Consider the following 57671-nt stretch of genomic DNA (forward strand, 5'->3'; position numbering starts at 1 on the left):
CTTATCCGGCCTACGGGATCCTCCCGTAAGCCTATACAGTGCCGCCGGGTCACCGACGCCAGGCGGCTTATCTCACGCCTTCTGCTTGGCCTCGGACTCCTGGCTGCTGTTCAGCGCCAGCGAAACCGCCAGCGTCTGGGCCAGACACAGGGAAGCAACCTGCGAGCGGAAGCCATCCACCTGCGCTTCACGCACCACAAAGCAGACGTCGCTGAAGGCCGCCAGCGGGCTGACCTGACTGTCGGTGATCGCGATCTGCCGCGCTTTGCGCTGCGCGCCCAGCTCCACCAGCTCGACCACTTCCCGGGCGTACGGCGAGAAGCTCACCGCTACCACCACGTCTTTCGGGCCGACCAGACTCAGCTGCTCGGTGAACATGCCGCCTAGGCCGTCGATCAGAAAGGCTTTGCGATCGAGGTGGCGCAGCGCATAGGTCAGATAGGAGGCGACGCTGAACGACCGGCGCAGGCCAATGACGTAGATATTTTCCGCTTCGCCCAGCAGGGCCACCGCGCGCTCCAGCTCATCGCTGGAGGTCTGCATCGCCAGCTGCTGCAGCGCCTGGTTGTTCACCATCGTGAACATATTGAGGATTTCCGTTGGCGTTTCCGGCGGGCTGGACTCATCGCTGGTGGTCTGACGGAACAGACGGGCGCGCTCGGTATAGTTGGCGGTCTCTTCCATCAAGTGTTGCTTGAACATCTGTTTCATTTCGTTAAAGCCGCTGAAGCCGAAGGCGTTGGCAAAACGAATCAACGTGGAAGGGGGAACATCCGCCTGTTGCGCAATGGAGGCCACGGTATCGAAAGCCACGCTATTGCTGTTATCAAGGATATAGCGGGCGACCTGTTTCAGGCGTTTGCTTAACGTATCGTAGCGACGCCTGATTTCATCCTGCAGGATGGTCAGCTGTGTTGGGTTATTGGCCATAGAGTGCGCTCTGAGAAAATGGAAGGAATATGGCTTCCAGTGTACCAAATGAAGCGAATTTTTCATTTATTGCGACGAAATACGCGATTCATTTCACGAAGAAACAGAAAAACGCCCGCTCCGCAAGGTGACGGAGACGGGCGTCGGGGGATCAGCGGCGGGCTTCGCGCCAGTAGCCAATAAGCGTCAGATAGTTGCGTTTCACTTCCTCTATCAGGGCCTCATCGCTGAGCTCACCTTGCATCCAGCGCCGCGACGGCTGGCCAAAGATGGTGCGCCCGACGGCGAAACCTTTGATTATCGGGTGTGCGGCCGCCTCGGCGAAACCGGCGCGCAGTTTGTCGGAAGGCGCGTCGAGGCCGAGGATCAGGATCCCGCGGCTCCACGGATCTTCGCGCTCGATAAGGGCGGTGATCTGCTGCCAGCAGGCGCTGGAGAGCGGCGGCAGCTTCCACCAGTCCGGCTTGATCCCCAGCTGATAGAAGTGTTCCAGCATGGTGTGGTAATGGCGCTCGTCTTTGTCCGGACCATTTTCCGGCAGGATCACCTCCAGCAGCAGCTCATGGCCTGACTTGTTACAGGCCTGCCACACCTCCAGCAGCAGGGCGTCCTGCTCTGCACGCAGCGCCGCCGGGTCGGCAGGATGATAGAAGACCAGGCATTTGACGACATGCTCCAGCGGCCAGTCGATCAGCTGCGAGCCGATGTTGCCATGCTCCAGACGCAGCGGTCGCGAGCTGGGCAGCTCGATGGGGCGGCCGATCCACCAGCCCTTGCCGGTAATGGCGTTCAGCGCACGCTGGCCATAGGTGCCGTCGGCCAGAATGCCGCTGCGCTGATCGAGACCCGCCTCCTGCGCCGCCGCTTCGGCCGCGGCTAACAACAACAGCTTGAGCTGCGGAATGCAGGCTTCATCGCGCCCGGTCTCCCGTGCCAGGTCGGCCAGCTGTTTGCGATGGTCGAAGGCGAAAATGCACAGCTCCGGCCACTGCTGACGGCGGCTGGTGACCCGGTGCAGGTGGTTGAGGCGCTCGTCGACGTCCGGGCGCGGCACCGATTCGGCGCGCAGCAGGTAGTCATCGAGTTCGACTTTGGTGGGCATCGCTGGCGCGCAGCCGTGGCGGGAGACCACCAGCGCGCCGCAGGCGTTGGCGTAACGGCAAGCCTGCTCCCAGCCTTCGTCGTTGAGCCAGCCGCGCAGCAGGCCCGACATAAAGGCATCCCCGGCGCCCAGCACATTGAGAACCTCCACGCGCACGCCCTGCTGCAGCGGCACCTGGTCCCAGCTGTCCGGGATGTCGCCTTCCAGCACCACGCAGCCCATCGGCCCGCGCTTGCAGACGAGGGTGGCTTTGGTGGCATTGCGCACATTTTTCAGCGCGGTCAGGGTATCGGTGCTGCCCCCGGCAATATGAAACTCTTCTTCGGTTCCCACCACCAAATCGAACAGATGCAGCACTTCCTGCAGCTGGCTGGTGACCGGTCCGGACTCAATGAAACGGGTTTCGCCATCGCCGAGCGAGGTGAGCCCCCACAGCACCGGACGGTAATCGATATCCAGCGCGGTACGCAGGCCGTGACGGCGAGCGTACTCCAGCGCCTTCAGCACCGCGGCGCGGGTATTGGCGTGCGACAGGTGGGTGCCAGTCACCGCCAGCGCCCGGGAGGAGGCAATATACTCCTCGCTAATGTCGTCAGGCGTTAAGGCCATATCGGCGCAGTTATCACGGTAGAAAATCAGAGGGAAGGTCTCCTGATCCTTAATCCCCAGCATCACCAGCGCGGTCAGGCGAGATTTGTCGGTGATCAGATACTCGGTATCCACCCCGGCGCGGTTGAGCGTTTCGCGCAGGAAACGGCCGTTGTGTTCATCGCCAACGCGCGCCAGCATGGCCGATTTCAGCCCCTGAATCGCGGTGCCAAAGGCCACGTTGCCGGAGGAGCCGCCCAGATATTTCGCGAAACTGGCAACGTCTTCTAGCCGCGAACCGATCTGCTGGGCATAGAGGTCGACGGCCACCCGACCTATACAGATGACGTCGAGCCGCTTTACTGCTGCATTCATAGCTAGGATTTCCTTTTTGGTGTCTGCTGCCTTGAAGGGTCGGGATCCCGACGTCGACTCCGTGAACAGCCTGAGGGTTATTGGTTACCCTTAGTTTGAGAAATAAATATTTCATTTGCAAACTCGTTCGAAATTAAAAAACCAAAAGTGTGAGGGATCTACCACTCTGCCGCACTGAGCCTCGCGCGAGCGTGGATCGGCCCCTCTGTCGCCCCAGGGGAAAGTGAAACGCCGGAAGCGGTTTCTTTACCTATGATTTTTAAGGGGATATTGTCGTGTGGCGCGGCAAAAAAGGGTCCGAAAACGTGTCTGGAATGTAAGTGAAACGTATGAAATGGGTAGAGAGTTTGATCCCTCTCGCAAAATGAAATATTTCTTCTGTATTTGTATTTAATGAAAAAAATGTTTGCCTATAATCCACAGGTATTCCAGTGACGTGAACGACGGCCCCGGCGGCATCGGCGCGACGCCACACACAAATACTGAACAATAAGGATTGTGCATCATGGGCAAACTGAGACTGACAACGGCGCAGGCGCTGGTGAAGTTCCTCGATAACCAGTACCTGGAAGTGGATGGCGTAGAGCTGAAATTCGTGAAAGGCATTTTCGCGATTTTCGGCCATGGCAACGTCCTGGGGCTGGGGCAGGCGCTGGAGCAGGACAGCGGCGATATGCGCGTCTATCAGGGGCGTAACGAGCAGGGGATGGCCCACGCGGCCACCGGTTTTGCCCGCCAGGCCCTGCGCCGGCAGATTATCGCCTGCACCTCCTCCATCGGTCCGGGAGCGGCCAACATGATCACCGCCGCCGGCACCGCCAGCGCCAACCGCATTCCGCTGCTGTTGCTGCCGGGCGATGTTTTCGCCACCCGCCAGCCGGACCCGGTGCTCCAGCAGATTGAACAGAGCTACGATCTCAGCATCAGCACCAATGACGCTTTCCGCGCAGTCAGCAAATACTGGGACCGTATTACCCGCCCGGAACAGCTGATGAGCGCCTGCATCAACGCTATGCGCGTCCTGACCGACCCGGCGGAAACCGGCGCGGTGACGCTGTGCCTGCCGCAGGATGTGCAGGGCGAAGCCTGGGACTACCCGGAATCCTTCTTTGCGCGCCGCGTGCACCGTCTCGACCGCCGCCCGGCCAGCGCCGCGCAGCTGGCGGACGCCGTCGCGGCCATCAAAGCCAGCCGTAAACCGCTGATCGTCTGCGGCGGTGGGGTGAAATACTCCGGCGCGGGCGAAGCGCTGTCCCGTTTCGCCGAGCGCTACGGGGTGCCCTTCGCCGAAACCCAGGCCGGGAAGGGGACGGTGGTCTCGTCTCACCCCCTGAACGTCGGCGGCGTCGGCGAGACGGGCTGCCTGGCGGCGAACCTGCTGGCGAAAGAGGCCGACCTGGTGATCGGCGTCGGCACCCGCTTCAGCGATTTTACCACCGCCTCGAAATGGATTTTCCAGCACCCGGAGGTGCGTTTCCTGAATATTAACGTCAGCAACTTCGACGCCTGGAAGCTGGACGGCATTGCCATGCTGGCGGACGCCCGGGAAGCGATGACCGCCCTCGACGCGGGGCTGGCGGACAGCGGCTGGCAGGCCGGCTGGGGCGCGCAGATCGAGAGCGTGCAGAGTCGTCAGTTAAAAGAGACCCAGCGCGTCTACCAGGCGGTGTGGCAGGAAAAATCCTTTGTGCCGGAGATCGACGATCATCTCGATCGCGAATCGGTGTATCGCGAGTTCCGCCAGATCACCGACTCCACCCTGACCCAGAGCAGCGTCCTTGGGGTACTGAATGAAACGCTGCCGGCCGAGGCGGTGATCGTCGCGGCGGCGGGCAGCCTGCCCGGCGATCTGCAGCGCGTCTGGCGCAACCGCGCGGAAAACACCTACCACGTGGAGTACGGCTACTCCTGCATGGGATACGAAGTCAACGCCGCGCTGGGCGTGAAGCTGGCGCAGCCGCAGAGCGAAGTCTACTCCCTGGTCGGCGATGGCTCCTTCATGATGCTGCACTCTGAGCTGGTCACCTCCCTGCAGGAGCGGGCGAAGATCAACGTCGTGCTGTTCGACAACATGGCCAACGGCTGCATCAACAACCTGCAGATGGAGCACGGGATGGACAGCTTCGGCACCGAGTTCCGCTACCGCCAGCCGGAAACCGGCCAGTTGCAGGGCGGCCTGGTGCCGGTGGACTTCGCCACCATCGCCGCCGGCTACGGCTGCAAAACCTGGCGCGTCACCACCCTGGACGAACTGCGCCACGCGCTGGACGCCGCCCGTCGCGAAACGGTCAGCACCCTGATTGATATTAAAGTGCTGCCGAAGACCATGGTGCACAAATACGGCAGCTGGTGGAACGTCGGAGTCGCCCAGACGGCGCTCTCAGAGCGGATCCGCAAGGTGGCGCAAATGATTAATGAAAAGCGCGCCCAGGCGCGTGATTACTAAAACGAACCTCTACCCTGAATCCTACAGACTTACGGAGAAAACCATTATGTCGCTCAAATTAGGTGTCATCGGCGCTGGCGCTATCGGTAAAGAACACATCCGTCGCTGCACCCAGGTTCTGCAGGGCGCCACCGTTGTGGCGGTGTCTGATATCAATGCCGACAACGCCCGTGCGGCGGTCGCGCTGCCGGGCGTGCAGGCGGAAGTCTACGCCGACGGCCACGACGTGATTAACGCCAGCGATGTCGATGCCATCCTGGTCACCTCCTGGGACCCGACCCACGAAGAGTACACCCTGGCCGCCATTGCCGCCGGTAAGCCGGTGTTCTGCGAAAAACCGCTGGCGATGTCTGCGGAAGGCTGCCGCCGCATCGTCGATGCTGAAATGAAGGCCGGCCGTCGTCTGGTGCAGGTTGGCTTTATGCGCCCGTACGACGAAGGCTATCTGGCGCTGAAAAAAGTGATCGACGATGGCGATATCGGCGCGCCGCTGATGCTGCGCTGCGCCCACCGCAACCAGTCAGTCGGCGAGAACTACACCACCGATATGGCGATCACCAACACCCTGATCCACGAGCTGGACGTGCTGCGCTGGCTGCTGAACGATGACTACCGTTCCGTGCAGGTGCGCTTCCCGCGTTCCACCTCGCACACCCATGCGCGCCTGAAAGATCCGCAGATCGTCTCCTTTGAAACCAAAAAAGGCACCCTGATCGACGTCGAAGTGTTTGTGAACTGCCAGTACGGGTATGACATCCAGTGCGAAGTGGTCGGCGAAACCGGGATTGCCCGTCTGCCGGAGCCGTCTGCCGTCCAGATGCGCAAGTCCGCCAGTCTGTCGACCGCCATTCTGACCGACTGGAAAGACCGCTTTATCAAAGCCTACGATGTCGAGCTGCAGGCCTTTATCAACGACGTCAAAGCTGGCCAGTTGCACGGCCCGTCGGCCTGGGACGGCTACGCGGCGTCGGTGGCGGCGGACGCCTGCATTAAAGCGCAGGGAACCAGCGAGCCGGTTGAGGTGACGCTGCCTGAGTGCCCGGCATTCTACAAACGTTAAGCGCGTTTTGCTGACGGAACTTCTTTGCACAGGTAACGACGATGAAAATTGCCTTTGATGTGGATGTCATTAAGGACCTCGGGATCACCCGCATGGTCCATCAGGTAGCGGAGTGGGGCTACAAGTACATTGAACAGTCGCCGCACCCGCAGATTAACCCGTTCTACAAGCACCCGCGCGCCAGCCGGGAGATCATGGCGGAGTACAAGCAGGCGCTGCGCGATACCGGCCTTGAGCTGTCGTCGTTTATCTGCGTCTACCGCTGGTCTGGCCCGGACGAACTGCGCCGTCAGGCGGCGGTGAAAAACTGGAAACGGCTGGTGGAAATTGCGGTGGAGATGGGCGTTCAGGTGATCAACACCGAGTTCTCCGGCGATCCGAATCAGCCCGAAATCTGCGATGAAATGTTCTATCGCTCAATGGAAGAGCTGTTGCCAATTTTTGAGCGGGAAGGCATCCGCGTGGAGATCCAGGCGCATCCCTGGGATTTCTGCGAAGAGAACAATGAAACCGTCGATATTGTGAAGTCGTTCCGCAGCGATAACGTGAAGTACGTCTACAGCGTGCCGCACACCTTTTTCTACGACAAAGGCGTCGGCGACGTGGCGAGCATGCTGCGCTATGCCGGGAGCGATCTCTCCCATGTCCTGATTGCGGATACCCGCAACCATACGAAACATTGCCGCTATATCGTTAACCCGCCGGGCGTGGATGCCGTGGTGCATCAGCACGTAGGCGTCGGGGAAGGGGATGTGGATTTCGACGCGCTGTTCCGCACCCTGCGCGAAATGAAATTCGCCGAGCAGACCTTCAAGGTCGGCGGGGAGCCGATTGTCGCCACCTCGCTGTTTGGCTACCCGGAAAAAATGAAATACCAGGCAGTGGAAACCCGTGAACTTATTGAACGTGAATTGCTGCGCCGGTAAGGCGCAGCGGCAGGAGCCCTACTATGAACAAAGATAACGTCAAACTGGCTATCGCCCCGATCGGCTGGACTAACGATGATATGCCGGAGCTCGGCAGCGAAAACACCTTCCAGCAGATCGTCAGCGAAATGGCGCTGGCCGGCTTTACCGGCAGCGAAGTCGGCAGCAAATATCCGCGCGACCCGGCGGTTCTCAAGCCGATGCTGGATATCCGCGGCATTCAGATCTGCAACGCCTGGTTCAGCACCTTCTTCGCCAACGGCCAGCGGGAAAAAACCATTGATGAATTCGTCAATCACATGAACTTCCTTCATGCGATGGGGGCGAAAGTGATTGGCTGCTCCGAGCAGAGCGGCAGCATCCAGGGGCTGGATAAACCGATCCTCGGCGATGTGAAGCCGTGCTTCAGCGACGAAGAGTGGCAGCGGGTAGCGGAAGGCTATAACACCCTCGGCCGCCTGGCGGCGGAGAAGGGGATGCAGGTCTGTCTGCACCACCACATGGGCACCGGCATTCAGACCACCGCGGAAATCGACAAATTTATGTCGCTGGTGGACGAGCGCGTCTTCCTGCTGTTCGATACCGGCCATGCCTGGTATTCCGAAGGCGGCGAAGCGCCGATGCTGGCGATCCTCAAAAAGTATCTGCCGCGCATCAACCACGTTCACCTGAAAGACGTCCGTCCGCCGGTGATCGACCAGGTGCGCCGCGACGGTCTGTCGTTCCTCGACGGCGTGAAAAAAGGCACCTTCACCGTCCCGGGCGACGGGGTGATCGATTTCCGTCCGGTGTTCAAGCTGCTGGACGACTTTGGCTATAAAGGCTGGATGGTGGTGGAAGCAGAGCAGGATCCTGCCCTGGCCAATCCTTTCGAATACGCCGTCAAAGCGCGCAAATATATCCGCGAAACGGCAGGGATCTAATCGTTGTGACATTTTCAGGCCATACCGGGTATGGCCTGCTTTTTTTCCTTTCACAACCGGACTCAGGGCTTAACCACGGCGCCGTACCGTCCCCTCTCCCGGATTCAGGGCTCAACCACGGCGCCGGACAGTTCCCTCTCCCGGATTCAGGGCTTAACCACGGCGCTGTACCGTCCCCTCTCCCTCAGGGAGAGGGCCAGGGTGAGGGTGACGATGACGGGTAACGCGTCACTTCACTTCCGCCAGCGCGGTCTTATCCACATAAGGTTTCATCAGCGCGTCGGCTTCCTTCTGCGCCGCCTGAACCGCCGCTTCCGGCGTCACTTTGGCATCATTGACCACCGCCGCCAGCTGGTTCTCCATCGCCTTACGCACCGCCACGGTCTCCCAGGTGGAGTACCACGGATGGGCGTACTTCAGTTGCTCAAGCGCGATCGCCGCCCGCGGATCCTGCTGCAGATAGGCCTTCATCTCCGGCGTATCATATGACGCCTTGCGCGGCGAGAAGTAGCCGGTAAAGCGGCTCCACGCGCCGTTCACGTCGGGGCTCACCAGATAGGTCAGGAACTGATACGCCGCTTTCTTCTGCGCCTCGTTGATGCCTTTAAAGCTCACCAGGCTGGCGCCGCCGATCGGCACCGCGCGCTGCTCTTTGGCCGGCAGCATCGCCACCCCAAGCTCAAAGTCTTTGCTGTTCTCGCGCATAAAGCCCAGCGCGCCAGTGCTGAGCATCGCCATCCCGAGCTTGCCGGAGAAGAACGCGGCGCTGATCTGCTTCGAGTTCAGCACCCCGGACGGCATCACCTTGTCCTTGTAGATCAGATCCTGCCAGAAGCGCAGGGCGCCGATGGCGGTCGGCGAGTTGTAATAGACCTCGCCCGGATAGTCTTCGTTAAAATATTTCCCGCCGTTGGCGCGCACCAGCGCCGAGAAGATCCAGCCGCCGTAGTCGTCGTTGGTCGACGGCAGCATGATCCCCCACTGGCCTTTGCTTTCGTCGGTCAGCTTTTTGGCATCGGCCAGCAGCTCGGCCCAGGTCTGCGGCGGCTGTTTGATCCCGGCCTGATCGAACATCGTCTTGTTGTAGTAGAGGATCGGCGTCGAGTTATGGAACGGGATCGCATAGGTGGTGCCCATCACCTGGGCGTTCTTATGCATCGCGGGCCAGAATTCCTTTTGCAGAAAATCGCCAGCCTTTTGATCGCCATATTTAAACAGCTCGTCCATCGGCAGGATCTCATCCTTCAGCGCCAGATCGGTGGTGAAGTTGGCGGACATGATCACCAGCGCCGGCGGCTGGCCGGCCTTCTGCGCCGATTCGGCTTTGATCTTGGTGGTGTCGTAGTTGCCGGTGAAGATGCCGCGCACTTCGACATCCTGCTGCGAGTCGTTGAATTGCTTAATGACGCGGGTCATCTCCATGGTCAGCTTGCCGTCCACCGGCGCCGGGAACATGAAGTCTATTTTCTCTTTTGCCAGCGCCGCGCCGCTCAGGGCAAGACTGAGGCCAACCGTGACTACCGTAAGAGGTTTAAACATGATTACACTCCATCAGTAAATTATGCTGGGTCTCAGCATGAAAAAGATGCACATCGGCAGGCGAGAAGCCGATCGGTAGCGACTCGCCTTTCTCCGGCACCGTGCCGCGGTGGCGGCGGCTAAAGCGCAGGGTGCCGATCGGGGTGCTGACGTGGAGCAGGTAGTCGGCCCCCATCAGTTCTCGTTGCAGAACGGTGGCCGGGAGGCGCAGATGGCCCTCCTCCACGCGGTCGGTAATATGTTCCGGGCGAACGCCCAGCCAGACGCGGGTCTGATCCCGGTGGCGCGGCGGCAGCGGATGGCGCTGTTCTCCCAACAGTACTTCACCGTTGGCGCAGGGCAGCGACAGGAGGTTCATCGCCGGCGAACCGATAAACCCGGCGACGAACAGGTTGGCCGGGTTGGCGTACAGATACTCCGGGCGCCCGACCTGCTGTACGTGGCCGCCGTTCATCACCACGATGCGGTCGGCCATCGACATCGCCTCGGTCTGGTCGTGGGTCACATAGATGGTGCTGGTTTTCAGCTGCTGGTGGAGGGCCATAATGCTGTCACGCACTTCGCTGCGCAGGCGGGCGTCGAGGTTGGAGAGCGGCTCGTCCATCAGGAACAGCCGCGGATTGCGCACGATCGCCCGGGCCATCGCCACCCGCTGGCGCTGGCCGCCGGAGAGATTCGCCGGTTTGCGGTCGAGCAGCGCCTCCAGCTGCAGCATCTGCGCCACTTTGTCCACCCGCGGCTGCCAGCTGCTTTTCTCTTCCTTGCGCACCTTCATGCCGAAGGTGATGTTGTCGCGCACCGACAGATGGGGGAACAGGGCATAGTTCTGGAAGATCATCGCGAAGTTGCGCTCGCGCGGCGTGGTGGCGGTGATGTTCTCATCATGCAGCCAGATTTGGCCTTCGCTGACCGGCTCCAGGCCGGCGAGCAGGCGCAGCAGGGTGCTTTTCCCGCAGCCCGACGGGCCGACCAGCACCACGAATTCGCCTTCGTGAATATCCAGCGACAGGGCGCTGAGCGCCGGTTTGCCGTCGAAACGTTTACTGATGTTTTGCAGACTGAGCATGGCGGTTAGCGCTCTTCCGTTGGGCAACTGATGTTTTCGTCATACAGCCACGGCCCGGCGTAGTGGGCCAGCGAGTGCTGATAGCTTACCCACTGATCGCCGACCTGACGGTGCATCAGGCACGAGGCCGGGGAGAGGTCGTAATAGGGCCGGGTGTCTTCGTGGCAGTACGGCACCTGATGGACGGTGCCAGGGATAGTGGAGATCAGCGCCTGGCGATACTGGGTCATGGTCAGGCTGTGGTTGTGGCCGCAGAAGATGCGCGTCAGCGACGGGAAACGCTCCACCAGCGCCAGCAGACGGTGACCGTTTTCGCAGGCGATCGGGTCCATCTGCGCATTGCCCAGCGGCAGCGGCGGGTGGTGCATAAACACCGTTGCCGGTTTGTCGCCGCCCTCGAACAGCTGGGCTTCCAGCCAGCCGATGGTCTCGTCGGTCAGCCAGCCTTTTGAGGTGCCGGCACGACTGGAGTCGATAAACAGCAGGCGGGTGGCGAAGTCATCCACCGCATAGCGCATATTTTGCGGATCGTTGCCCAGCTGCGGGCACAGCGGGTGAAGATGCTCGAGAAAATGGGCTTTGTCGTCGTGGTTGCCGGGGATCAGATACAGCGGATAGTTCAGGCTGCCGAGGATCTGGCGGGCCACCTGATACTCCTCCGGGCGGCCGCAGTTGACGATATCTCCGCTCACCACCACCGCGTCCGGGCGTTCGCGCAGCGCGTTAAGCTGGGAGACCACGTCGGCGTTGGCGGCATTGACGTCGATAAAGCCGTACAGCTTCTCGCCGCGGCTGCGGAAATGGGTATCGGAAATGTGCGCTAACAGCATGAATCACTCCTTATTTGATCCCGGAGAAGCCGAAGCTCCGCAGGAACTGTTTCTGAAAAAGGATGAACGCCAGCATCAGCGGCAGGCAGACCATCAGCGTCCCGGCGCCGATGGTGCCCCACTGGCCGCCGGATTCGGCGCCCATGGCGAAAGAGACCAGCCCGACGGTCAGCACCTGCTTATCGGGATCGTTGAGCATCATCAGCGGCCACAGGTACTCGTTCCAGTGGTAGGTAATGCTGACGGTGGCGAAGGCCAGCACCGACGGCCAGGACATCGGCAGCAGCACGCGGAACAGCACCTGCCACCAGCGGCAGCCCTCCATCAGCGCCGCCTCCTCCAGCTCTTTCGGGATGGCGAGGAACGCCTGACGCATCAGGAACACGCCGAACGCCGAGGTGAAGTAGGGCATCATCACCCCGGTGAGGGTATTGAGCAGGCCGAAGGTTTTCAGGGTCAGCATGTTCGGCACCATCATCACCACCGGCATGATCATCAGCTGGACGAGGAACAGGAGAAACAGCGTCTGCTTGCCGCGAAACTCGTGACAGGCGAAGACGTACCCGGCGGTGGTGATGGTCAACAGCTGCACGAAGAAGGTGCCAAAGGTGAAGATAAGGGTGTTTGCGTACAGGCTCAGCCAGTCGGCGCTCTGCCAGGCGTCGCGGAAGTTATCGAGAGTCAGCGGCAGGCGCGGCAGCAGCGACGCCATATCGTCGCCGAAGGTGGTAGCGCTGAACGAGGTCGCCAGCATCCAGATAAACGGGCTGACCCACAGCAGCGCCAGGCAGCACATTAATACTGTGAGCGTAAAGGGCGACGAGCGGCGCAGGCGCAGCCACAGCGGACGGGCGGCGGCGGGCGTGCGGACCAGCAGCGGCGAGATTTCAGCGCTCATAGTGGGCTCCTTTCTCCAGCAGTTTCAGGTTAATCAGCGAGAAGGCGAACAGCCCGACCAGGGTGAGGAAGGTGGCGGCGGAGGCTTTGCCGAGGTCGTGGGTATCCCAGGCGAGATTCTGGATGTAATAGAGCAGCACGGTGGTGGCGTTGTCCGGCCCGCCGCGGGTCATCACCGCCACGTGGTCGATCTGGGTGATGGAGTAGATCAGCGCGGTGGTGATCACAAAGCTTAGCGTCGGGCGCAGCAGCGGTAACGTGACCTTAAAAAAGACCTGCGTGCGGGTAGCCCCCTCCATCAGCGCCGCTTCCCGCGTCGAGGCCGGAATGCTCTGCAGCCCGGCGAGGAAAAACAGCATGTAGTAGCCGGCGAACTTCCATACGCCGATCAGCGCCAGGGCCAGCAGCGCGCTGTTGCTGCGCCCCAGCCAGTTGTTGTTCATCGGCCCGAACAGCTTCGCCAGATAGTGGTCGAGCAGGCCGAGGCCGGGCATAAAGATAAACAGCCACAGCGCGGCGGCGCTGACCATCGGGATAATCATCGGGAAGAAGAAGGCGGTGCGCAGCCAGCGGTTGACGCGATGGTTCTCGCTCAGGGCGACCGCCAGCAGCAGGGCGAGGGTCACCCCGGGCACTACCGTCAGCAGGATATAGAGCAGGTTATTGCCCAGCGACTGCCAGAAGACGTTATCGGCAAACAGGCGGGCGAAGTTATCCAGCCCGACGTACTGCGCGCCGTCGCTGGCCATGCGGGTATCAAACAGGCTGTCATACACCGAACGCCCCAGCGGGAACCAGGTAAACAGCAGTAAAAACAGCAGGGAAGGCGACAGGATCAGCCAGGGAAGCCAGGTCTTTCTCATGGTGACGCGCATCTCGTTCAGCCATTTATCGAAGCCCGGATTGTGGGAAGCAATGACTACAGAGGCATGGCGGGGAGATGACGGTTTGATGAAGCGACGGGGAAAACGCCGGGCGAGCGGGCCGCCCGGCGGGAGAGAACCATCAGAAGTCGGCTTTCAGCACCGCGCGGTAGCGGGCTTTGCCTTCGCGAACGTGCTTCAGCGCTTCGTTAATCTGCGACATCGGGAACAGCTCGGTGGTCGGGGCCACCTTGCTGCGCCCGGCAAACTTCATCAGCGTGCGCAGTTCGGACGGATTACCGGTCGCCGAGCCGGAGATGCTGCGGTCGCCGCCGATAAGGGTAAAGGCCGGCACCGGGAACGGCTTCATCACCGCGCCGACGGTATGGAAGTTGCCGCCGTAAGCCAGGGCTTCGAAGTACGGCTGCCAGTCGAGATCCACCGCCACGGTGTTGATGATCAGGTCAAACTGACCGGCCAGCGCTTTTAAGGCTTCCGGATCGCGGCTGTTGACTACGCGATCGGCGCCCATCGCCAGCACTTCCTGCTCTTTCGCCGGGTTGGAGCTGAAGGCGGTCACTTCCGCGCCCATCGCCCGCAGCAGCTTAATGGCGATATGGCCGAGGCCGCCGATGCCGATCACCCCGACGCGGCTGGTGGCGGTCACGTGGTGGGTCAGCAGCGGTTTAAAGACGGTGATGCCGCCGCACAGCATCGGGCCGGCGGAAGCCAGATCGATACTCTCCGGCAGGGGGATCACCCACTGCCAGTCGGCGCGCAGCTTATTGGCGAAGCCGCCGCGATTGAGAATGGTCGGCACCGAGCCTTCCAGACAGTTGATCTGGTTGCCGCTGATGCAGGCGTCGCAATGGCCGCAGCTGCGCGCCGTCCAGCCGATGCCGACCTTCTGGCCAATCTTCAGCCCTTTATCCTGCGCCGCGCTGCCCAGTGCCGCCACCCGGCCAATCACCTCGTGACCGGCCACCAGCGGGTAGCTCGACATCCCCCATTCGTTGTCGATCATCGACAGGTCCGAATGGCAGATCCCGCAGTATTCCACCTCAACTTCGACATCTTCCGGCTGCAACTCGCCGGCATCGTATTCCCACAGCGACAGATCGGCGCCCGCTTCTTTGGCGGCGTAGCTTTTAATGATGCTCATGTTTATTTCCTTGGGGTTGGCGTGATAACCCAGAAAGTGTAGAGCATGGTATTCCCCGGCGCTTGGCAATCGGAGGGGTCGCGAAACGGGCGGACCAGCCGCCCGTTAAGGTCAGCGGCTGGCGAGCGGCCACTGATTAAGGCGGATGCCGCGCTGCGGGGCGCTCTCGGCAAAATCATCCAGCACCGCCCGCACGTCCGGGTCGAGATAGCCGACGCTGTCGTGTTCGACGATCACCACGCTCTTTTCCGGAATTTTCGCCAGCAGAGCCAGCAGATGCGGATTGTGCATAAAGGTCAGATTCTGCTGGATGCGCAGCACGTAGTGGTCATCGTAGCGTGCCAGCTGCAGCGAGTGGCGATGGCTGCGCCAGAGACTGAACGCCATCTGGGTGGCAAGACCAATCCCAATCCCCGCCAGCATGCCGAAGGCGATAATCCCGCCGATGGTGGCGAGGAACGGGACGTACTGCGCCGCCCCCTGGCGGAACTGCTCGATGAACAGCCGCGGCGTCGCCAGCTTATAGCCGGTATACAGCAGCACGGCGGCGAGGCTGGCGAGCGGGATTAAGGTCAGCAGGCCGCTGAACCACAGGCCGCAGATTAACAGCAGGACGCCATGGATAAAGATCGACAGCTTGCTCTGCGCGCCATTGCTGACGTTCACCGAGCTGCGGACGATCACCGCGGTGATCGGCATCGCCCCCAGCACGCCGGAGAGCAGATTGCCGACGCCCTGGGCGACCATTTCGCGGTTCGGCGAAGGGGGCGGATTTTGCGGGCGCAGCTTTTTCAGCGCCTCCTGGCTGAGCAGGGTTTCGAGGCTGGCGACCAGCGCCAGGGTCACCGCCACCACCCACACCGACGGATTACGCCAGGCGCTCCATGCGGGGGACTCCAGCTCGCCCAGCAGATCGCCGAGGCTGCCGAACGCCGGCAGGGTAATACGCGGCAGGGCGGCCAGCTGCTGCGGCGCAAAATGGGTCAGCAGCAGGGTGGTCACGCAGCCGAGCAGGACGGCGATCAGCGGCCCGGGGATCCAGCGCAGGCTCTTCACCTGGCGGATAAGCGGCGAGCCCCACAGCCAGAGCACCAGCAGGCCGCCCGCGGCGACGGCCATCGCAGTGACGGAGAAAGCGGCATTGCCCTGAACCACTTCGGCAAGCCCGGTCTCTTCCGCCGTGCCGAGCGCGACGGGGATCTGCTGCATAATCAGCAGGATGCCGATCGCCGCCAGCATGCCTTTGATGACGCTGGCGGGAACCAGCGAGATAAAGCGCCCGGCCCGCAGGATGCCGAACAGCAGCTGCAGCACGCCGGCCAGCACCAGCGCCATCAGGAAGACGGAGAAGGAACCCAGGGATTCAATGGCGGCGACGACGATGGTGACCAGTCCGGCGGCGGGGCCGCTGACGGCGAAGCGGGAAGGGCTGAGGGCGGTGACGACCAGGCCGCCGATGATGCCGGTCAGCAGGCCCACGAAGGGCGGTAAGCCGCTGGCCTGGGCGATGCCGAGGCACAGCGGCAGGGCGACAAGGAAGACGACGATGCCGGCGAGAGAGTCCTGACGAAACGTATTCATGGGGCGTGCTCCTGCGGTGAGAGGTGTTCGACGAGGGTGGTTAAATGGCCGGAAGCCAGGTCGTAGACGCAGCCGTGCAGGCTGAGGGGCCGCCCGCTGGCGATCACCGTCTGCACCGGTTCACTCTCCAGCAGACGGACGAACTGGGCGCGAACGTTGGCTTCCACCAGGGCGTCCAGCGCATGGCGAGAGCGCTCCGCGTCAGTGCTGGCGCTGGCGCCGGGGGAGGCCGCAACACAACAGTCATCGGCGATCTGCGCAATTTCGTGATGCAGGGTGTGGCGCAGCTGGCCGATGCGGCGAGCCAGCGCCGAGGACTCCTGCGCCAGCGGCAGGGTGGGCAGAGAGAGCGCCGCCTGCACGCCGCCGCAGCCGTAGTGGCCGCAGAGCACCACCCGCTCCACCTCAAGGTAGTGGAGGGCATACTGCAGGACGCTCATGACGTTGTCGTCGGCGGGGTCGAGCATGTTGGCGATATTGCGGTGGACAAAGAGCTCGCCGGGCTGGCTGCCGGTGAGCACCTCGGCGGGCACGCGGCTGTCGGAGCAGCCGATCCACAGCGAGTGGGGCCGCTGCCCGTCGACCCATTTTTCGAAATAGTCCGGGTCATGCTGACACTTCTGCAGCGCCCAGCTGCGGTTGCGGGCCAGCAAAGGTTTTAACGTCGTCACAAGTATTCTCCTGAGTTAATTCATCGAGTGAATATGTCCATCAAGACTCGTACAGCGACTAGTAAAAATAGTGTTTACCGGAACCCTTCACGCCTGAGGAAAATCCTGGAATAAACGGCAAAAAGAAAACTTTTCATTAATGTAAAGTTATAAAAATATTGATGAAATTAATATTTGGCTGCGAAGTGGGTGAATAACAAAAAGGCATTGGCTAAAACTTTCTGGAATATATGGGAATGGTGGCGGGTGGGGTTAGGGGAATAGTTGGGGGGAATATTGGGGGATTGGATATTGGGGATGCATGGGGAGCGTTGGGTTGTGTTGAGGTATGCGGGTGAGAGTGATGTGAGAAAAACTTGAGATAATTTTGAGTGGGGTTTGGGGGGATCAAGGGGGAAAGGGGAGTGGCTGGCAGGTGAAGCTGGGTTCTCGGGGGAGTGAGAGGAGGGTTGCAGGTGGCAGTCGCGCTGTGGAACGGTCGTAAAAGGTGACGCCGCGCAGGATAGCGCTGTTTTTTTCAACACTTAGCGCAATGACGATACTCTGTCGCTTGCATGACCGCCGCCGACAGGTATAATCCAGAACGTTTCCGCATCCCCTTCAGTGCCGAAGTGGCGAAATCGGTAGACGCAGTTGATTCAAAATCAACCGTAGAAATACGTGCCGGTTCGAGTCCGGCCTTCGGCACCATCGGAACATCAATAGACGTCAACGGACGTCTTTTTTGTGCCTGAAATCCAGTATCCGCAAGGCTTTCCTCGCTTTTTCACTCAACAGAAGTCAATCTGAGTCAACCCACATCAAGTCGCTTGTGAGTATAGAACCGAGTATATATTCTGGTTCGATAATGGTTGTATACTCACGGCGGCACATGGAAGGAGAACTTTTATGGCTCTGACAGATATCAAAGTGCGTACTGCAAAACCGCAGGAAAAGGAATACACCCTTTTCGATGGGGATGGCATGTTTTTGCTCATTCACCCTAACGGCTCAAAATACTGGCGGTTCCGCTTTCGCTTTGGTGGTAAGCAGCACCTGATGGCGTTTGGGGTTTATCCTGAAACTTCATTAGCTGATGCTCGTCAAAAGAGGGAAGAGGCCAGAAAGCTTGTTGCTGCAGGTATCGATCCCCGTGAACACAAGCGTGCAGTGAAAGAAGAGCAGGCGAAAGAGGCTATTACCTTTGAGTCAGTTGCCAGAGAGTGGCACGCAGCAAATAAAAAATGGTCAGAAGAGCATAGCCGACGGGTGCTGAAGAGCCTGGAAGATAATTTTTTTCCAGCAATTGGGAAGCGGAGTATTGATAGTTTTAGCACGCGCGATCTCCTTATTCCTATCAAAGTCGTTGAGGCTACAGGGCGTTTTGAAGTGGCTTCGCGTCTTCAACAGCGTACCAATGCGATTATGCGTTATGCAGTGCAAAGCGGTTTGATCGATTACAATCCTGCTCAGGAGATGGCTGGGGCAGTTGCTTCAAGTAATCGTGTCCATCGACCTGCACTTGAACTGAAACGCTTACCTGAACTACTCCACCGAATTGATAACTACACCGGACGGCCTTTAACCCGTCTGGCTGTTGAGCTCACGTTATTAATCTTTATTCGTTCTAGTGAATTGCGCTTTGCCCGTTGGTCTGAGATCGATTTTGAAAGGGCAATGTGGACGATTCCGGCAGAGCGTGAAGCTATAGAGGGTGTTAAGCATTCGCAGCGGGGTTCGAAAATGCGCACACCTCATTTAGTACCGCTGTCTCGCCAGGCATTAGCAATACTCAAACAGGTTCACAAGCTTAGTGGTGGGCGCGATTTTGTTTTCGTTGGAGATCATAACCCTCATAAGCCCATGAGTGAAAACACGGTGAACAAGGCACTGCGCGTCATGGGATATGACACGAAGGTTGAAGTTTGTGGGCATGGTTTCAGAACAATGGCCTGTAGCTCGTTAATTGAATCAGGGCTGTGGTCGAGGGATGCGGTAGAGCGTCAGATGAGCCATATGGAGCGTAACTCTGTGCGTGCTGCTTACATCCATAAGGCGGAGCATTTGGATGAACGCAAACTGATGCTCCAATGGTGGGCTGATTTTCTGGATGCTAATCGGGAGATGGGGGTTAGTCCGTTTGATTATGCCAGAATTGCGATAGAAAAATAACATCAATGCATCATTTTAATGATAGTTGCTTGGAAGAAAATAGACGCAACTATCATTAAGTTACCTAAGTTTAGTACAAAAATAGTACAGGTTGGTGAATATAAAATGACAAGATGTGATTTTTACTGTATTTTTAACCAGTATTTTGAGGGGGAAGGAAAAAAGAATGAAAGAGTATGAAGTCAAAATAAAGCTAACTGAGTATCTTTTGGCAAATATGAAAAAAAATATTATAGGCTCAGAGTTTAGATTTGATTTCGGAGCCAGAAGAGCTGACATAATAACAATATGTGATGGAATAGCAACAGCATTTGAAATAAAAACATCAGGTGATAATGTAACTCGGCTACCGCAGCAAATTTATGGATATAAAAAATATTTTGATTTTTGCTTTATTGTTTGTGAGCCAGGCAATATTGATAATGTTAGAAAGGTTATTTCAAAAGAGATTGGTTTAATTATGGTAGATGATATGCAAGTGACTTTAATAAGAAAATCTAAACAATTTAAGGCTCATGATAAGTTAATATTAGCAAGCACTTTGAATATTAAAGAAATTAGAGGTCTTGTTAAGGTTGGTAAGTTATCAAAAATGGAACTATGTCAGAAAATTTCTGATACCTTTAATCTTGAGAAAATTAGATCCATTTCAAGATATTCTTTAGAGAAAAGAATGAAGACTCCGTTTGAAACCTTCATAAATGAAAAAGGGGATAGTATAACTCGAGATGATTTAATGACTTTAAATAGAATGCCATCACATAGATTAACCTTTGCTTCTTAATTTTACTCTTGTGTTCATGAAATGATTCATTCGTACAGATATCCAAAAGGAAGGGCTAATACCAGAAGGTTCGTTGCCTTTTGCTTTTGCTATTTCTTTATCAGGCCAAATGTCCATTGCCGCATATCTTTTATCTTTTAAAATATATTCCGCACATTTTTGATAACTGCCTGCATTTCTTCTATATCTCTTATAAAAAATAATCTTTTCCAACGAGAAATCTATCCTTGGAACAAATGTTCCACCTTTTATTTCGATTTGTTCAATATTAATTGAAGCATAATCCCCATATAGAACATAAGGTTCTTGGAATTTTTCATATATATATTCCTCTAGAATAGGAATATCGCCTTCTTTGTCGCCATAGTCGGATACCGTTTTAGGAAATGAAGTTCCTGCAATAATGGCATTGATGTTTTCATTCAATATTGGTTTTATTTTTTCCATATTTAACTGGAGGTTTGCTATAACTTCATCAATATTAGATTCAGTTATCTGCTCCGAATCCAATATGATGAAGAGCTTTTGGTTGACAGACATGGTTGAAGTTATTTTTTTTATGTATTCATCTATGTTGTTAATATTTATTGGAAATCTTGCTGCTATAGAGCGACCCTTCTTACTTTGTGATAGGATGAAACTTTCCATATTGTAGAGAGAGTCATTATCATCAATGTGAACCATAGGTATTATATTGAGTTCGTTATATGTGTTGATAAAGTATTGCCATTCAAAATAGCCATTATCCGGGGATAGAAGTTGTTCAAGTTGAGCATTCATGTAATTTTCATTTATGCAAATGTCGAGTATGAAAGGTCTGCCTTTTTGAATTTCTTTTAACTCTTTCATACGTCTATGTATGTCTCCATCTGGAGTGGTTTTTGTTTTTCTTGATTTGGTTAGTTCATAAATAGGTAATATTTTATCAAAAACATCATCTTTTAGATGAGTCATTGCTTTGAGCTCGGCGTCACGGGTTTTTATTATTGGAAAATAAGTAAAATTACTCATAAATTATGTCCTTGATATCCTAGTTGCTGAGCTCTTATCCTTACAGCCATAGCTGAAACACCGAAGTAATTGGCAATATCTGCTACAAGTGTAGATTTTTGTTTAATAAATACACTAAATGCTTCGGGTGGCATTAATAATTCGGCAGCGAAACGATTCGCTTCTATTTCAATTATATTAGACTCTCCGTTCCTAAAGAAAACTTCATCTTTAAAGAAATCTAATTGCTTGCTATGCATCAAATAATGTGCGATCTCATGAGCGATTGTAAATCTTTGTCGATTTGGGTGATGTAAAGAATTCACAAGCATAATCCACTCTTGGCTTTTATTATCCTTGTATAAGCAGCCTGAGTCTTCACCTTTTAAAGGTTCCAGTCGCATTTTTATTCCTAGCAGAATAGTTAGTCGGGAAACATCTAAGGGATATAAGTCAATATTGTTTTTTTGTGCGAATTGTAAAAGCTGCTCTGGTGTTTTCATTGATGTATCAGTGGAAGAAGGTGCTTTCTTCTCTTGTGTTTTTTTTCTGATAAAAGCCATCATTATTTTCCTTCACTAATGATCAAATCATTACCAAGTTCATCATCACTTATAGTTTTATTTTCGGATTTATTTGAAGGTGATTTTTTGTTAAATATATCGACTTGAGCTTGTAACAACTGATTTTGCTTCTGAAGATCTTCAATTGAGTTGCTCAAATATTCAATTGATTGCATTATATCTCCGATATCAAAATCGGCATCTTTTATTTTATCTTTAACTATTTTTTTTAATCTTTTGTTAAACTCGGCACTACTAAGATGTATGGAAACTTCCGTAATTGTTTCTTTTCTGGCCTCTTCGCGGGCTACTGAATTAGTTGAGTTTCTGATGAGCACAAAAGATAATGCACAAAGAATGGCATTAATCGCTATCAAGACAGTGATTATAGTTTGGTAAAGCCCTGTTTGCATACTCCAAAGGTTATCTAAGCTAAGAATTGTTCCGTTAGAAATTAACTCTAATAAGTGTTCACTTTGAGCGGAGTCTGGGTTTTTTAATGGGTTAGTGAGAAAGTATTTTGGAGCAAATCCAAAAAATTTAAGGTAACTTGGTCTAAATATAAGGAAAAAAATAAATATCCATACTGCGACAGTAAATAACGACGCACCAATAACAGAGAGTACTATAGAAGTCCTACTGTGGCCACATCTGATATCTATATTCCGTATCGACATTTTAGTTCCTGACTGTTTTTCTATAACCATTACCACAAATGTCAATAAAATGCAAGAAAAATATTAAGGGGTATGATGAATGTAAAATTATACTGCTATATTTATCAATTATCTGAAATGTTATATGTATATTTAAATCATCTATGTTTATCAAGATGTAGCTATGAACAACGAGCACCAAATTATCTTCATCAAAAAAATAACTACATCACAGTCAGATTGCTATTCCTACCTCATGTTTTAAAATTGTTTTTTTAGTTATATATTTTTCAGGGAGTATCAGTAGTGTGGAATATGAAAGCTACTTCATTTTTATGCGAGGGTTGAATACACAAATAAATCCGTAACTCTCAACATGCAGTTTCAAATTACATCTGCAGGTTATGATTGACTATGGCATGTTGCCTCATCTTTAATAACCTGCATCGATATTTTTTTTCAATTTTACTTATGCTTCTGGCAACATTTTTCGAGAGTGCTCTATCTCAAATCCATCCGGAACAGGCTTAAAGGGTTTACCAGGAGAACGATAGCTACTTTGAAATTGTCGTAAAGAATGTACGTCAATTTCGCCTATTACACAATAATCTGTAATACCACCTTTGACTCGCAATACATCACGCTTCCAGCTATCTTTGAAGGGGCCTCGGATGCGGCTATCGCCATACTGGCGGTCATTGCATTGGATGATGTAAGCATGGATATCTAGCGCAGCAGACTCGACCAAGGCATTGAAAGTTTCAGTATCCTGATTCCATTCTGGCACAAACAGCGCGTCAACGTTGCCACGCAGCGCTGCGCGATAACTAATATTGGTCAGCTCACTACAAATCAACAAGGAAAAACGAAAATCACCGTGTTGAATGATGGGAGGCGTTGTCCATTTCTTTTCTGGTTTCATTTCTAGCCCTGCTATTCGTTGTAATTCCTGCTCTTCATGCAGTGCTGGGCGTTGTTTGTCCTGACGGTAAATCATTAGTGAAGGAAAACCCAACCCATCATGAGACAAGGAAGCCCATACCTGATTGCGTACTCTTGCTTTACTGGCATGTAAATATTCAATGCCGGTGACAAGTGAAATCCCGCGACCTTGTAACTTACGGGCAATTCTAATAAACCAGTGCGCAGGGAGTGAGAGCTCCGGCAGAATTAAGTAACGACTGTTATGTGGTTGGGCTATCACACCATCAAGCAAGCGACATAAGCGAGTGTAACGGTTTGCATCCGGATCGGCTGAACGCATGACCGCCGCAGTCCAGCTTGACATGGACGTTTTCCAGCTAGATATGGCAACCCCATATTTTCCAGCAGATTGGCCGTCAGGGATTTGCAATATGCCTTGTTTATCGACACAAGGTGTTTTATTACCGAGTACAAAACCGCGAACAGCGAAAATAATAGCTCGCATTTCTTGCTGAGCTGAAGCTGTATAAGCCTCATTGTTTAGGATAAAGAGTTCCGGCAGGCTGAAAGGCCGGGTGGCAAATAGCAGTCCATGTGGAATGATTTTAAATTTGCACCATTTTGCTACAACCTGATTACCCAAAACGACAATATCAGGCAGTAATTCTGCTGCTTCCGCACAGTGGGCTACTGTTTTCGGCGCGGGTATGCCCCGTTGAGCAATCATCTCTTTTGGTAGACCTATAAAGCGGAATGGCATGTGCGCTAAGTCGAAAGAGAATAATCTCGCCTGCTGTTCTTGGTAGCCCTTTAATGAAAAATCACGACCCGAATATTGAATGTCTAGTTTACACCGGGCGTGCCAGTTTTTTAAATGGTCATTCCAGGCTTGCTTACCCACCTTGGAAATACGCGGAGGAAATGCCGCAACGATAGCTTCAAGCACACTGCTAAAAAGCTGAGCCCTCCATTTGCCAATAATCTCTGCTTCAAAAGGGAGGTTATCATCAGGACACGCCTTGATGGTAAGGAGGCAATTTTCTCGAACTTCATCGCAAATATTCTCGAGCGCTAAGATAAGTTTGCGCAGTTCGACAAAGTCCTCACAGGCCGTGGCCAGTCGGATCACTCGGGGTAGGTAGACTGATAAATCAAAGAATTGTGGCAGCACCACAACATGATCAATAAATGCACGAAAAAATGCCTGGCGATGGCCTTTCCATGTGCCCGGTTGCAGGTCACGCTCATAGGCTTCAAAGTCGCGTAGTTTGATGGCAAAACCAGCCCTACGCATAGTCAGTGCATCTGCTTTACGCAAATTGTCAGCGACTTCGCCATTACTTTGAGTTGCAGCAAGCAAATCAGTTCCAACATTGTTCGAGGAATGCGGTAACCGAGGCATGGCTCGCCACTCGCTGGCTCGTTCATAAATCTGATGAGCAATAGCTTCTACTAAGGTTTTTCCGGAGTCACCCGCAAGGATAAACACTTTATTCTTCGCATTTGCAAAACGAATCTGGCTGTCATGCAGGTAGTTTGGTTGAAAACTGATCTGTTTGTTTTCCTCGCCCTTTACCCAGTCCAGTTTGCCGGAAGAACGGGCGAACAACCATTGCCATAGCTCTGCCATGGAACAGAAATTCGCACCATTTTCCATGACCAGAATGATGTCATCTACATACCGTCCGTAATATATAGGTGCGACTTGCTGCTCAATAACGCGATCCAGCTCGATCAGGGCTACGTTGGCAACAACAGCTGAAGCAGGGAGACCTACTGGTAACCCTTTCTTCAACGGAGTCTCAATTGCCCATGCTTTTAACGCATTAATGAATAATCGATTAAGCTTGCTTTGTTCAGCAGTGAGTTCCAACTCCAAAATATCTTTGACGAAGGTTGGATCAAGCATAAACCCGGGATTCAGTTCGTGATAGAAAGAACTAACATCAGCAGTGAGTGCCACGATTTTTTTGCTTTCACTAAGCGCGCTCCGCATGGCGTTAATGCCATTGTCACGCCAATCACGAAAAGGTCTGAGGTAAGGTTGAAAAGAACCAATTGAAAGTGCATTGATGTCTTTTCCATCTAGAGTACGGCGCAGGCGGTTACCGTAAGCACAGGTAGATAATTTGGCATCAAAAAGATGCCCGACTTTTAACATCCAAAGAGTCGAGAGAACATGAAAATCCAGACTGCATTGAGCCATTACTCGAAACTCGGCTTTGATTTTTTTTTGTTCGTTTTTATCAGCCATTGAGTTGCAAGCATATGCCCATTTTTCAGCAGGTGAGGAAAATATGAGACCGTTAGCTTGCGGTTCTCGCTGCTGTTCCCAGCAAGACATGTCTACAGATTTGGTGGCCAGAAACCAATTGCCAGTGAACTCAGTCTCTTCCACCCATGATTCGTCGTCACCTTGTATTTTTTCCTGCAGAACCGTCAGATTCGTATGTAGGGACTCTTCGTAAGACGCAATTGCTTCCAGCGAAACATGGGATGAATAGTACAAATCGACTTTTGCTTTTCGGTAGGCAAGGCCAAGCTCTTCAAGGCTAATAATCATGCCAATTCCTCTTTAAAAAATAACCACATTCTCAGCTTCTGAATGACCATTCGCCGGTCGGAAGCAGCCGCTTTAATTAACGAGAATGCAACTGTTCCAATAAAACGAATCATCCACTTTTAGATGCCTTTAGATATAATGATTTCTAGTATATTTGGAAAGCGAAACTCCTTTGAAAATTACAATTCGGCGTTCCAGTTTCCGAAGTATCGTTTAAGTTTTTCAATAGTGTGTCGCCATTTTGGAGTTGTAGGTTTGCAGACCGTATTTTGATTTCCGAAGAATCCGACCTCATTCACCGCGTCTTGCTCACTGCGGGTTTCCAGCCACTTCACGGGAACAAAATACTCGGACTTATCAGGGTCATCTGCGTTCCGGTGATAGAGATCGCTGTACTTAAGCACATCCATCGCCCGCTTTTCGCCGTCGTCAGTGTTGATGGTGAAGCTACTGGCAGGCTCAACGGCGCTCTGTACAATACCGACGCCGACGTAACCGGTCGCCGGGACTTTTACCCATACACGATTGCCAGGCTGAAGCTGTTTTAACGTCTGACTGTACCAGCTTCCGCCCCCCGCGCTGATAAACCCATAGCGGCGCGCCTCTTCCCAGACGCGACTGTTTGAATCGCCAAACGAGACATAAAACTCACCGTTCCAGGGTTCTTTCGCACTGGCGCTGGTGGCAGTGGACTGTGCGGCATTGGTTTGCGTTTCGCTCGGATCGATAAGCCAGGCGCGGCTTAAGAATTGTTCGTCACCGTGCTGGAATACTTTAAAGAACAGAACGTTAATCGAGATGCCGTTCTTGCTCAGATAGTCGACGATACGCTCGGTGGAGGGATCCAGCTCCGCTGCGACAATAATGATTTGATGTGACTTGTTGATGGAATCATCTTCCAGCTCGGCGTTGAAGCGTTGTCTGAATGCGTCACCCAAGTTCCCTCCACCGGAAAATCTATCGTAAATCTGCGACAGACGCTCGGCACTTAAGTCATCCACCCAGGAGGCGTAATCCAGCGCCTGAGCAACCACTTCGCGCGGCGTGCGGTCGCGTTTCAGTTCAATCAGGATCAGCGACGCATCCGGCGCAATCGCCAGCAGATCGATACGCCCTTTATCGAGCGTATTTTCCTGATGGCCGATGATCATCCACTGATCAGAGAGGATAGTGGGATCGTTTAAAATCATCTTCTCCAGCAGTTGCTCGCTGGCGAGTTTGCTGATAGTTAGCGGCTGGGGATTCTCCCCTATCCGCCAGATTGCATGATGAACCGGCATCGTCTGATCCTTAGTTTAATGCTGCGTCGGTGAGCGCATCCGCCAGGTGGAGTTGGGTTTGCTGGGCGGATTGCAGGCGGGATTGAAGGGTGTCACAAATATCATTAAGTCGCTTCACTTCGCTAACGATTCGCTGCTGTTCTTTGATTGGAGCCAAAGGAAAGATAAAGCTTCTGACTTTCTTCCCGTTTAGTGCGGGTTGTGCTCCACCGTGGCCATCTCCTCTATGGGACAAATACTTACTTTTCGCCCAGATCCAAACATATTCAGGTTCGACAAGCACTTGGTTAAAAACAAAAGCAGCAACATTTTGATTGGTGCATGCATCAATACCTAAAATTGCCGTCTGTCCTCTCGTTTTTCCTTGTCCAATAATTGCCATAAGTAAGCTACCAGTTGGAATCATACTTGTGCTCGAGTTTTTAAAACCCTCAGGTGTGATTTTTTCTTTTGTATCTAAAATAACCTCATTGGCAACTTCGCCAGAGCTAACCCAAGGGATATCTCCATTCCAATATTTCTTTTCAGATCTATCAGGAGTACTTCCCAACCTTATGTCAGCAAAATCCTGAACAACAATATTTAACCACGAACGGGGTAATAAGGCAGGTTCTCCCAAAGGTTCAACCGGAGGATGTTTTTTAATTTTACCTTCTTTCACCAGTTGCGCTTTTTCCTGCTCAATACGTTTAAGCAGTTCAGAAGCAGGTTCGTCGTTAGGATCTTGCGGCACCAGTTTACCCATTACTGCCAGTTGAAGAATTGTTTGCTTAAGCGCATCAATACTCGCTTCGGTGGTAAACAGCGTGTCGAAATGCTGGCCGATTCGAGCCCAGTTTTCGGCAAGATCTTCTGCATTTTGGCTATCGGTAAGCGTTGCCAGTAGCGTTTCAACAAGCTGAGAATGCGCATCCAGACTGGTCAGGGCTTGCTGTTCCAGTTGGTCACACAGGGACATGAGTTCATTTACTTTATTACTAATGCGTAATTGTTCTTTTAACGGAGGAATAGCAATTATAAATGGTTCCAAATTTGTAGTAGTTACTTGCGGTTGAGCACTACCTGTGACAATTGTTTTTTTATCCGCGATTGTTAAAGTATGAAAGCAATATGCTTGGCAGAGATACTTCCAGCTATTCTCTAAAACTAAAGAGTTACTAGTTACAAAACAGTATTTAGGTGAAATGTTAGGTTTCCCGCTATAAGCACCTCGACAGGAAACTAAAAGTTGCTCCACCTCATATAAGTATGATGAGTAAAAACCAATAATCCCATTTGCTCCGAACACCTCGTAACCAGAATCTACTAAGTCCGAGTTGGAAAAACTCTTGCCATATACAATATTGAACAACTCTCCAAGTCTTGAATAGCCCCACCCATTCGGCAACTCAAACGGCTTCTCATCCTCACTAATTTCCGGCAGCGGCTTCTGTTTTTTAATCTTCCCCTGCTTCACCAGCTCAGCTTTCTCTGCAGCAATACACTTTAACAGCTCCGACGCCGGTTCGTCATTCGGATCCTGCGGCACCAGTTTGCCGCGCACCGCCAATTCCAGAATCAGCTCACGCAGTTTCTTAATGCCATAGAGGTCGATTTTGCCGTTGCTGCCGCGCCCGGCTGTAGAGCGGGTTTGCAGCGCGGAAGACCAGATATCGATATGGTCGGTGATCAGCTTCCCAACGGTCATCAGTTCGCCCCCTTGTTGCCTGCCAGTGCAGCACCGAGAATATCGCGCAGCTGGTTACGCAGCTCGCTGATTTCCGCCTGCTGAATCTGGTACTGCGCCAGCAGCTCATCCGGATCGTGACTGATGGTTTCGCCCTGATACGGGTTCTTGATATCAAGGTTGAAGTTGCGGGCGATGATGTCGTCGATGCTGACTTTCCACGCCTGATTGTTTTCTTCGCGGCTGGTAAAACCGTCAGCTTCACAGCCCCACCAGTCGATTTCAGTTTGGAACTCTTCAAACTTCATCGGTTTGGTTTTGCTGTAGTTCTTCACGCCATCCGGGTACGGATGCTCGTAGAACCAGACGTCTTTGGTTGGCTGACCTTTGGTGAAGAACAGGATATTGGTTTTGATGCCGGTGTACGGGTTAAACACGCCGTTCGGCAAGCGCACGATGGTGTGCAGGTTGCACTCTTCGGTGAGCAGTTTTTTGATTTTAGTTTTTACGCCTTCACCAAACAGCGTACCGTCCGGCAGCACCACCGCCGCGCGGCCTTTGTCAGCCAGCACTTCGATAATCAGTTGCAGGAACAGATCGGCGGTTTCACGGGTCTGCATCTCTGCCGGGAAGTTTTTCTCAATGCCGTCTTCTTCTGTGCCGCCAAACGGTGGGTTGGTAACAATTACATCGATCTGCTCATCCCAGGAAGAGAGCGGTTTATTCAGCGTGTTGTCGTGTCGGATTTGCACCGGCACTTCAATGCCGTGTAAAAGCATATTGGTCGTACACAGCAGGTGCGGAAGTTGCTTCTTCTCTACGCCATATATCTGCTGTTGTAGGGTTTTATGATCTTCAGTCGTTTTGACGTAATTGTCTTTCACATGGTCGAAGGCGCAAGCGAGGAAGCCGCCGGTGCCGCACGCCGGATCCATAATCGACTCACCCAGCTTCGGGTCGATGCGGTTGACCATAAAACGCGTCACAGCGCGCGGGGTGTAGAACTCACCCGCATTCCCGGCGCTTTGCAGGTCGCGCAGGATCTGTTCGTAGATATCGCCAAACAGATGACGTTCCTGGCTGCTGCTGAAGTCGATTTCATTGAGCTTGTTGATCACCTGGCGAAGCAGCGTACCGTTTTTCATGTAGTTGTAAGCATCGCTGAACGCTTGTTTGACCACAAAGCCACGCGGGTTCTTATCGATCGGCGCGGTGAGGTTTTTCAACGTCGGGAACAGGTCGTCGTTCACAAATTCCAGCAACGCATCACCGGTGATGCCTTCGCTGTTCGCCGCCCAGCTACGCCATAAATAGCGCTGGGGGATCGGCAGCTGATAGTCATCCTGCTCCAGTTCCAGCTCTTCTTCCTGGGTATCAAAAATCTTCAAAAACAGCAGCCATGAAAGCTGCCCCAGACGCTGGGCATCGCCGTCCACACCGGCGTCTTTACGCATAATGTCCTGAAGGGATTTAATGACTGAGCTAATCGACATGTTTTCTTTCCATACTTAAAAAAGGATGCCGCCGGTCGCAGACGCGGCCAGTGGCAATGTATTTATACGTTATCAGGCTGAGCGTGGCGGTAACTGGTAGATTTCATTTTCCAGTTCATTAACGGCTTGCTCATACGCCTTTTTGTCACCAAAGCGGGTTTTGATGATTTCTATCGGACGACCCAGCGTATCGAACGGCTTCAGTTTGAGTACCTGAACGTCCTCAATTTCCTGAACCCCTTCATCGGCGTATTTATCCAACAACGTGTTAAGTACCTGCTGTGCTGGCTCGGCGTATTTGGTGAAGTAATTGCGCTTACGCACATTGGCCACGCGTTCCTGTCGGGTTAACGGCGGCTGACCGTACACCACATGGCAGAGCACATCAAACGGGTCGAGATCTTTACCCACCTCTTCGGCCAGCACGTCCCACAGAATCCCCAACTGCTCCAGTTCTTCGATGATCACCTGTTTGCGTGGTGCATCCTGCCATTTGCGCACGAAGCTATCCAGTGAGGCGTATTCGCTATCTTTGAGCATCGTTTTGCGGGTGTAATCCTGGAAAGATTCAGTCACCAGTTTGCCATCTGAATCGTAATACTGAACGCGCTTAGCCAGCACTTTTACATCCACGCCATTCACATAGAATTTGCGGACTTTGTTTTCATCATCGTCATGGAACTCACCGTTGCCCGCTTGCTTGTCACGATTGACCTGATAGTCAGCGACGTCTTCTCGCGCTTCACTGGCGTCATTATCACCGCCATCAGCGTTATTTTCCGCATCCAGTTGTTCATTGAAGTCTGAATCTTTGTCAGAAATATCACCGGGTTTTACCACCAGCACCTTTTCTGGCAGGCCATCAAAGCGTGGGTCGGCAAACAGCTCGGTCGCTTTTTTGAAATCGAGAATAGTGAACCACAGCTTGCCGTGTTTTTCGTTGATGCGCGTGCCGCGCCCAATGATCTGTTTAAACTTGGTCATCGACTGAATGTTTTGATCTAATACCACCAGCTTGCAGGTCTGCGCATCAACGCCAGTGGTCATCAATTCTGACGTTGTCGCGATAACCGGGTAGGCTTTTTTAGGATTGATAAAGTTATCCAGTTGCGCCTTGCCGATATCATCGTCGCCGGTGATTTTCATCACGTACTTTTCGTTCTTCAACACCTGCTCGGGGTTGAGCACCACCAGCGCATGGCGCATTCGATCGGCGTGATCGATGTCGTTGCAGAAAACGATGGTTTTATCCATCGGGTTGGTACGTTTCAGGTAATCGGTGATGGTCTGCGCCACCAGCATGGTGCGCTCATCAATCACCAGCGTGCGATCAAAATCTTTCAGATTGTAGATACGGTCTTCAATCTCTTCGCCGTATTTATCCAGTTGACCTTTGACGGGCCGCCAGCCCTGGACATCAACGTCGATATCAACGCGCACGACTTTGTAAGGTGCGAGGAAACCGTCTTCAATACCCTCTTTCAGCGAATAGGTGTAAACCGGCTCACCGAAGTAATCAATATTGGAGACGTCTTCCGTTTCTTTTGGCGTTGCCGTCAGACCGACCTGAGTGGCGCTGCCGAAATACTCCAGAATCTCTCGCCAGGCTGAATCTTCAGAAGCGCTGCCACGGTGGCATTCGTCAATGACAATCAGGTCGAAGAAATCAGGCGCCACCTGTTTATAGGCTTTCTGGTGTTCTTCTGGTCCGGTAATGGCCTGGTACAGCGCCAGATGCACCTCATAAGCCGGATCGATGGTGCGCCCGGTAACTTTAGTCATCGCATTACCGAACGGCTGAAAGTCGTTACGTTTAGTTTGATCAACCAGGATGTTGCGGTCCGCCAAGAATAGAATGCGTTTTTTGTTTTTAGCTTTCCACAGCCTCCAGATTATCTGGAACGCGGTATACGTTTTGCCCGTACCCGTGGCCATGACCAGCAGAATACGGTTCTTACCTGCCGATACGGCATCCACCGTTCGGTTAATCGCCTGCATCTGATAGTAACGGGGTGATTTTCCGCTGCCGTCGTCGAAATAGTCCTGGCTGATAACCGGCAACTGCTCCTGAGTGAACCCTTTCCAGACACAGTATTTTTGCCAGAGTTGTTCGGGTGTTGGGAAGTCACTGAGGGCAATTTCGGATTCGAGCTGCTGTGGATTGGTTTTATCGTGGAAGATAAACCCATCACCGTTGGAGGCAAATACAAAGGGAACATCGAGCAGGCTTGCGTAGTCTAGTCCCTGCTGCATCCCTTTACTGATGGCGTGCTTGTTAGCCTTGGCTTCGATAACTGCCAATGGCAAGTTAGGCTTGTGGTACAGCACGATATCGGCAGACTTAACTTTGATACGTGAGGCCAGCTTTCCGCGAACCACAATCTTACCATCTCGCAGTTTCACTTCCTGGCGAATCTGCGACATCACATCCCAGCCCGCATCCTTAACCGCAGGAAGGATGAATTTAGTAATGATGTCTGTTTCAGTCAGGTGCGTTTTGTTCACGCCAGCCATAGCAGGGCACTCCACGAAATTGGGTTAGCTCTGATTTTACACAGAATAGTGCCTGACGTAATGACCTGAAACGTGGTTTTGGGTAGCTACTGGTAAGATAAGTTCTGGCAGAACAATTTCTATTGCTTCCCTACCATAGATTTTTTCATTTTTTGTAATTCCTGAAATTCGCTTCTGAAACGAAATAAATGTTTCCCCGAGCCCGGGAGCAAGCTACATAAAGTTTATTGCGCGACGAAGGTGGAAGTGTCTGTAGATTCGATCTGTTTAGAAGACGCCAGTGCGTAGCTCCCATCACAATGCATATGTCCTGAAAGTGATCCAGTCCTTTACTGGCTCCCCAATTTAGAGAGTAACAACCATAACGATGGTGCTCACTATAGAAAAGCTTAATGACGCTAACGTCTGAATGTAAGGTGGCCACACGCTCAGTATCGGTTACGATGTCAATAGATGTTTCACGAAAGTCATGTCCATATGCTCCCCCAATGCTCAAACTATAGGGCAGAATCGTTTACCGGGATGGAGGCAGTACAATACGGTTACAGCATCAGTAGCAATCATTGCTTGCAAAGGCTCTACATACTCTTAGCTTATCTACAGGAACTTTTTTTAATATTTGATATACAATGCTTAGACATTAAAGTCAGAAGCTCTTTATAGAAAGTTATTTTCTCATCCAACTAAGAGAAATAGCTTGGTATACAAAAAAGTTTTAGTTAAACTGCAGTAAATATTTTATGAGGTAGTATTATGGGACGTGGCGATTTTGGCTTTATAAATTCCAACAAAATTTATTTTGAATCGGAAAAATCTTGGTGGGTAGAACTTATAAATACTAATTGCATTTGGTATGATATGCTTATAAATCCACCCGATCGTATTGACACCAATAAAATCATAAAGAATTATCTTGGGGCGGTTGAGGCTTATTTGAGTGAGCATTGTGAAAAAAGATTTATCTATTTTTTAGGTGCAAGAAAAAAAGTTAGATTTTCCACTGAGAAAAAACCAACATACTCTTATTTAACGAAGGATTTAAACCTAACTTTATTGATTGGACAGGAGTGTAGAAAGTTAAAATTAAAATATTCTTTTTTTGATGTTACGCCAAATGGTAAGAGGAAAATAATGCCAAAAATAAGAGTGACTGATAAATATTTATATGTTGAACATGATAGTAAACATGTGAGTATAATTTCTATCCATGATTTTCTTAAAGATAACTATATAAATTTGGGAATAAGTACTGAGATACATTATGTTGGATATACTCGTCATCCACATAAACGACCTATAGATTTTATTCATCGTGGTTTATCAAGAATGCTTTATAATGTTTCAAACGAGGATAATGATTTTTTTGTTTACTTTAGCATATTTAACCCTGTAGTAATATCCCATAATGATGATTATAATGTTAGTTTTGGTATTGCTAATTCTCAGATAGATGAGGTTGAGGTAGATAAAGAGGGGAGGATCATTGAAAATTGTTTTATACGATATTTTGATACGGAACTACAAAATGATGATAAAGAAAGTAAACGCCCGGATTTAAATAAAATTTTCACAGAGCTTGTTAACCACAAGAGAATAAAAACAATCGCTGTAGATTTTCGATATAAAAATAACAATGAATACTTCTCTTTTTATTCTAACACTGTTCAGTCGAAAAATGAACATTTTTTTGTAATCGATTTTGTTGATGGGAAAATTAACATAGATAGGAATAAAAATATAGCCACTCACATGGAATGGGTTATGGGTAACAATTCTTAAGTAATATTCTTTGCTTATTAATGTGTTAGCTTTCGGAGATAACAATTAAGAGTTACTATACTCACAAAATATAATTCTTTGTTGTCTCCCGCATAGCCTGGATCTGCTCCGATTTCTCATAATTCTAAGCCATGACGTGGGTAGGTATAGCATGGATGGTGTCGCCAGAAACAAAGCCTCAACTCATGCGTAGAGGTCTACATTTATGATATGCTGTTCCATGATTCTAACACTAATCACGAAAACAGGCGTTGTTCTTCAACCTGTGACTGGAGCAAATAACAGGATATCTTTGTACGTTATGGCAACGGACGACATAACTGCTCAGTCAGCTAAACCATCAGTCGTGCCGGATAGCGCACATGCCCGCGACGCTACGAATCATCCAATAATCCGGCCAGTCTTAATGATCTCTAAATATGAATAGCTCAATTATACGGGATACTTACACAAACACAGCCACTACATACTACATACTACCTAATGCTTTAACCTCAACCCCTAATAAAATTAATATTATCTGAAAATCATAGCCTAACTCTGGAACCTTTCTAAACCAACCACTACCATATCTCAAATCATTAAGGAACGATGGTATATCATGGCTCTACAGGGAAAGTTGATATTAAATGGCGCTGATTATGCACCTTTTAATTTGTACGGCGTCGGTGTTTTTATGGCGCATTCAGGGCGGGGCGTATATCGCAATAAAGCTGCATGCAGCGCAGTCGTGAAAGATGGCCCGCTGCCTCCGGGAAAATACTGGATTGTTGACCGCAATGAAGGAAACTGGATTTCTCAAAAGGGACGAGAAATTAAGGATACGGTCAATAAGGTTTTAGGTTATCGTGAATTTGGTAAAAGCGATTGGTTTGCATTATGGCGTGACGACCACGGAATCGACGATGAGACGTGGGTCGAAGGTGTGAAACGTGGTAACTTCCGTTTGCATCCGGGTACGGTTTCCGAAGGTTGTATTACTATCGCCCATAATTCTGATTTTGCCATGATCCGGAATGCGCTTATGAATACATCACTGGTTCAGGTTCCCTGCATGCGTTCCCTTATGGCTCGTGGTTGGGTGGAGGTTGTTGCCAGTGGCTCTAACATCTCTTGCCCGTAAAATAAGTAAGATTATTTATTTTATATTGCTGTTTTTGGTTCTGGGACGTGCACTTCCAAGGCCGGAAATCTATCTCGATTATGATATCGCAAGGGATGTTTGCCACTTCTTATTCGGGAGTATGAATGCCGATACGATGTATGACACTTTCTTTTATATATCGTTGATAATAGTGATATTCCTTTCAACTGTACTCTACATTATTACATTGAAGTTAATTTCTACGATAAGGAGCAAATGAGATGCCAATTCCTCCATATATGTGGCTTAAAGACGATGGTGGCGCAGACATTAAAGGGTCTGTTGATGTTCAGGATCGAGAGGGAAGTATCGAAATCATCGGATTGAGTCATGGTGTTAATCTGCCTGTGGACAGTGCCAATGGGAAAATTACGGGCACGCGTCAGCATTCGTCAATGATGATTGAAAAAGAAGTGGATAGTTCGACCCCATATCTTTACAAGGCCGCCGCAACGGGGCAGGCACTACAAAGTGCAGAAATCAAGTTTTACCATATCAACCACGCAGGGCAGGAAGTGGCCTATTATTCTGTACTTATGGAGCAGGTCAGAATAACCGGGGTTAACTGTGGTGTACCTAATTGCAAACTTTCCTCGAATGACAAAATTAACCATGTTGAAAGCATTAGCCTGCAATATGAGAAAATCACCTGGAGGATCCACGACGGGAATATTCAGTTCAGTGATGCATGGAACGAGCGTCCTTCAGCCTAATTCTGTGGGGCGTTTGATCCCCCTTTATGTTTCCCCGGCGTGTTTGATGCCTGTTTAGAAGGTTGACGACAGGCTGAGGGATGCAAAGCTAAGCAAACACAAATCCCGCTCATTGCCACACACCATCCCCCCTCACCCCCTGAACACCTCCCGCCGGTGCCACGCCACAAACCCTTCCTGCGGATAGCATTCTTTCCCCTGCGGCAAGGTAATCGGCTTACCATCAAAATCCCAGAACAGCCTGCCAACAATGCCCCCGCCGTTCACCGCTGGCGAAACCTGGATGCGCATATCCTCATCCAGACCAATGGTGTAATGGCTCAATAGTAATGTCCGCCTGTGGCTCAATTCAGATGTCCGCGCTATGGTAAGCTTCACTGGTCCGTTTAAACTACCGGGAGGCATATCATGAGCGCAGAAAGCTCAGGAGTGTTTACTTTGAAAGAGATCAACCGGATCAAGATTATACAGGACGTCATTGAACGTCGCATCACAACGCGCCGTGCGGCCGAGCACCTCGGTATCAGCGACAGGCAATGCCGCAGACTTCTTGCCCGTTACCGTGAAGGCGGACCGCTTGGTATGGCCAGCAGACGATGTGGCATGCGTGGTAACCGCCAGTTGCCACCCGGGCTCGCAGATCAGGCTCTGGAACTGATCAAGACGCGTTATGCTGATTTCGGTCCGACTCTGGCGCGTGAAAAGCTCGAAGAACTCCACGGACTGTTTCTTGGCAAAGAAACTGTCCGGCGCATCATGGTGCGGGCTGGCTTATGGGTTCCCCGTAAACAACGTGCCGCAAGGATCCCTCAACCACGGTACCGGCGTCCGTGTACTGGTGAGCTGATACAAATAGATGGCTGTGATCACGACTGGTTTGAAGGCCGTGGCCCGGCCTGCACCGCGCTGGTCTATGTTGATGATGCAACCAGCAAACTGATGGAACTGTTGTTTGTTAAATCGGAGTCCACGTTTTCTTACTTCGAAGCCACGCGGCGCTATATCGATAAGCATGGTAAACCGCTGGCACTGTACAGCGATAAAGCCGGTGTTTTTCGTGTTAACAATAAACACGCCACAGGCGGAGACGGGCATACTCAGTTTGGGCGAGCCATGCATGAACTGAACATCCAGACTATCTGTGCAGAAACCAGTCCCGCCAAAGGGCGTGTAGAACGAGCTCACCTCACTTTACAGGATCGTCTGGTCAAAGAGCTGCGGTTACAGGGCATTTGTTCAATGGAGGCTGCAAATGACTTCGCTGAGGCCTATATGGCTGACTATAACCGCCGTTTTGGCAAAGTACCGCGACATGATTTTGACGTACACCGTGCTGTAGAACATGATGAGGACCTGGGGCTTATTTTCACTGTTCGTGAAAAACGTAAAGTCTCAAAATCGTTGACGATACAATATGATAAAATGTTGTACCTGATTGAAGACAGCGAACTGAGTCGCCGTGCAATAGGTAAATATATCGATGTGTATCACTATCCTGATGGCAGAAAAGAGCTGCGCCTGAACGGTACGCTACTTCCCTACTCTACCTACGACCGACTGTCAGAAATCGACCAGGGCGCGATTGTCGATAACAAGCGTCTTGGCCGAACCCTGGAGTTTATCAGTCTGGTGCAGAGCAAGCGGGATAACACGCGCTCTCAGTCAATTCCCGCTGGAGATGGCCCTTCCCGACGACGGCCAAAGCAGGAAGGGAAGAAATCCCAGCGCTCACTGGATAATGATGACATGCTCGAAGCACTCAAACAGCTTCAGTCACGTTCAGAGGACATTTTTGGTAAAAGAGCCCGCTGATGGTACTCACTGGCCGGACAGTGGTTGCTCACCAGTTGATATTGTCCGGCCAGACCCATGATGTATTATTCATTTCGTTCAGCATCTTTATGTCCTGCTTTTCACGGGCATACTTACCCCATAATGAATGAAAAGAACGAACAATACTGATTAACTGCTTTTTTCTTTGCTCCGGAGATAGGCTGATAAAATAGCAGCACCTGCTGTCAATATTATCCTCAATGAAATTAAAATCAGAGTCTGATGCATATTTTACTGTTAGCATAATATCATTCGACGTTGTTCTCTCAGACTCTGTTAATGCTGATTCTATCAGGTATTCAAAGGCATACATGACAGACAGCTGGTTTTTGTCTGTCTGAATATAACCCATTGAGTTTCTGAGTATTGAGGACTGTACCAGGACCAGAGGCCATAAAAGCTCAACACCATAAAGCTTATATGTATCATGTTGATCATACTGATGTTGCTCAACACGACGATTACCTTCCCGTGCTTTACGAATATCATAGGCAAGGGATAACATAAATCCGTCTTTAACTTTAATCAGTGGGCTTTCATCCACGATGTAATGAATGAGTTCATGTAATTCATTCAGGGCTTCTGAATCTCCCCACAGTATAAAACCTGCATTGTTCGGCGTTAACTCGTATCGAAGCATGGGCTCAATCATCCTGTTGTTTCAGTCGGAGGAAAGTCTATCAGTAAAGAGAATGAGAGATCAAAGTGGTCATTTTAATTGAGCTGGATAACGGACATTTCAATTGAGCCTTGACAAATGGAGCCTTTATCAAAAGCCTTATGGTGAATCGCGCAGAGCGCCAGGCCGTTAGGGATTTCGCAGGGGCCGCCGTGCTGCTTCCATTTGACATGGGCCGCTTCCAGAGCGACGGAGGTATTATCATGGCGCATATTGAAGCCGCAGATCGCGCACTCATAGTTATAGGCGCGCAGCACCTGCTGGCGAAAATGCGGGTCGCGCTCTTTGCGGATCTGCAGCAGATCAAACCCCATCTCTTCAGCCAGTTCTTCCTGAATACTCTCCGGAAAGTGCGCCTCGAGGATCTGATGGGCGAGGGTATTGATCAGCTTCTTATTTCTGTTAAGTAACGCAAAATGCTGCTCATCAAAGCCGCCGGCGACGTGGCAGAACTCCAGCTCTTTGCCGGGCGGCTGTCGGCTGCCCTGGGTTGAGCACTGTTCGCTGTTGTGCAGCTCCCAGAAGCCGTCGCCTTTCAGGCGCCAGAAGGGCATGTCCGGCCGGTACTGGCGGCGCTGCGGGCCAAAGCGTTCCAGCAGGCTATGCAGCTCATCGCGTATCTCCGAGGCGTAGTCGAACATCCGCGCATGGCCGCGCTGGTACTGCGAAAGGACGTACAGCAGTAACAGTGGCTTATGCGGCGCACGCTGTTCGCCTTTGCGCCAGATGGTGATGTTCTCGATCGCGTGTTGCAGGGTCGTGCTCGAGGGCATAGCGTTACATTGGCAGCTAAATAAATGCGATAATGCTCGCAAAATCCTTGCCGATCAACCCACCAGATGCGGCGATTCTACGTGGATCGCTATTTAACTATCACTGCTATTTATTTTTTCGAAAAGCCCATAGCTTTCTATTTATACTCAAGCTTCGCGCCATCAGATAGCTATGTCTTATGAAAAAACTACCGGACCATTTATCCAGGGAATGCATCATCGCCGCCATTCGCGCTTACGATGCAGGCGTTGCGCATCAGTTTAAAAACGCGCGTCTGTATGAGATCGAGTTTGAGGGGCGTCGGTATCCTTCAAAAGCCATCGTCGGGTTAGCGGCCACGCTTGCGACGGGGACGGAATTTACCCCGGCGGATTTCAGCGGAGGGATTAAATCCAAATGCGTGCGTCTGTTACTGGAGCAAGGATTTACGATCGCGTCGCAGGGCGCTGGCGATGACGAGGTTGCGCTTTTCCCCGATGAGGGACAGACGACCATGGAGTACGTGGAAGGGGCGGCGATGCAGGTGGTGGTCAATCGCTATGAGCGCGACCGTCAGGCTCGTCAGGCGGCGCTTCGCCTGCATGGCTGCCGGTGTCAGGTATGCGGTCTGGATATGGCCAGCCGCTATGGCGATATCGGCCAGGGCTTTATCCATATCCACCATCTCATTCCGCTGGCCGGGATAAAGCAGGACTACCGTCTGAACCCTGAAACCGATCTGATCCCGGTATGTCCCAATTGCCATGCGATGCTGCACCGGCGAGATCCGCCGTTTACTCCCGAAGAGCTGAAGGCCCGGCTGCGCCCCGCAGACTGACATCCGACAGCGCTCGCTTTAATTACATCAAACACACCACAAAACCCACGCTACCTCACCGGTAGCGTGGGCCCGCTCTCTCTTACTTATCCCGCGTCTCGCCAGCCTCCCAGCTGTAGCTCCCATCGGCCGCTAACCTATCGCCCAGCTCCTGATACTCGAACTGATAAAACTCAGCCTGGGTGCCGTACCCGGCGTAGTCTACCGCCGCCAGGCCGACGAACGCCCCGGTAAAGAACCCGCCGTAGCTCTGCAACACATAGTCATCGGACAGTACCGCGGCATCCAGCAGGACCGGGATCTCGGTGAACGACACGCCATCGAAGCTGTATTCATAGCTGTAGGTCTGCTTGCGGACCTTAGTCCGGAACCAGACGTATTCCACGCCGTCCGGCACCTTGATGGCATTATCTTTCAGGTACGACGTGTATTTTCCGCGGTTATTTTCGCCAACTTCGATGACCTTGCCGTTAATTTCATTCCAGGTCAGGAAGACAAAGCTCCAGTGGCGGTCGTTATAGTAATTCGTTAACCCGGCCATCTGCTGGTAGCTGAAGGGCTCGAATTTCACTTTCACCGCAGCGTCAAAATAGAAGGCCTGCCAGCGGCGGGCAATCAGCGACAGGTCATGCGTATTGGCTAACGAACCCTGGCCGATTAAGGTTAATTTGCCGTCGCCGGTGGTGCCCATTTTGGCCGTAAACGGCACCCGCAGGGTATTCCAGTTCGGGTCGAGCGCTGGCGAGGTAAAGTCATCCTGCTGGCTATTATCGCCGGCGCTTTCGGTGAAGATGGCGTCTTTCGGCCCTTCGACGAAGGTTTTCCCGCCGTGACCGCCTTCAATACGCGGCCAGCCCTCATCGTCCCAGTACACTTTCTGGATCGAGGTTTCCCGGCCGAGGGTTGACCAGCCGCGCGGGTCGTAGATGGATTCCACCGGGCGATTCCACGGCCGGGCGCAGAGCGAAGCGTAATACCATTCGCCTTCCGGAGTGGAGACCAGCGCGCCATGGCCCTGTTTCTGGATGTAGCTGTCCGGCGTGTCGACGTTGGTTAAGAACACGTCGCCCGGTTCGGTTTCGAAGCTGTCGGCCTCGAGGGTTTTCGACCGCGCCACCACCTCCTGGTGGGTAAACACGGTGCCGCCCTGGGCGGCAAACAGATAGTAGTAGCCGTTCAGTTTATAGAGGTGCGGCCCCTCGACCAGCGCCACGGCGGTGCCGCGGTAGATGGTGCGCGCAGTTTCCGGTATTAACTTCAGCGTGTTGGTATCCAGCTCCGTTAAGGTAATGCCATCGAAGGGATGATGGTACTCCCGGTGATCCCAGGTTTGCTGGACGATATATTTCCGGCCATCGTCGTCATGGAACAGCGAGGCGTCAAACCCGACGCCGTTCAGCTTGATCGGGTCGCTCCACGGGCCCCGAATATCCTTCGCGGTGGTCAGGTAGTTGGTCATGTCTTTAAAGGCGCCTTCGGTGACCTTCACATCGGTATACACCAACCAAAATTGCCCATCGGCCCAGGAGAGCGCCGGCGCCCAAATGCCGCCGGAGGAGGGGTTGCCCTTCATATCCAGCAGGGTGGTGGTGGAGAGCGGCGAAGGTAGCAGGTTCCAGTTTTTCAGGTCTTTCGACTCATGTAAACGCACGCCAGGGAACCACTCAAACGTCGAGTTGGCAATATAGTACGTATCCTCGACGCGAATAATACTGGGGTCGGCATTAAAGCCGCGTAATATCGGGTTTTGAATAAGTGACATTTCATTACACCTTTTAAAATGGAAAGTGACGAATCGGTCTGATTTATAATTTTTTTAACTACACGCGGATCTCATCCAGCTGACGGTTAATGTCGGTAACATGTTTATCGGAGATCGGATAAACCTGGATAATCACCATCGAAATAGCGGCCAGCGCAATCGGGATCCACACCGCGGTCATAATGATCCCGTCGATGGCGCTGGCGCTCTGCACGGCGCCGCTTTCATTAAATCCATACACCGCCAGCAGCCACAGCGGGATAGCGCCGCCGATGGTGAAGCCGATCTTGAAGAAGAGTCCCATAATGGCATTGATAATGGCGGCATTGCGTTTGCCAGATTTTAATTCGCCGTACGCGATGACTTCCGGTACCAGCGCCCACATAAAGCCGGTGGCGGAAGTTAAGCCCCACTGTTTAATAAAGGTGGCGATGTAGGCCAGCCACAGGGCGTCGTGCATCCCTTCGCGTGACCAGACGTAGGTCAGCAGTTCGCCGACGATGAACATGGCGAGGAACAGATGGAAGAAGCCTTTTTTACCAAAGATTTTTTTCAGTTTCGGCCAGAACACCGGGAAGGCGATGCCTGGAATAGACGCGACGAGACCCACGGCGCCCATCCATTCGGAGTGGCCGACGACGAATTGGTTGAAGAAGCCGTTAACGGTGTTCATGAAGAACATGAAGGTAAAGGCCAGCATAAAGAACATGCCGAGAATAACCAGCGGGCGGTTATGTCTGAGTTCGTGGAAAAGGTCAGTGGTTTTGACGTTGGCGGTCTGCTCGGCGGTCGCGACAACGCGTTCTTTGGTGAATTTATAACAAATAAACAGGGCCACCGCGCCGATGATCATATAGATGGCGTACACGCCAAACCAGGCGTAGTTCGCCGACGGATCGGTATAGTTGCCGAGATTCAGCTCAAGGCCAAAAAAGCCGGTGTCTTTCAGGCTGCGATCTTTCGGCGCCGCCATCTGCACAAACATCGGGAACAGGGTATAGACCAGCAGGTTGGCGCTGTTGGCCAGCATCATGCGGGTACTGGTCAGTTTATCGATCGATTCCGGGTCGCGGGTCAGCGACGCATTCAGCGAGCCATAGGGAATATTGACTAAGGAATAAACTAAGTCCAGCGCCAGATAAATAATAAAGGCGAAAGCCACCGAACCTTTAACGCCAGGGATCGGCGCGAACAGTAATGCCGACAGGATCACCAGCGGCACGCCGGCTCGTAACAGCCAGGGGCGATATTTCCCTGCTTTCGAGGTTCGCTTATCCACATAGGTTCCGACCATCGGATCCCAAAACACATTAATGATACGGACAAAAAGAAAAATAAAGCCTGCCGTTGCCGTGCTGATGGTATTTACCGTCAGCATATGCAAAGCCAGAAAACCCCCAATTGTGCCGAAAACCAGGTTTTGCGCAAAGTCGCCCATGCCATAACCAATTCGTTCTCCACGGGTTAATTTATGATATTCATCATGCCGACTGTGCATTATGTTTTTACTCATTCTAAGCAGACTCCGGTTTGTTTTGTGTAGGTGAAACACTTTCTGACACAGTTGACCTGGAAGAATCTATTACGTTTTTAAATTACGTAATTATGTTTTTTTACTTCTGTGATCCTCGAAGCAAAGGCCTGTATCGCCTGCGTTGAACCGTTATCCGCCGCTAATTTTCTGGCAGGCAGGCATTGTGACAAAACCGGCATTTTAATTTGGTATGGATACCTGAATTCCCCAGGAAGTGTACTCTATACGCGCGCGAAGCGAGATATTTAAAATAGTTTTATTTGCGAGATGGCTCACATTTGAGCATTTTCTCAATCGCTGAGTGAAATAACGTAATTGAGCAACCGACGATGAGAATACACGATGTGTCACAGTTGTTAATTTTCCTGTTTCTCAATTTCGGAGTTCATCATGCAGACCTATTTCGACCAGGTTGATCGCGTTCGCTTTGCCGGACCAAAAACCGATAATCCGCTGGCGTTTCGCCACTATAATCCGGATGAAATCGTGCTGGGAAAACGCATGGCAGATCATCTGCGTTTTGCCGCCTGTTATTGGCATAATTTCTGCTGGAATGGCGCGGATATGTTTGGCGCCGGTTCGTTTGAGCGTCCCTGGCAGGCCGCGGGCGATGTGCTGGAAATGGCCAAACGCAAAGCGGACGTGGCGTTTGAATTTTTCTACAAGCTCAATGTGCCGTATTACTGCTTCCACGATGTCGACGTCTCGCCAGAAGGCGCGTCGCTGAAAGAATATCTGCACAATTTCGCCGTGATGACCGAAGTGCTGGCGGAGAAACAGCAGCAAACCGGCGTGAAACTGCTGTGGGGCACCGCCAACTGCTTTACCCACCCACGCTACGGCGCCGGGGCGGCGACCAACCCCGATCCGGAGGTGTTTGCCTGGGCGGCCACGCAGGTAGTGACCGCCATGAACGCCACCCACCAGCTCGGCGGCGAAAACTATGTGCTGTGGGGCGGCCGCGAAGGTTACGAGTCCCTGCTGAATACCGACCTGCGCCAGGAGCGTGAGCAGATTGGCCGCTTCCTGCAGATGGTGGTGGAGCACAAGCATAAGATTGGCTTTGGCGGCACGCTGCTTATCGAGCCGAAACCGCAGGAGCCCACCAAGCATCAGTACGATTACGATGTCGCGACGGTGTATGGTTTCCTGAAGCAGTTTGGTCTGGAAAATGAGATCAAGGTGAACATTGAAGCTAACCACGCCACCCTGGCGGGGCACTCTTTCCACCATGAAATCGCCAGCGCCATCGCGCTGGGGATCTTTGGCTCCGTTGATGCCAACCGCGGCGATGCGCAGCTCGGCTGGGATACGGACCAGTTCCCGAACAGCGTGGAAGAAAATACCCTGGTGATGTACGAGATCCTCAAAGCCGGGGGATTCACCACCGGCGGCCTGAACTTTGACGCCAAAGTTCGTCGGCAGAGCACCGACAAATACGACATGTTCTATGGCCATATTGGCGCCATGGACGTGATGGCGCTGTCCCTTAAGCTGGCCGCGCGCATGATTGAGGATGGCAAGCTCGATCAGGGTCTGGCAAAACGCTATGCCGGCTGGCAGAGCGTGCTGGGGCAGAAAATTATGACCGGGCAGATGTCGCTGGATAATATTGCCCGATACGCTGAGCAGCATAATCTGAATCCGCAGCCTCAGAGCGGGCGTCAGGAATTACTCGAAAATCTCGTCAATACCTATATCTTTGGTTAAATTTTGCTGACATGCCCCTGCGGGGGCATGTATTACGCCGTCTGCCTGCAGCCGAAAAATAGCGTTTATTGGTTCGTGCTGTGTTTTTTTGTCAGTGGCGAAAGACCGTCTGTCTAATACCAACGAAGGAGGGAAGGTAGCGATAATTGTGTAACGCCTCTGTGACCGTACAAAATAAAAAATAACTTGTTCTGATGATAGCGACATATTCTGTCAGCTCAGAATAGGCTGGTTATTGTCTGAATAAAATTAACCTATATTGAGAAACTCATGACAATGATAAAAAAGCTTCCATTAACCATGGCGGTTATCGCCGCGTTTTTTCCGCTTACCTCTGTAATGGCGCAAGAATTTACTCAGGAACAGATCGACGCCATCGTCGCCAAAGCCGTTGATAAAGCGCTGGCCGATCGCCAGGCGAAAATCGACGCCGCGGCTAACAAAAAGGTCGACGTGATCACTAACCCGCAGACCACCGCCGCCTCGCCGGATATGGCCATTCCGTTCGGCCTCAAGTTCAGCGGCTATGCCCGCTATGGCGCCCACTTCCAGACCGGCGACCAGAAATATGTCGGCGTCGACGGCTCCTATAACGGCGCCTCGGCGATCGGCCGTCTCGGCAACGAAAGCAACGGCGGCGAATTCCAGATCAGCAAGGCCTTCAAAAGCGCGCAGGGGGCTATCTGGGATCTCAACGTCATGTTCGACCACTGGAGCGACGAAGTTAACCTGAAGAAAGCCTACGTCGGCGTCACCAACGTCCTCGACTCCAACCCCAACGCCTATCTCTGGGCCGGGCGCGACTTCCACCAGCGTCCGCAACAGGGGATCAACGACTACTTCTGGATGAACCACGACGGCCAGGGCGCCGGGGTGAAGAACTTTGATATCGGCGGTGTGCAGTTTGACGTGGCGACGGTGTCGCAGGTGAAATCCTGTAGCCCGGAAGTGATGGCCGATGAGACCAACCCGTCGCGCATCACCTGTACCGGCAGCTCCGATACCGGCGACAACGGCCACTACGCGCTGACCACCAAAACCCACAACATCAAGGCCGGGCCGATCGACGTCGAGGTGTACGCCAACTACGGCTTTGACTCGAAGGCGGTGGACAGCGACGCGCGCCTCGAAGCCTGGCAGGGCGGCCTGGTGCTGAGCCACACCAACGACAGCGGGGTGAACAAGGTGATCCTGCGCTACTCCGACAACTCGGATAACAGCGTCTACAACAAAACCGACGACCTGACCACGGTCTACGCCAGCTTCGAGGGCAGCCATAAGTTCACCCAGCAGGCGCAGATCGAATACCTGCTGGCCTTCCACGACTACGACAACGGCAAGGACAACACCGACAACCGTAAAAACTACGGCGCCATCGTGCGGCCAATGTACTTCTGGAACGACGTGCACTCCACCTGGCTGGAAGCGGGCTACCAGCGCGTGGATTACGACCAGGGCGGGGATAACCACGGCTGGAAGCTGACGCTGTCGCAGAACATCGCCATCGGCATGGGGCCGGAGTTCCGTCCGATGCTGCGCTTCTACGTGACCGGTGGCCAGGTGGACAACGAGCATACCGCGAAGGTTAACGGCACCCAGGACCAGCAGCTGGATTCGCTGAACGTCGGCGGGATGTTTGAGGCGTGGTTCTGATGCGATAGCGTTGTCGAAGGAGCGTTCCCGGCTGGCGCTACGCTTAGCCGGGCTACGACTGAGGAGGCCTGCGGGATCCCGCCGTAGGCCCGGCAAGCGCAGCGTCGCCGGGCGGTCAGGCGCCGTACCCGCGGTAGTGCCGGATGGCGGCATCAATGCCTTATCCGGCCTACAGAAAACCTCCTTCCCCCCAGGCCCGGCAAGCGCAGCGCCGCCGGGCAGCTGGCCCTGGTTCCCTCAGTTCACCGTCAGGCGCAGGGCCAGATCCTGCGGGTAGGGGTCAAAATAGTTCTGCGCCTGGAGGTAGCGATCCGGATACTCGGCCAGATAGTGCTTAAGCAGCGTCAGCGGGGCGAGGATCGGCAGCAGCCCGGCGCGATAGTTGAGGATCACCTCCCGCAGCTCGCCGCGCTGGCGGCTGTTCAGCTGGTCGCGGAAATAACCCTGAATATGCATCAGCACGTTGGTGTGGTTTTTCCGCGAGGCGGGCTGCTTGAGGATCGCCATCAGCTTTTCGCGATAGACCTCGAAGAACGCCTCCAGATCCTCCCATTCATGCAGCGAGGCGACGAACGGGCCGATCTCCCGGTAGCCCGCCTGGTGGTGAGCCAGCAGCTGCAGCTTGTAGCGGCTGTGAAAGGCCAGCAGGCCGTGACGGGTCAGGCCGCGGGCGCGCAGGGCGTTGAGTTCATGCAGGGCGAAAACGCGCTCGACAAAATTCTCCCGCAGCAGCGGATCGTGCAGCCGGCCATCCTCTTCCACCGGCAGCCACGGGTAGCGCGCCATCAGGGCGCCGGTAAACAGCCCCACGCCTTCCTTACGCCCGCGATTGCCTTTTTCGTCATACAGCCGCACGCGCTCCATTCCGCAGCTCGGCGATTTGGCGCAGACGATAAAGCCCGACAGCTCGCCCAGGGTTGCGAGGTGGGCGCTGGCGAAATCAGCCATCTTCTCCGTCACATCCTCGTGCGGGGCGTGGCTGAAGCGCATGCGGATCTCCCCGACCGGGGTCTGCACCAGGCGAAGTGCCGGGCGGGGAACGGGCAGGCCGATCGCCATCTCCGGGCAGACGGGTTTAAACGCCACCCACTGCGCGAGCTCATCCATCACAAAGCCCATACGCTTATGCCCGCCGTCGAATCGCACGGCTGAGCCGGTTAAACATCCGCTGATCCCAATGACAGGTTGCGTGTTCATGGCGCTGTCCTCTCTTCTGCTGTGGTTCGGGTAAAGAAAAGGGTCACGGTGGCGACCGTAATGCCGAATTTCTTCATCTCGGTTTTGTTAAATAAATGGCTGCCGTCCTGCAGGAACATCCAGTCGTCAAAGTGCAGCAGCCAGCGGCTGCCGCTGGCTTCGACGTTCATGCTGTAGCGCCAGTGAAAGGCATTGCCTGCCGCCTGGCCGCTGGCCACGCCTTCGATGTCCCCGGCGGTGCCCTGATAACGGTTATCGCCGGTGCGGCGAATGCGCCACACCCGCTGCTGCTTCTCGCCATCGTCATAGACAAAGCGCTCATGGAGCGTCAGGGTGTCGCCGACGACGTCGCCATCGATCGCTACATGGAAGCGGCGCAGCTGCTTGCCGCTGCGATCCTGCACCATCCCCCACGCCTCGGTTCGCCCCTGAAAATAGTGAAAGATGTCGAGGGCGGGCTGCTGCTGCCGGTACTCCGTGACCTCGGTGCTGCAGCCAGCGAGGATCAGCATCAGCAGCGCCAGGCCAAGGGTCAGAATGCGTTTCATGGTGTACCTCCGATCAACTGCTGACGCAGTTCGGGATAAGTGGTGCGCGGATCGAGCCAGATGGCGAGAAAGCGGGTGCTGAACGCCGCCGACTGGCGCGGGCCGAGCGGGGTAAAGGCGGTCTGCGCGGCGCTGGCGCGGTACCAGAACTGCCCCTCGCCGCCGCTGACCACGAACGCCAGCTGGCTGCCCGGCGCGACGTCCGGCCAGATCCCCTGCAGCATGCGCAGCCAGGCTTCGCTGCGCGGCTCCTGCTGCAGAATGCCCTGCGCCTGCCACTGGTCACGGGTGGCGTCCACCAGCGCCTCGCGATCGATGTCGCGCCGGTAGGTGATGATCAGCGCCCGATCCTGCTGCGGGCCGTCATACCGGCCATTGGGCGTGCGCAGCTGCGATTGATAGACGGTGAATGGCCCCCAGGTGAGGGTCGCCTCGCCGACGCGACGCCACGTCAGCCAGTCGGCGGCGTGGGCCGCCGGAGCGAGGGTGGTCAGCCACAGCAGTAACAGCGCGAATCTCATTTTCGCCTCCCCATCCCCAGATGGAATAACAGCATGAGCACCAGCCAGCCGCAGGCCATGGCGGCCACGGCAAGCGCCATCGGCACCAGCAGGGTCATGGCTCCGAGGCGAGCGCCGATCAGGTAGGCCACCGGGCCGCCGACGGTCGCCACCGTGGCCAGCACCCAGCCGGGAAGCGTCGTGGTGCGGGTCAGTCGGGTCCAGACGACGGCGAACATCAGCCACAGGGCCACCATCCACAGGGGCAGCAGGCTGTCGCCGCGAAAATCGATCAGTCCCGCCAGCGCCCAGCAGGCGTCCAGGCCGCAGCCCGCCGCGGCCAACAGCAGGGCGGGCGGACGGCTGGCCGCCGGCAACCGCAGCCAGGCGAAAATGGCCAGCGTCAGCCAGATCAGCAGGCCGCGCTCGCGCAACATCACCACCAGCGTCCAGTAAACATCGAACGCGAGGGCCATCAGCAGATGCTGCGCCGGGCGTGTCATACCCGCTCCGCGGTGAGCTGCACCACGCTGATGGTGCGGGCGTTAAATCCGGCTTCGCAGTAGCCGAAGTAGTAGAGCCACATCCGGCGGAAGCGCTCATCAAAGCCGAGCTTTTCAATATCCTGCCAGGCGTGGGTAAAACGCTGCCGCCAGTGCGCCAGGGTGCGGGCGTAATCCGGGCCCATGTCGAACAGGTTGCGCACCACAAAATCGGTATGGCGGGTCATCAGCTCGCTCATTGCGGTGATGCTGGGCAAAAAGCCGCCGGGGAAGATGTAGCGCTGGATAAAATCGACGCTTTTGCTGTAGTCGCGATAGCGCTGATCCTGGATGGTGATCGCCTGTAGGGCCATTCTGCCGCCCGGGCGCAGGCGCGCCTGGCAGGTGCGGAAGAAGGCCGGGAGGTAGCGCTGGCCCACCGCCTCAATCATCTCCACCGACACCAGTTTGTCGTACTCGCCGCGCAGATCGCGGTAGTCGCAGAGCAGCACCTCGACGCGATCCTGCAGCCCGGCGCGGGCCATGCGCTCGGTAGCCCAGCGGTGCTGCTCCCGGGAAAGGGTGGTGGTGGTGACCCGGCAGCCGTAATGGCGGGCGGCGTACTCGGCCAGCGCCCCCCAGCCGGTGCCAATCTCCAGCAGATGATCGCCGGGAGTGAGCGCCAGCTGGTCGCACAGGCGCGCCATCTTGGCCCGCTGGGCCTGGGTCAGATCCTGCTGGTCATCGGTAAACAACGCGCTGGAGTAGAGCAGGTCGTCATCCAGAAAGTGGGCATAAAATTCGTTGCCGAGGTCATAATGGGCGGCGATATTCTCCCGCGCCTGGGCGCGGGTGTTGCGGCGGGTCCAGTGGTGCAGGCGGGCGACGGGCTTGCCCAGCAGACGAAAGCCGCGCTCCAGACGCCCCAGCACCTCGCCGTTGCGCGCGAGGATCTGCAGCAGCGCCGTCAGCTGGTGGCTCTCCCAGTCGCCGTCCATCCAGGCCTCGGCCGCCGCCAGGCTGCCGCCGGTCAGCAGACGCCAGTACACCTCCGGCGTGCAGACCCGCGCCTCGGCGCGCAGCGCGGCGGCGGGGTCGCCAAAATGAAACGTCTGCGCCCCTTCGCGCACGGTGAGCGAGCCTTCGCGGAGGCCGCTCAACAGACGAAAGAGCAGCCAGCGCGCGAGCCGCACGTTGCGCGGCACATCGGGTTCAAGCGCAAAGACGGGATCGGTCATGAGCGTTCACTCCTGCTGACAGGATGGTTGTACAGCGGCACGCGCTTCAGCCACAGCCGCAGCGCCTGCCAGTAGATGGCGAGGACGGTTTTCAGGGTCATCAGCGGCAGACGCAGCAGCAGCCCGCGCAGGTTGGCGCGGGTCAATGGCACGCGGCTCAGGGCCAGCGTGGCGTCGAACACCTTGCTGGCCTGATGGTTTTCAATATGCATATGCAGCGTTTTGCCGGGCGCGTTGAAGCGCCAGTGATAGACCATGTCCATCGGGTTAAACGGCGAAACGTGAAAGGCTTTCTCCAGCGGGCGCGCCTGCTGGCCGTCCACCGCGTAGTAATGACGCTCATTCCACGGCGTGTTGCGCACTTCGGCCAGCACCCAGCGCAGGGTGTCGGCTTCGTCATAGCAGTAGTAAAAGTTGACCGGATTAAAATGGAAGCCGAAGTAGCGCAGCTGGGTCAGGAGCATCACGCGTCCCGCCGGGCGGCAGCCGGTCAGGCTCTCCAGCCGGTTCAGCACCTGGGCCTTCAGCGGCGCGCCCAGCGGATAATCGGCGTCGTACCAGGCGGCGGCGGCCAGGCGGTTGCGGCGGATACCCGCCTCAGGCAGCCTGTCGAGTTCGTCGAGGTCGAGCCAGGCCATAAACAGGCGGTAGACGAAGTGGTGCGCCTTCGGCTGCAGGCGACGGTGGCGCAGGACGCCCTGATAGAGGCAGCTGTTCATCTCAGTTGCCCTCCGCCGCGGCGATGCCCTGCACCACGTCGAGCGCGCTGCGCACCCCGTCCTCATGAAAGCCGTTGTACCAGTAGGCCCCGCAGTACCAGCTCCGCTGCTGGCCGTTAATCTCTTCGCGCCGCAACTGGGCTGACCAGCTTTGCGGGTTAAACAGCGGATGCTCATAGACGAAGCGCTGCCAGACGTAGCGGTCATCCACCGGCGCGTCCGGGTTCAGGGTGACGCAGAATAGCGGCGCGTCTGCGGGCAGCCCCTGGAGAATATTCATGTTGTAGGTGACGCAGGCCCGGGCCCGATCCCCGTCGCTCAGGCGATAGTTCCAGCTGGCCCAGGCACGCTGGCGCTCCGGCAGCCAGCGCGGATCGCTGTGCAGCACCACCTCGTTGTGCTGCCAGCCGATGTCCCCGAGGACTTCTCGTTCGGCGTCGGTGGGCGCCGCCAGCATCGCCAGGGCCTGCGCGGAGTGGCAGGCGAAGATCACCTGGTCAAAATGCGCCTCCCCGGACGCCAGCCGCAGGGTGGCCCCCGCCGGGTGACGGTCCACCTGCTGCACCGGCGCGTTGAGCCGCAGGTCCAGACGATCGCCGAGCCTGGCGAGCAGGGCGCGAACGTACTCCCGGGAACCGCCAGGCACCACGTACCACTGCGGGCGATCGCGAATATCCAGCAGGCCGTGGTGTTCAAAGAAGCGCAAAAACAGCGGCAGCGGGAAGCGGCGCATCTCCTGCAGCGACGACGACCAGATGGCCGCCCCCATCGGCAGAATATAGTGGCTGGCGAAGAAAGGGCTGAAGCGGTGGCGGACGAGGAAGCTCTCCAGCGTCGCCCCTGGATCCAGCGCCTCGGTCAGCGCCAGTTTTGCCAGCCGGTTGAAGCGGACGATCTCGCTCAGCAGCCCCCAGAAGGCCGGCTTAAGCAGATTGCGCCGCTGGGCGAAAAGCGAGGTCAGGCTGTGACCGTTGTACTCCAGGCCGCTGGTCGGGTTGTGAACCGAGAAGCTCATCTGCGTTTTTTGCCCGTCGATCCCCAGCTCGCTGAGCAGGCCCATAAAGCGCGGATAGGTGCGATCGTTGTAGACGATAAATCCGGTATCGATGGCCCAGGTGCCCTGCGGCGTGGCGACATCCACGGTGGCGGTGTGGCCGCCCGGCGTGGCGCCCGCTTCGAACAGCGTCACCTGATGGTGTCCGGCCAGCCGCCAGGCGCAGGTCAGCCCGGCGATGCCGCTACCGATGATGGCGATGTTCATGAGCGCACCATCCTGCGCAACAGCAGGCGCTGGATACCCGATGGCAGGCTGGCCAGCAGCCGCAGGGCCAAGCTGAAACCGGTGGGGAAGGCAATGTGGTTTTGGCCTTTCGCCAGGCCATGGCGGATCGCCGTCACCGCCCGATCCACGCTCACCCGGCCGGGCATGGCGAAGTCGTTTTTGCGCGTCAGCGGGGTGTCGACGAAGCCCGGAGAGACCACCGTGACGGCGACCCCTTTCGGCTCCCAGTCCAGACGCAGGCTGTTGGCAAACCAGGTCAGCGCCGCCTTGGAGGCGCCATAGGCTTCCGCGCGCGGGAAGGGTAGCCAGTGCGCCATCGAGCTGACCAGCACCACCCGATCGCCTGCCTCCAGCTGCGTCTGCAGCGCCGCCAGGCAGTTCACCGGCCCGAGAAAGTTGGTGGCCATCACTCGCTCCACGAGGGCGGCATCCACCTGCCCGTGGTCGAGGTATTCGCAGGTCCCGGCGCAGAGAATGATCAGGTCGGCAAAACAGCCCGTCAGCGCCTGGCGACAGGCGTCCCTGTCTGTCATATCGAACAGGCGCACACTGATGTTGGGGCTGAACTGCTGGAGCGTTGCCAGGCGCGAAGCATCGCGCCCGCAGGCGATAACCAGATGGCCATCCGCCGCGAAGGATTTCGCCAGACCGGCGCCGATCCCGGAGCTGGCGCCGGTGATGAGCACCGTCATCATGAGCGCACCCTCCGCTTCACGCCGCGTACCGCCCAGCCCAGCAGGGGAAGATGCTCGTAGATCATCTCCCCGGCGTCGTAGTAGTCGCGCTGATGGAGGATCTGCTCCCCGGCGATGTCCACCACCGAGCAACCCGGCAGGGCCAGGGTTTCTCCACCGGCAATGCGCGGATGCGACCAGTGCATGGTCCAGGTCACGGCGAACCGTTGGCCGTCGCAGAGCGGCGTGTCGATGGTGAACCGGCACTGCTCCACGTTGGCCAGCAGATGGGTAAAGTAGCGCTGAATGGCGAACAGCCCCTGATGCTGACCAAAAGGATCGCTCAGCGTCGCATCCGGATGGTACAGCGCGGCCAGCGCCGCGGGCGGCTGCGCATCCAGCCCGGCGTAGTACTCAACGAAACGACGAATCACAGACGGCGAGGTGCTCATGGATCACATCCTGGCTAGATACGGTAGCGTAATGGCATACTTAAAACTTACACAAATAAAATTATTTGTCCAAGTTTGTAGAAAAATATATTTTATTTGTGTTAAAAATCATGTTGTTATGATTGGTGTTTTAAGGGGTGAAAATCGCGTGTGTTGCAAAAGGCAAGCGTGCGCCCGCCGCGCCACCGGGCGCTGGCGGAACAGAGAGTGGGGTAAGTTAAAACAGGGAGTTAGAGCGGAATCACCTCGAGGGAGACGACCTGCTGCTGCCAGAGTTCGACCTGCCTCTGGCGGGCGGCGGAAAGTTTGCCGCTGGTGACCAGCAGCCAGTTGCGCTGGGGGAAAATCTCCGGCGCCAGGGCGGCGGGAGGCACCGGCAGGACGTCGATGCGATGACCCTGGCCGGTACGTTTGAGCGCCTCAAGCCAGATTTCGCAGGCGTCGGTCAGGTGCCAGCCGGTGATCAGAAAGTTATCCCCGGGCGCCTTCTTATCGCCTTCAAGGCAAAATGAGGTATAGGCGATGATGATGCCGTCGAGGATTTCGCGCAGCGTCATGATGGCCGGCACGTTGGCGGAGACCTGGCTGCGCAGCGGACGCAGCACCTCGGTGACCAGCTCCTGGCGCGGATATTCGCGCCCGGCGTCGTAGATCAGCTGGCGCAGGGACTCGATTTTTCCCTCTTTCAGCCTCTGCAGCATGGTCTCCTGCAACGTCAGCCAGTTGTTGGTGCGCCGTGCGCCGGGGCGCGACAACAGGGGCTTCACCTGGCTGACTGGTACCCCTTTTTTCACCCAGTCGAGGATCTTCAGCGCCTGCTGGACGTCGTCATCGCTGTACTGACGGTGACCACCATCGGTGCGCAGCGGCTTGAGCAGGCCATAGCGGCGCTGCCAGGCGCGAAGCGTGGTCGCATTTATCCCGCATAGTCGGGCAAATTCGCCGATGGAGTAAGGCATGGAGGCCACCTGTTAACAAAGAATATTCTCAATATACTACGAATCACGTCGGCTGGCGTGAAGTGTAGTGGCTTTGCACTACACTTTCCCCTACCGCGTAAATGAAAGGAGTTCTCATGAAGCTATGGCCTGTTGTCACTGGCGTTGCTATCGCGTTAACCCTGGTGGCCTGCAAATCGCCCACCCCGCCGAAGGGCGTTCAGCCGATTAGCGGGTTTGACGCCAGCCGTTACCTCGGAAAATGGTATGAGGTCGCCCGCCTGGAAAATCGCTTCGAGCGAGGCCTGGAGCAGGTGACCGCCACCTACGGCGCCCGCAGCGACGGGGGGATCAGCGTCGTCAATCGCGGTTATGACCCGGTCAAAAAACGCTGGAGTGAGAGCGACGGAAAAGCCTATTTCACCGGCGCCCCCACCACCGCGGCGCTGAAGGTGTCGTTCTTCGGGCCATTCTACGGCGGCTATAACGTGATCCGCCTGGACGACGACTACCAATACGCGCTGGTCAGTGGCCCCAACCGCGACTATCTGTGGATCCTGTCGCGCACCCCCACCATTCCGGCGGCGGTGAAGCAGGATTACCTGAATACCGCGCGCGAGCTGGGCTTTGACGTCGATCGCCTGGTGTGGATCCGCCAGACGCCGCGCTAGCCTCGCCCCTTAGCGGCTGAGCAGGTGGGTATAAACCACGTACAGCCCGGCCAGCGCCGCCACGTTCAGCGCCACGCTGACGAAAAACCACCGCCGGAAGGGCTGCTTTTGCGTTTTATGGCGAAAGCACTGCTGGCCGAGGATGGCCCCCGGCCAGCCTCCCGCCAGGCCCAGCACCAGCAGCGTGGTTTCCGGCACCCGTCGCCAGGCTTTGCGCGCCGCCAGCTTGTCGGCGCCATAGATAAGCCATGTCAGAAGGCTGCTCAGTAAAAACCACATCGCCAGCGGGTAGGGCAGCAGGGCGCTGCCCACGGCGGTGAGCAGCAGCAGGGAATAACACAACAGGTTCAGATTCATAGGGACGTTCACGCCGGCCAGAAGAATGGCGCCACTATAGCCAATTTCCCGGACCGGCGTAAACGCGGCGGGTTATTCGCTACGCTTGCTCCGATGCCGGGACAGCCACATCAGCTTATATGCCGCCGGAATGATAAATAGCGACAGCAGCGGGGCGGTGATCATCCCGCCAATCATCGGTGCGGCGATACGGCTCATGACTTCCGACCCGGCGCCGGTACCCCATAAAATCGGCAACAGGCCGGCGATAATCACCGCCACGGTCATCGCCTTCGGCCGCACGCGCAGCACCGCCCCCTGGTACAGCGCCTCGTCGAGCTTATCGACGCTGAAAGTCTGCGGATTCTTCAGCGACGGTTCCGCCTCGATGGCGTGGCGCAGGTACATCAGCATCACCACGCCAAACTCCGCCGCCACCCCGGCCAGGGCGATAAAGCCGGTCCCGGTGGCTACCGATAAATGGAACCCCATCCAGTAGAGAAACCAGCTCCCGCCGACGAGGGCGAACGGCACGCTGGTGATAATCAGCAGCGCCTCGCCGACGCGGCGGAACGCCAGGTATAGCAGCACGAAGATAATCATCAGCGTCATCGGCACCATCAGCTTCAGCTTCTGATTGGCGCGCTCCAGCAGCTCAAACTGCCCGGAGTAGGACACACTGATGCCCGGCTTCAGCTTCACCTCCTTGCCGATGCCCTGCTGCAGATCGTGCACTACCGACACCATGTCGCGGTCGCGGGCGTCGATGTAGATCCAACTGGTCGGGCGGGCGTTCTCGGTCTTCAGCATGGATGGTCCGGTGACCACTTTCACCTCAGCCACGTCGCCGAGGACGATCTGTTGCTTCAGCGGCGTGAGGATCGGCAGCTGGCGCAGGGTCTCCGGGCTGTCGCGATAGCTCTGCGGGTAGCGGATGTTGATCGGATAGCGCTCGACGCCCTCTACCGTTTCGCCAACCATCGCGCCGCCGATGGCGGACGAGACGAACAGCTGCACGTCGCCGACGGTCATCCCGTAGCGGGCCGCCTTCTCACGCTGAATATCAATATTGAGGTAGCGCCCGCCGACCAGCCGCTCGGCTAATGCCGACGTGACTCCCGGCACGGTGCGCGCCACCCCTTCAATTTGTTCGGCGATGGCGTCGATATCGGCCAGATTAGTGCCGGAAACTTTAATGCCAATCGGGCTCTTGATGCCGGTGGAGAGCATGTCGATGCGGTTGCGGATCGGCGGCACCCACAGGTTCGCCAGCCCCGGCAGACGCACGGTTTTATCCAGCTCCTCGACGATCTTCTCCATGGTCATCCCCGGCCGCCACTGGTCCTGTGGCTTAAGTTGAATCGTGGTCTCTACCATCTCCAGCGGCGCCGAGTCGGTGGCGGTCTCGGCCTTGCCGGTTTTGCCGAACACCCGCGCCACTTCCGGTACCGTCATAATTAGCTTATCGGTTTTCTGCAGCATATCCGCCGCCTGCGCAGCGGAGATCCCCGGCAGCGTGGACGGCATATACAGCAGATCGCCCTCGTTGATCTGCGGCAGAAACTCGCCGCCGACCCGGTTAAGCGGCCAGGCAACCGTCAGGATCGACAGGAGCGCGATCAGCAGGGTGGTCTTCGGCCAGTGCAGCACCTTCAGCAGCAGCGGATGATAAATGCGGATCAAAAAGCGGTTC

48 protein-coding genes, 1 tRNA gene and 3 pseudogenes (1 of these 52 only partly in view) are annotated in these 57671 nt (G+C 54.5%); 16 read left to right on the top strand and 36 right to left on the bottom strand.

The genetic code is table 11. The features are described from left to right. Positions 1-72: 72 nt before the first annotated feature. Both A1WC_RS22875 and A1WC_RS22870 read right to left on the bottom strand, forming a co-directional pair. Positions 73-930, bottom strand: coding sequence for a MurR/RpiR family transcriptional regulator (locus A1WC_RS22875; RefSeq protein ID WP_004206536.1), 858 nt, complete (start codon positions 928-930; stop codon positions 73-75). 151 nt (positions 931-1081) lie between these two features. Continuing rightward, the gene (locus A1WC_RS22870) at positions 1082-2995 is read right to left on the bottom strand and encodes a bifunctional 5-dehydro-2-deoxygluconokinase/5-dehydro-2-deoxyphosphogluconate aldolase (protein WP_016160175.1); all 1914 of its coding nucleotides are present in this window, start codon (positions 2993-2995) and stop codon (positions 1082-1084) included. A gap of 505 nt (positions 2996-3500) precedes the next feature. Between A1WC_RS22870 and iolD the strand changes: the two genes are divergently transcribed. The 4 genes from iolD to iolE are packed head-to-tail and all read left to right on the top strand — an operon-like array spanning position 3501 to position 8350. Further along, positions 3501-5441, top strand: coding sequence for a 3D-(3,5/4)-trihydroxycyclohexane-1,2-dione acylhydrolase (decyclizing) (gene iolD, locus A1WC_RS22865; protein ID WP_008807115.1), 1941 nt, complete (start codon positions 3501-3503; stop codon positions 5439-5441). Positions 5442-5487: 46 nt separating this feature from the next. Continuing rightward, on the top strand, positions 5488-6501 hold the full coding sequence (locus tag A1WC_RS22860; RefSeq protein ID WP_004152192.1) for a Gfo/Idh/MocA family protein: 1014 nt from the start codon (positions 5488-5490) through the stop codon (positions 6499-6501). Positions 6502-6542: 41 nt separating this feature from the next. After that, positions 6543-7427, top strand: a complete 885-nt coding sequence (locus tag A1WC_RS22855) for a sugar phosphate isomerase/epimerase family protein (protein WP_004152193.1) — start codon at positions 6543-6545, stop codon at positions 7425-7427. A gap of 23 nt (positions 7428-7450) precedes the next feature. Further along, a complete protein-coding gene (iolE, locus tag A1WC_RS22850; protein WP_016160176.1) occupies positions 7451-8350 on the top strand; it encodes a myo-inosose-2 dehydratase in 900 nt (299 codons plus the stop codon). Between the two features lie 228 nt (positions 8351-8578). On the opposite strand, the gene A1WC_RS22845 is transcribed toward iolE, so the two are convergent. From A1WC_RS22845 to A1WC_RS22810, 8 genes are all read right to left on the bottom strand, one after another. After that, positions 8579-9889, bottom strand: a complete 1311-nt coding sequence (locus A1WC_RS22845) for an ABC transporter substrate-binding protein (RefSeq protein ID WP_016160177.1) — start codon at positions 9887-9889, stop codon at positions 8579-8581. Continuing rightward, positions 9882-10955: an ABC transporter ATP-binding protein gene (locus A1WC_RS22840; protein ID WP_016160178.1), complete on the bottom strand. Its 1074-nt coding sequence runs from the start codon at positions 10953-10955 to the stop codon at positions 9882-9884. The genes A1WC_RS22845 and A1WC_RS22840 overlap by 8 nt, the downstream gene beginning before the upstream one ends. A gap of 5 nt (positions 10956-10960) precedes the next feature. Next, positions 10961-11785 carry a phosphodiesterase gene (locus A1WC_RS22835; RefSeq protein WP_016160179.1) on the bottom strand — a complete coding sequence of 275 codons (825 nt, stop codon included), beginning with the start codon at positions 11783-11785 and terminating at the stop codon, positions 10961-10963. Between the two features lie 10 nt (positions 11786-11795). Next, the gene (locus A1WC_RS22830; protein WP_004894651.1) at positions 11796-12683 is read right to left on the bottom strand and encodes a carbohydrate ABC transporter permease; all 888 of its coding nucleotides are present in this window, start codon (positions 12681-12683) and stop codon (positions 11796-11798) included. Beyond that, on the bottom strand, positions 12673-13557 hold the full coding sequence (locus A1WC_RS22825) for a carbohydrate ABC transporter permease (RefSeq protein ID WP_172437955.1): 885 nt from the start codon (positions 13555-13557) through the stop codon (positions 12673-12675). Before A1WC_RS22825 ends, A1WC_RS22830 begins: the two co-directional genes overlap by 11 nt. A 130-nt stretch (positions 13558-13687) precedes the next feature. Beyond that, positions 13688-14707, bottom strand: a complete 1020-nt coding sequence (gene ahr, locus A1WC_RS22820) for an NADPH-dependent aldehyde reductase Ahr (RefSeq protein ID WP_004178400.1) — start codon at positions 14705-14707, stop codon at positions 13688-13690. A 111-nt stretch (positions 14708-14818) separates the two neighbouring features. Further along, positions 14819-16288 (bottom strand): SulP family inorganic anion transporter, encoded by a 1470-nt coding sequence (locus tag A1WC_RS22815; protein ID WP_016160181.1) that lies wholly within the window; start codon positions 16286-16288, stop codon positions 14819-14821. Further along, the gene (locus A1WC_RS22810) at positions 16285-16959 is read right to left on the bottom strand and encodes a carbonic anhydrase (RefSeq protein ID WP_016160182.1); all 675 of its coding nucleotides are present in this window, start codon (positions 16957-16959) and stop codon (positions 16285-16287) included. The genes A1WC_RS22815 and A1WC_RS22810 overlap by 4 nt, the downstream gene beginning before the upstream one ends. A gap of 605 nt (positions 16960-17564) precedes the next feature. Here A1WC_RS22810 and A1WC_RS22805 point away from each other — a divergent pair. The 3 genes from A1WC_RS22805 to A1WC_RS22795 all read left to right on the top strand — a co-directional run bounded on the left by A1WC_RS22805 (position 17565) and on the right by A1WC_RS22795 (position 19894). Continuing rightward, positions 17565-17649, top strand: a tRNA-Leu gene (locus tag A1WC_RS22805). A 198-nt stretch (positions 17650-17847) separates the two neighbouring features. Further along, complete coding sequence (locus tag A1WC_RS22800) at positions 17848-19110, top strand: tyrosine-type recombinase/integrase (protein ID WP_016160183.1); 1263 nt, start codon at positions 17848-17850, stop codon at positions 19108-19110. Positions 19111-19276: 166 nt separating this feature from the next. Continuing rightward, positions 19277-19894, top strand: a complete 618-nt coding sequence (locus A1WC_RS22795) for an MmcB family DNA repair protein (RefSeq protein WP_016160184.1) — start codon at positions 19277-19279, stop codon at positions 19892-19894. Here the strand turns inward: A1WC_RS22795 and A1WC_RS22790 are convergent. The 9 genes and pseudogenes from A1WC_RS22790 to A1WC_RS28210 all read right to left on the bottom strand — a co-directional run. Continuing rightward, entirely contained in the window at positions 19877-20905 is a 1029-nt protein-coding gene (locus A1WC_RS22790; RefSeq protein WP_016160185.1) for a beta family protein, read from the bottom strand. The two genes, A1WC_RS22795 and A1WC_RS22790, sit on opposite strands and share 18 nt — an antisense overlap. Beyond that, entirely contained in the window at positions 20902-21450 is a 549-nt protein-coding gene (locus A1WC_RS22785; protein ID WP_016160186.1) for an ImmA/IrrE family metallo-endopeptidase, read from the bottom strand. Before A1WC_RS22785 ends, A1WC_RS22790 begins: the two co-directional genes overlap by 4 nt. Beyond that, on the bottom strand, positions 21450-22124 hold the full coding sequence (locus A1WC_RS22780; RefSeq protein WP_016160187.1) for a hypothetical protein: 675 nt from the start codon (positions 22122-22124) through the stop codon (positions 21450-21452). The genes A1WC_RS22785 and A1WC_RS22780 overlap by 1 nt, the downstream gene beginning before the upstream one ends. 448 nt (positions 22125-22572) lie before the next feature. After that, complete coding sequence (locus A1WC_RS22775; RefSeq protein WP_016160188.1) at positions 22573-25590, bottom strand: reverse transcriptase domain-containing protein; 3018 nt, start codon at positions 25588-25590, stop codon at positions 22573-22575. A 179-nt stretch (positions 25591-25769) separates the two neighbouring features. After that, a complete protein-coding gene (locus A1WC_RS22770; RefSeq protein WP_016160189.1) occupies positions 25770-26870 on the bottom strand; it encodes a hypothetical protein in 1101 nt (366 codons plus the stop codon). 10 nt (positions 26871-26880) lie between these two features. After that, a complete protein-coding gene (locus A1WC_RS22765) occupies positions 26881-28557 on the bottom strand; it encodes a restriction endonuclease subunit S (RefSeq protein WP_016160190.1) in 1677 nt (558 codons plus the stop codon). Then, the gene (locus A1WC_RS22760) at positions 28557-30029 is read right to left on the bottom strand and encodes an N-6 DNA methylase (protein ID WP_016160191.1); all 1473 of its coding nucleotides are present in this window, start codon (positions 30027-30029) and stop codon (positions 28557-28559) included. The genes A1WC_RS22765 and A1WC_RS22760 overlap by 1 nt, the downstream gene beginning before the upstream one ends. Positions 30030-30101: 72 nt before the next feature. Continuing rightward, positions 30102-32543: an EcoAI/FtnUII family type I restriction enzme subunit R gene (gene hsdR, locus A1WC_RS22755; protein WP_016160192.1), complete on the bottom strand. Its 2442-nt coding sequence runs from the start codon at positions 32541-32543 to the stop codon at positions 30102-30104. A 145-nt stretch (positions 32544-32688) separates the two neighbouring features. Continuing rightward, positions 32689-32985: pseudogene (locus tag A1WC_RS28210) on the bottom strand (DNA helicase UvrD); the annotation flags it as partial. Between the two features lie 311 nt (positions 32986-33296). Here A1WC_RS28210 and A1WC_RS22750 point away from each other — a divergent pair. The 4 genes from A1WC_RS22750 to A1WC_RS22740 all read left to right on the top strand — a co-directional run bounded on the left by A1WC_RS22750 (position 33297) and on the right by A1WC_RS22740 (position 36179). After that, the gene (locus A1WC_RS22750) at positions 33297-34322 is read left to right on the top strand and encodes a hypothetical protein (RefSeq protein ID WP_016160193.1); all 1026 of its coding nucleotides are present in this window, start codon (positions 33297-33299) and stop codon (positions 34320-34322) included. 601 nt (positions 34323-34923) lie between these two features. Next, positions 34924-35445, top strand: a complete 522-nt coding sequence (locus A1WC_RS22745; RefSeq protein WP_012969062.1) for a DUF2778 domain-containing protein — start codon at positions 34924-34926, stop codon at positions 35443-35445. Beyond that, positions 35420-35686, top strand: coding sequence for a hypothetical protein (locus A1WC_RS28215; protein ID WP_032691122.1), 267 nt, complete (start codon positions 35420-35422; stop codon positions 35684-35686). The genes A1WC_RS22745 and A1WC_RS28215 overlap by 26 nt, the downstream gene beginning before the upstream one ends. A gap of 1 nt (position 35687) precedes the next feature. Continuing rightward, complete coding sequence (locus tag A1WC_RS22740) at positions 35688-36179, top strand: Hcp family type VI secretion system effector (protein ID WP_016160194.1); 492 nt, start codon at positions 35688-35690, stop codon at positions 36177-36179. A 132-nt stretch (positions 36180-36311) separates the two neighbouring features. Here A1WC_RS22740 and A1WC_RS22735 read toward each other — a convergent pair. Beyond that, positions 36312-36491 (bottom strand): annotated as a pseudogene (locus A1WC_RS22735) (HNH endonuclease); the annotation flags it as partial. A 96-nt stretch (positions 36492-36587) separates the two neighbouring features. On the opposite strand from A1WC_RS22735, the gene A1WC_RS22730 reads away from it, so the two are divergent. Beyond that, complete coding sequence (locus tag A1WC_RS22730; protein WP_001567368.1) at positions 36588-37991, top strand: ISNCY-like element ISKpn21 family transposase; 1404 nt, start codon at positions 36588-36590, stop codon at positions 37989-37991. 28 nt (positions 37992-38019) lie between these two features. On the opposite strand, the gene A1WC_RS22725 is transcribed toward A1WC_RS22730, so the two are convergent. Together A1WC_RS22725 and A1WC_RS22720 are read right to left on the bottom strand one after the other, a co-directional pair. Further along, positions 38020-38652 (bottom strand): DUF6904 family protein, encoded by a 633-nt coding sequence (locus tag A1WC_RS22725; protein WP_001567369.1) that lies wholly within the window; start codon positions 38650-38652, stop codon positions 38020-38022. Between the two features lie 116 nt (positions 38653-38768). After that, positions 38769-39464: pseudogene (locus tag A1WC_RS22720) on the bottom strand (phosphorothioated DNA-binding restriction endonuclease); the annotation flags it as partial. A 179-nt stretch (positions 39465-39643) separates the two neighbouring features. On the opposite strand from A1WC_RS22720, the gene A1WC_RS22715 reads away from it, so the two are divergent. Further along, positions 39644-40282 carry an HNH endonuclease gene (locus tag A1WC_RS22715; protein ID WP_016160197.1) on the top strand — a complete coding sequence of 213 codons (639 nt, stop codon included), beginning with the start codon at positions 39644-39646 and terminating at the stop codon, positions 40280-40282. Positions 40283-40364: 82 nt separating this feature from the next. On the opposite strand, the gene A1WC_RS22710 is transcribed toward A1WC_RS22715, so the two are convergent. Both A1WC_RS22710 and A1WC_RS22705 read right to left on the bottom strand, forming a co-directional pair. Beyond that, complete coding sequence (locus tag A1WC_RS22710) at positions 40365-42044, bottom strand: glycoside hydrolase family 43 protein (RefSeq protein ID WP_016160198.1); 1680 nt, start codon at positions 42042-42044, stop codon at positions 40365-40367. A gap of 58 nt (positions 42045-42102) precedes the next feature. After that, positions 42103-43542 (bottom strand): MFS transporter, encoded by a 1440-nt coding sequence (locus A1WC_RS22705; RefSeq protein WP_074193553.1) that lies wholly within the window; start codon positions 43540-43542, stop codon positions 42103-42105. Between the two features lie 426 nt (positions 43543-43968). Here A1WC_RS22705 and xylA point away from each other — a divergent pair, with 426 nt between their 5' ends. Then, a complete protein-coding gene (xylA, locus tag A1WC_RS22700; RefSeq protein ID WP_016160199.1) occupies positions 43969-45288 on the top strand; it encodes a xylose isomerase in 1320 nt (439 codons plus the stop codon). Between the two features lie 270 nt (positions 45289-45558). Continuing rightward, positions 45559-46941 carry a carbohydrate porin gene (locus A1WC_RS22695; protein ID WP_012969056.1) on the top strand — a complete coding sequence of 461 codons (1383 nt, stop codon included), beginning with the start codon at positions 45559-45561 and terminating at the stop codon, positions 46939-46941. Between the two features lie 237 nt (positions 46942-47178). On the opposite strand, the gene A1WC_RS22690 is transcribed toward A1WC_RS22695, so the two are convergent. The 10 genes from A1WC_RS22690 to A1WC_RS22645 all read right to left on the bottom strand — a co-directional run bounded on the left by A1WC_RS22690 (position 47179) and on the right by A1WC_RS22645 (position 54992). Beyond that, positions 47179-48138, bottom strand: coding sequence for a YbgA family protein (locus tag A1WC_RS22690; protein WP_004178436.1), 960 nt, complete (start codon positions 48136-48138; stop codon positions 47179-47181). Further along, a complete protein-coding gene (locus A1WC_RS22685; protein WP_002887163.1) occupies positions 48135-48686 on the bottom strand; it encodes a DUF3833 domain-containing protein in 552 nt (183 codons plus the stop codon). The genes A1WC_RS22690 and A1WC_RS22685 overlap by 4 nt, the downstream gene beginning before the upstream one ends. Continuing rightward, positions 48683-49207: a hypothetical protein gene (locus A1WC_RS22680; RefSeq protein ID WP_016160200.1), complete on the bottom strand. Its 525-nt coding sequence runs from the start codon at positions 49205-49207 to the stop codon at positions 48683-48685. Before A1WC_RS22680 ends, A1WC_RS22685 begins: the two co-directional genes overlap by 4 nt. Beyond that, on the bottom strand, positions 49204-49689 hold the full coding sequence (locus tag A1WC_RS22675; RefSeq protein ID WP_012543010.1) for a DUF2878 domain-containing protein: 486 nt from the start codon (positions 49687-49689) through the stop codon (positions 49204-49206). The genes A1WC_RS22680 and A1WC_RS22675 overlap by 4 nt, the downstream gene beginning before the upstream one ends. Next, on the bottom strand, positions 49686-50906 hold the full coding sequence (locus A1WC_RS22670; RefSeq protein ID WP_016160201.1) for an SAM-dependent methyltransferase: 1221 nt from the start codon (positions 50904-50906) through the stop codon (positions 49686-49688). The genes A1WC_RS22675 and A1WC_RS22670 overlap by 4 nt, the downstream gene beginning before the upstream one ends. Then, positions 50903-51625, bottom strand: coding sequence for a DUF1365 domain-containing protein (locus A1WC_RS22665; protein ID WP_016160202.1), 723 nt, complete (start codon positions 51623-51625; stop codon positions 50903-50905). Before A1WC_RS22665 ends, A1WC_RS22670 begins: the two co-directional genes overlap by 4 nt. A gap of 1 nt (position 51626) precedes the next feature. Beyond that, positions 51627-52886 (bottom strand): NAD(P)/FAD-dependent oxidoreductase, encoded by a 1260-nt coding sequence (locus A1WC_RS22660; protein WP_016160203.1) that lies wholly within the window; start codon positions 52884-52886, stop codon positions 51627-51629. Beyond that, the gene (locus A1WC_RS22655; protein WP_016160204.1) at positions 52883-53602 is read right to left on the bottom strand and encodes an SDR family NAD(P)-dependent oxidoreductase; all 720 of its coding nucleotides are present in this window, start codon (positions 53600-53602) and stop codon (positions 52883-52885) included. The genes A1WC_RS22660 and A1WC_RS22655 overlap by 4 nt, the downstream gene beginning before the upstream one ends. Continuing rightward, positions 53599-54033: a nuclear transport factor 2 family protein gene (locus A1WC_RS22650; RefSeq protein WP_008807076.1), complete on the bottom strand. Its 435-nt coding sequence runs from the start codon at positions 54031-54033 to the stop codon at positions 53599-53601. Before A1WC_RS22650 ends, A1WC_RS22655 begins: the two co-directional genes overlap by 4 nt. Before the next feature lie 230 nt (positions 54034-54263). Beyond that, positions 54264-54992 (bottom strand): MerR family transcriptional regulator, encoded by a 729-nt coding sequence (locus tag A1WC_RS22645; RefSeq protein ID WP_008807075.1) that lies wholly within the window; start codon positions 54990-54992, stop codon positions 54264-54266. Between the two features lie 116 nt (positions 54993-55108). Here A1WC_RS22645 and A1WC_RS22640 point away from each other — a divergent pair, with 116 nt between their 5' ends. Beyond that, complete coding sequence (locus tag A1WC_RS22640) at positions 55109-55642, top strand: lipocalin family protein (protein ID WP_008807074.1); 534 nt, start codon at positions 55109-55111, stop codon at positions 55640-55642. 9 nt (positions 55643-55651) lie between these two features. Here A1WC_RS22640 and A1WC_RS22635 read toward each other — a convergent pair whose 3' ends face one another. Together A1WC_RS22635 and A1WC_RS22630 are read right to left on the bottom strand one after the other, a co-directional pair. After that, a complete protein-coding gene (locus A1WC_RS22635) occupies positions 55652-55999 on the bottom strand; it encodes a DUF1294 domain-containing protein (RefSeq protein WP_016160205.1) in 348 nt (115 codons plus the stop codon). Positions 56000-56071: 72 nt separating this feature from the next. After that, positions 56072-57671 carry the 3' portion of a CusA/CzcA family heavy metal efflux RND transporter gene (locus tag A1WC_RS22630; RefSeq protein WP_016160206.1) on the bottom strand. It continues 1550 nt past the right edge of the window, so only the last 1600 of its 3150 coding nucleotides appear in the window; its start codon lies off the right edge, out of view; it ends in the stop codon at positions 56072-56074.

Origin of the sequence: Klebsiella sp. KTE92, from assembly GCF_000398905.1 — a bacterium.
Lineage (GTDB): Bacteria > Pseudomonadota > Gammaproteobacteria > Enterobacterales > Enterobacteriaceae > Klebsiella > Klebsiella variicola.

What these genes read in the sequence shown, in the direction of transcription:
- A1WC_RS22795 (WP_016160184.1), top strand. Translation starts at nt 19,277, where the DNA reads ATGAAAGAGTATGAAGTCAAAATAAAGCTAACTGAGTATCTTTTGGCA.
- A1WC_RS22715 (WP_016160197.1), top strand. Translation starts at nt 39,644, where the DNA reads ATGAAAAAACTACCGGACCATTTATCCAGGGAATGCATCATCGCCGCC.
- A1WC_RS22725 (WP_001567369.1), bottom strand. Translation starts at nt 38,652, where the DNA reads ATGCTTCGATACGAGTTAACGCCGAACAATGCAGGTTTTATACTGTGG.
- A1WC_RS22835 (WP_016160179.1), bottom strand. Translation starts at nt 11,785, where the DNA reads ATGCTGTTAGCGCACATTTCCGATACCCATTTCCGCAGCCGCGGCGAG.
- A1WC_RS22800 (WP_016160183.1), top strand. Translation starts at nt 17,848, where the DNA reads ATGGCTCTGACAGATATCAAAGTGCGTACTGCAAAACCGCAGGAAAAG.
- ahr (WP_004178400.1), bottom strand. Translation starts at nt 14,707, where the DNA reads ATGAGCATCATTAAAAGCTACGCCGCCAAAGAAGCGGGCGCCGATCTG.
- A1WC_RS22695 (WP_012969056.1), top strand. Translation starts at nt 45,559, where the DNA reads ATGACAATGATAAAAAAGCTTCCATTAACCATGGCGGTTATCGCCGCG.
- A1WC_RS22870 (WP_016160175.1), bottom strand. Translation starts at nt 2,995, where the DNA reads ATGAATGCAGCAGTAAAGCGGCTCGACGTCATCTGTATAGGTCGGGTG.
- A1WC_RS22660 (WP_016160203.1), bottom strand. Translation starts at nt 52,886, where the DNA reads ATGAACATCGCCATCATCGGTAGCGGCATCGCCGGGCTGACCTGCGCC.
- A1WC_RS22775 (WP_016160188.1), bottom strand. Translation starts at nt 25,590, where the DNA reads ATGATTATTAGCCTTGAAGAGCTTGGCCTTGCCTACCGAAAAGCAAAA.
- A1WC_RS22705 (WP_074193553.1), bottom strand. Translation starts at nt 43,542, where the DNA reads ATGCACAGTCGGCATGATGAATATCATAAATTAACCCGTGGAGAACGA.
- A1WC_RS22710 (WP_016160198.1), bottom strand. Translation starts at nt 42,044, where the DNA reads ATGTCACTTATTCAAAACCCGATATTACGCGGCTTTAATGCCGACCCC.
- A1WC_RS22840 (WP_016160178.1), bottom strand. Translation starts at nt 10,955, where the DNA reads ATGCTCAGTCTGCAAAACATCAGTAAACGTTTCGACGGCAAACCGGCG.
- A1WC_RS22745 (WP_012969062.1), top strand. Translation starts at nt 34,924, where the DNA reads ATGGCTCTACAGGGAAAGTTGATATTAAATGGCGCTGATTATGCACCT.
- A1WC_RS22645 (WP_008807075.1), bottom strand. Translation starts at nt 54,992, where the DNA reads ATGCCTTACTCCATCGGCGAATTTGCCCGACTATGCGGGATAAATGCG.
- A1WC_RS22670 (WP_016160201.1), bottom strand. Translation starts at nt 50,906, where the DNA reads ATGACCGATCCCGTCTTTGCGCTTGAACCCGATGTGCCGCGCAACGTG.
- A1WC_RS22685 (WP_002887163.1), bottom strand. Translation starts at nt 48,686, where the DNA reads ATGAAACGCATTCTGACCCTTGGCCTGGCGCTGCTGATGCTGATCCTC.
- A1WC_RS22825 (WP_172437955.1), bottom strand. Translation starts at nt 13,557, where the DNA reads ATGCGCGTCACCATGAGAAAGACCTGGCTTCCCTGGCTGATCCTGTCG.
- A1WC_RS22680 (WP_016160200.1), bottom strand. Translation starts at nt 49,207, where the DNA reads ATGAGATTCGCGCTGTTACTGCTGTGGCTGACCACCCTCGCTCCGGCG.
- A1WC_RS22730 (WP_001567368.1), top strand. Translation starts at nt 36,588, where the DNA reads ATGAGCGCAGAAAGCTCAGGAGTGTTTACTTTGAAAGAGATCAACCGG.
- A1WC_RS22790 (WP_016160185.1), bottom strand. Translation starts at nt 20,905, where the DNA reads ATGAGTAATTTTACTTATTTTCCAATAATAAAAACCCGTGACGCCGAG.
- hsdR (WP_016160192.1), bottom strand. Translation starts at nt 32,543, where the DNA reads ATGGCTGGCGTGAACAAAACGCACCTGACTGAAACAGACATCATTACT.
- xylA (WP_016160199.1), top strand. Translation starts at nt 43,969, where the DNA reads ATGCAGACCTATTTCGACCAGGTTGATCGCGTTCGCTTTGCCGGACCA.
- A1WC_RS22650 (WP_008807076.1), bottom strand. Translation starts at nt 54,033, where the DNA reads ATGAGCACCTCGCCGTCTGTGATTCGTCGTTTCGTTGAGTACTACGCC.
- iolE (WP_016160176.1), top strand. Translation starts at nt 7,451, where the DNA reads ATGAACAAAGATAACGTCAAACTGGCTATCGCCCCGATCGGCTGGACT.
- A1WC_RS22635 (WP_016160205.1), bottom strand. Translation starts at nt 55,999, where the DNA reads ATGAATCTGAACCTGTTGTGTTATTCCCTGCTGCTGCTCACCGCCGTG.
- A1WC_RS22815 (WP_016160181.1), bottom strand. Translation starts at nt 16,288, where the DNA reads ATGAATACGTTTCGTCAGGACTCTCTCGCCGGCATCGTCGTCTTCCTT.
- A1WC_RS22780 (WP_016160187.1), bottom strand. Translation starts at nt 22,124, where the DNA reads ATGTCGATACGGAATATAGATATCAGATGTGGCCACAGTAGGACTTCT.
- A1WC_RS22675 (WP_012543010.1), bottom strand. Translation starts at nt 49,689, where the DNA reads ATGACACGCCCGGCGCAGCATCTGCTGATGGCCCTCGCGTTCGATGTT.
- A1WC_RS22760 (WP_016160191.1), bottom strand. Translation starts at nt 30,029, where the DNA reads ATGTCGATTAGCTCAGTCATTAAATCCCTTCAGGACATTATGCGTAAA.
- A1WC_RS22830 (WP_004894651.1), bottom strand. Translation starts at nt 12,683, where the DNA reads ATGAGCGCTGAAATCTCGCCGCTGCTGGTCCGCACGCCCGCCGCCGCC.
- A1WC_RS22855 (WP_004152193.1), top strand. Translation starts at nt 6,543, where the DNA reads ATGAAAATTGCCTTTGATGTGGATGTCATTAAGGACCTCGGGATCACC.
- A1WC_RS22860 (WP_004152192.1), top strand. Translation starts at nt 5,488, where the DNA reads ATGTCGCTCAAATTAGGTGTCATCGGCGCTGGCGCTATCGGTAAAGAA.
- A1WC_RS22655 (WP_016160204.1), bottom strand. Translation starts at nt 53,602, where the DNA reads ATGATGACGGTGCTCATCACCGGCGCCAGCTCCGGGATCGGCGCCGGT.
- A1WC_RS22690 (WP_004178436.1), bottom strand. Translation starts at nt 48,138, where the DNA reads ATGAACACGCAACCTGTCATTGGGATCAGCGGATGTTTAACCGGCTCA.
- A1WC_RS22845 (WP_016160177.1), bottom strand. Translation starts at nt 9,889, where the DNA reads ATGTTTAAACCTCTTACGGTAGTCACGGTTGGCCTCAGTCTTGCCCTG.
- A1WC_RS22665 (WP_016160202.1), bottom strand. Translation starts at nt 51,625, where the DNA reads ATGAACAGCTGCCTCTATCAGGGCGTCCTGCGCCACCGTCGCCTGCAG.
- iolD (WP_008807115.1), top strand. Translation starts at nt 3,501, where the DNA reads ATGGGCAAACTGAGACTGACAACGGCGCAGGCGCTGGTGAAGTTCCTC.
- A1WC_RS22875 (WP_004206536.1), bottom strand. Translation starts at nt 930, where the DNA reads ATGGCCAATAACCCAACACAGCTGACCATCCTGCAGGATGAAATCAGG.
- A1WC_RS22785 (WP_016160186.1), bottom strand. Translation starts at nt 21,450, where the DNA reads ATGATGGCTTTTATCAGAAAAAAAACACAAGAGAAGAAAGCACCTTCT.
- A1WC_RS22740 (WP_016160194.1), top strand. Translation starts at nt 35,688, where the DNA reads ATGCCAATTCCTCCATATATGTGGCTTAAAGACGATGGTGGCGCAGAC.
- A1WC_RS22765 (WP_016160190.1), bottom strand. Translation starts at nt 28,557, where the DNA reads ATGACCGTTGGGAAGCTGATCACCGACCATATCGATATCTGGTCTTCC.
- A1WC_RS22770 (WP_016160189.1), bottom strand. Translation starts at nt 26,870, where the DNA reads ATGCCGGTTCATCATGCAATCTGGCGGATAGGGGAGAATCCCCAGCCG.
- A1WC_RS22640 (WP_008807074.1), top strand. Translation starts at nt 55,109, where the DNA reads ATGAAGCTATGGCCTGTTGTCACTGGCGTTGCTATCGCGTTAACCCTG.
- A1WC_RS22750 (WP_016160193.1), top strand. Translation starts at nt 33,297, where the DNA reads ATGGGACGTGGCGATTTTGGCTTTATAAATTCCAACAAAATTTATTTT.